The sequence below is a fragment of the Tateyamaria sp. syn59 genome (assembly GCF_007995245.1).
GTDB lineage: Bacteria > Pseudomonadota > Alphaproteobacteria > Rhodobacterales > Rhodobacteraceae > Tateyamaria.
The window spans coordinates 1-55511 of record NZ_VCBA01000006.1; the positions used below are offsets into that span (position 1 = coordinate 1).

Consider the following 55511-nt stretch of genomic DNA (forward strand, 5'->3'; position numbering starts at 1 on the left):
GCAGGGCTGTGCGCGCAAACTCAGCAGGTATCTGTTCAATTTCTTCCAAAGTGAGCCGACGACATGCGACGGATCCAACCTGCAAATCGCTTGGCCCCCGGGGGACGCTGATCGGAGGGTGGGCCATTGCACCAGCATGGCCAAGCTGCAACCACAGATGAGCGTTGCACTTGCCCCCAGCTTCGGCGAGGAACCGAAACTGGGTAGCGTTCACGTTATCACGCAAGACTAGATTGCCTGGCTTTTCCGCGCCGATCGGATCACCCTGAACTTCGCCAATGATCGACAAACCGAGACCGCCTTCGGCCCAGATACCGTACAGATCGATCTGCTGTTGGCTGGGATTGCCCGCGCCATCCCCGAGAGAATCTGACATCGCTGGCTTTGCGATCCGGTTCTTGAGAACCGCTCCGCATGGTAGCTCAAGCGCATGGGACAGCTCTGTATGTTTTGATGTCGTCATAGGGCCGATCAAACTGCTCGTGGATTGGTCATTCCCGGAAACCATCGCGATTTCGCTTAGTTCGCAAGGCTTCAATCAGAAAGCTTAGGGTTGAATCGGACAAGACTGCGCACTCTGAGTTTATCGCAGACCGGCCCAAACCTGCCTTTGGCGACTGGGTGTCTATGCTGCGATGCAGCCCGTCAGAGGAGACATTCGCTACGAGCGCGAAGACAAGAGCTAGTCGAACTCACGGTGTGCGGGAATTCCCGACGTTGGGTTTGTCCATGTTGTTGTCGCAACAACCTTTCGCAGCTACGGCAGAGCATGGACCGCGCGGCAACAGGTACCGGCAAACCTGTCATTGATGGGCTCATGATCTTCCCAGCTTGAGATCGTGCAATCACCATATCCGGATGGCGCAAAATAGACCCTAAAGAAGGCCATCGTTTAGCTTGACACCCATCATGTCGGCTTAGACGATTGGGGTTACAAACAAAACTATAGGTTGAACTGTACCAAAAAAGGTTGCACGCTTACACTATCTGAGTCTCATCAGAGCTAACTTACACTTATTTTTTGATAAAAATTTGGGCTCTTAATTGGATAGTCAAAATTTCATTTCGATGTATCTAAGGGCGGTTGCCTCAAAGTTAGCGGAAGCACTACTTTTTTGTGCTTTTAATCTCACCATTCTCTTGGCGAGTCCTAGTTTCGCTGAAACTGCTCTCGATCGGAGCTACAACTTGTCACAAGCAGGCCGCCTGGTTGAAGCGGAACAAATACTGCGAAGTGAACTCGCTCGATTAGGAACCAACCAAGTAGACAGCGAATACAGCCTAAAGCTGCTCAATAATCTTGGGGCTATTTTGAGCAATCAGGGGAGGCTTGAAGAAGCACTCATAGTCTTTGAAGATACCTATCATCGGAGTGCTAGAGCGCTCGACTTCAACCATAACGACACGCTCATAGCACTCGGAAACTATGTTTCGACTCTTGTAGATCTTGATCTCGTTGAACGAGCACTTCGCGAACTCGAGGACTTCAAGCAACGCAGCAAAACGAAAGACGAAGATCCGACAAACGCGACAATTTGGGCCACAGACTATCAACGTGAATTAGCAGCACGTTTCGGTGACTTCGAGCAGGCGCTAAACCTGTGCAAGGAATGGAAGGCGTATTCAGTCAAATTGGGGGCTGAACCTTCTTCAGTAGTTGCACTGGAGTACACTTTATACTGTTCAGCGTATATGTATTCGACCGGACAGGCTTCGGCGGCAGAAAGCGAAATCGTATCGGCGATAGAACTCGTACCTGTCGTCAACGCAGAGAATTCGTCGATCGTCATGTCCTTATACCATGACTTGTCCCAATTACGCCGAGCTCAGGGACGTATTGCTGAAGCGGCACGAACCCTTGAAGATAGCATCATAGCCGCAGATCGCGCAGGACTGCTTCATTCGACCAATACCGGGATCGGAAGCCTGCTAACGCTATCCGAGATCTACTTCGACATGGAAGATTTTAGATCTGGGCGCAACACCTCCGAGAAGGCGATCGAAGTATTACAAAGTTTATCAGGCGGAGTGGGATTTCCACAAGACGACCCAGACTATCTTCATGCGTATGCAGCATTCGGTTTTTCACAAGTCATTTTCGAGGACCCAACGTTAGCTCTTGTACCCTTGCAATATGCCTACAACGAAATGTTCAGCGTAAGCATGAACGCGCTAAGTCAGTTTGAGATAGCTTTTCTCTACGGGAAAGCGCTTAAAACGCATGAATATTTCGAAGACGCGATCATTCTACTGGAAGACTTATTGCAAGCACAGATGCAGTACTTTGGGGCCTATTCCACTAACCTTTTTCGTACACAAGTTGAAATCTGTAGCGCGAAACTTGCAGTGGGTTTTCAGATCTCTGACGCGCAGGAATGTGAGCTAGCAATGGGGTCTCCTGCACGGGAAGACCCATTCCACATTCATTCCGAAATTGAGCTTCTGAGATCCATATTAAAGTCGCAAAGTGTGGTAGATGCTGTCGATTTAGTGTCAGACATTCATGACCGAATGAACGCCGTGTTTAGTGATGAAGATGAACACTTGCTTTCTCATAAGCTGCAAACCCTAGGTGCAGCGCTACTAGAAAGACTCGGGAGGGAACAAAGGCTCAATGCAGATCTTCATGCGAGCCTCTCGGTTAAGCTATTGAGAATATTGAATTGGATCGACGAAGCGGGTAGCCCAAGAGGCCTTGGAGTTGGATCTGCTGCACCCGAGTTAGTTGAGAAACAGGCCTTACTATACCGTGTAAGACAGAGACTGTTGGCTTTGAGTTTGTCCTCAACTGAATACCAGACAAAGCGAGAGGAGATCACAAGACGGCACATCGCGTTGGGAGAAGTATACGATGAACTGTCTACTTTGGATCAGACTTCTTCGGTCTTCGAAAACTCGGAGACAGAGGAGTCCGAGCCATCGAACGATGACATTGCTGGGTCGATCGAACATGCTGGCACACTGGTTCTCTACCGCCTCCTCGCGGGGAAATACTATGCCGTAGTCCTAACCACTTATGAAACAACAGTTTTTCCTTTGGAAATTGAACTGAAGGAGCTAAACAGTCTGGTTCGATCGGTAAGGCCTGGTGGTGCAAGTTCATATTTCGAAGTTGGCAAGTCGGCCTCTGAAGAACTTTCGGTGAGTGCGCATTTTCTTCATGAAGCCATATGGCAGCCGATTGCCTCACAAATTCATACTGAAGATGTGACTATACTTCCTGATGGGGTCCTATCTCAGTTTCCATTTTACCTTTTGAAGCGATCCCAGGATCATTTGGAGCCAGATTGGCTTTTGTTCGACGATATTGTCATTACCTATGTCCCGCGAGTCAGTGACGTCTTTTCACATGTTGGTCGAGGTTCAAAGCTTGAACGAAACAGAACTCTGTTCGCTGTAGGTGATCCGAAACTCGGCAAGTGCAATCAAGAACTTGTTCAGTCGGATGTAGGTTTCTCAGATGACGCAGTCTTTGTGCTTCCTAATTTCCTTAACTGCTTCTTTCGCAGTCTGCCAGAAGCCCAGCAGGAGGTTGAAGACATATCTAAGCTATTTGAGCATGATAGTGTAGATTTGCTGATTGGGTCTGAAGCATCCGAAGCTGAGCTGAGGAGACATATCCGCATAGGTTCACTCGAGCAAGCATCAATACTTGTGTTTGCTACTCATGGTGTCTCGGCTGGTGAGTTAAGCTATGTGATCGATCCACAGAGGTTGTTTGACAAAGAAGGGTTTGGAGTTGGGACCATTGGCCCATCGGCTGTCGACATTGCACGTCAAACAACTGATATGTCCGAAGATGACTTGAGCAAGTTAGAAGGAGCGTTAGTCTTTAATTATTTTGACAGAAATGTTCCTGATAAATACAACCTTTCCGCAGCGGGACTTCTACTTTCAACTTATCATGCAGGCCCAGAGGTCGATACTTTCAATGACGGTTTCCTCGCAAGTTGGGAGATCGCGAGTATCCCTCTTACCGCTGATATAGTCATATTGTCCGCTTGCAATACTGCTCCTTCCAGTCAGTTTGTTGATGACAGGCAATTCATCGGTTTAGTCTCGCCCTTCTTAGATGCTGGTGCAAGATCCGTCCTAGCAACGCACTGGGCAGTTGAATCTAACGCGTCATCCAGTGTTTCTAGGAGCTTCTTGCAACAAACTCTAAATGACGGCACAGAGCCGGCCGTTGCTTTGCGAAACGCGCTTCGTGAGCTACATGCAAGAGTAGACAATCCCTATCTATGGGCACCATTCTTTTTCGTCGTGGGCGGTCGGTAATTCACAACCTAAAAACAACTGTTGAGGAACAACATGAAACGTCGTGAGATTCTTTTTGCATTACCTGCTATTACGTATGCTTGTGCTTTCCCAAAGAGAGTACTGGCGCAGGGAGACGAAGAAATTGTAATTGAGTGGAGATTATTGCCCGATCAATTGGAACTTGTCCCGGACGACGCCCCCCTTGAGGAAGGCGAACCAGCAGATACTAGGAACCCCCTCCTCGTTGGTGCCATCGTTTTAGTGGGTGCTTGGGCAGCTCCAAAGATCGCTCAGGCTGTTCTTGATGTGTATCATCGATACCAAGGCGGTGGTGTGATTATCGATTTGAGATCGCTACCACTCGTTGTCGAGACTAGTCCGCGGATACCGCCCGGATTTGCTTTGATAATTTCGGATGACGGGGCGGAGACGCTAAGCTTAGGTGGCGTTGACCCACTCAAACCAGATGATCTTGCAGAGTTTATCGCCAATGCAGCCAAGGGCGGATAGTAGAGCGTTAGCTAACCTAGGCGGAACGGCATGCATCAGACTTTTTCCCATTACTATGTAGAGGTTGAGTTGGAAAGTTCGTCCGACATGGTATTGCCCTGACATTCTGAACAAAAATAAGACGCGCTCACTGTGTCCACGCATATGAGTTACTCTCGAAGTATCCTCTGTGTCGCGAACAAGTAGCAAGCCTCGCCGCCGCCGTGTCCCGAGCGAAAGGCCACTCCTCACGCCGCAAGGCGATACGGAAACGATGCAGGCGCGGCGATTTTAGTGCTACCAGCACGAGCAACATGTTCAGATGTCTTCCGCTATGGGGCTGGTTCCGGACCTAGGAGCAAGCGCAGCATCTGTCTGAGTGGGGTCGGATACCTGGGCGGGGACGGCCCAAATCTGACCTTGGCCGTGACTGCCTGCGCTGCATCGCAGCTTCCTCAAAGCAGACATTCCCCGAAGTTGGAACAGGGGCGGCCTGACCGCCCCTTTCTCTAACATCAGGCCCAGCCTAGTTGGGCCAACGCATGACTGTCATTCCAGATCTTGGTCATGTGCGCGATTTTGCCGCCAGCAAATTCCATAACATATACGTAGTCTGACGCGACCTTGGCGTGGGTAGGATCGACCGGGCCGCCTGGTCCGGATTGTGTGCCGTGAAACACAGCAAAGGCCAGCACGATGCTGCGATCTTCGTCGGATGCGAACCCTTTCAGCTCGTAGTTGCCATCCGGGATCGGCGTCAGCAGGCCCTTCATCCACTCTGTATATGCTTCCAACGTGTGTGTGTCCGCCAGCGCGCCGGACTGGCAAGCAAAACTCGCATGTGCGCTGCAATATGCGGCGCACTCATCCCAGCCTTTACCGGTTTCGCAGGCTTCAAAAAAGGCTCTTGCTGTCTCTGTCATGCTCATCGCGTTTCTCCTTGTGTGCGACCTTGGGACAATCCCCTGGTGTCATGCAAAGAAGTTACGAAGCCGCGGAGAACGGCGATATCCTTCAAATGAACCAATTGATGCAGGAGGGATGTAGGGTATGGTCCTCCAACATTTTACCGAGGAAATTATGTCGGACACGGCACAATCGATTGAACCACTATCAAAACGGGAAGCTGAAGTGGCCGCCGCCTATGCGGACGGTGCCAGCTACAAGGTCATTGCCCGTGACCTTGGTATATCTCCGACCACTGTTAGATCTCATTTGCGCACGGTCTATGGCAAGCTGAATGTCACATCGAAAATCGCTTTGGCGCAGGTATTGGCAGATCCGGAGGTTAAATCGGCTGGACACCAGGATGCAGCCGCGCTGACCGCCGATCTTGCGCTGGAACTGGACGAAGCCATGCGGCGCGAGCGGACGATGGCGCGCGTTCTGCGGATCATCAACGAGAGCAGTGGCAACCTTGATGACGTTATCGACGAGGTGCTGGAGCAAGCGCTTGAGATCTGCGAGGCGGAGTTCGGCATTCTGATGGCGCATCACGGTGATTTCACCTTCACAGAGATGCGCTCCAGCCACATAAGCGCGCCTTTTGCCGCGTGGTTGTCGGAACAAGGAGTGTTCAACCCAGGACCAGAGACCGCCGTCGGGCGCGCTGCGCGGTCACTGAAGCCAGTCAGCATCGCGGATGTGAATGCCGAAGACGTTGCATACGAAGACAATCCGCTGCGCTTTGCGACCGTCAAGTTTGGTCAGGCGCGGTCGCTGGCGGCGATCCCTATGACAGCAGGCGGACGGTTGATTGGGGTCTTCAGCGTGTACCGGACCCGTGTGCACCCGTTCAATGACCGCGCGCTGGAACTGGCGCAGACTTTTGCCGATCAGGCGGCTATCGCAATTGAAAACTCCGCGCACATCACAGAAATGGAAGCCCGGCTGGAGCGGTCGTCTGCGTCCCGCGAAATTTTGGACGCGATCAGTACGTCGAGCGATGACGAAGGCCCAGTGTTTGACGCCATCCTACGCAATGCTGCCAAGCTTTGCGATGCGCCGATGGCCCGCTTGGAATTGGCCGACGCTGCGCGGCGGACGCATTATTGCGCGGCAGCGTGGGGCGATGAAATGCGGTCGTTCAAAGTTGGCGAGGCGCTGCCGCTTGATCAACCTAACGACCTACCGACCGCCATTCGCGAAGGTGTGGTGCGCCATATCCATGACCTGTCGAAATCGGAGCTATATCTAAGCGGCAACCCGACACGTGTGAGGATGGTGGAGGAAGAGGGTTACCGCACCTATTTGTGTGTCCCTTTGGTAGCCGAGGGTATTGGTATCGGGGCAATCGTTCTAAGCCGCCGCGAGGTTGCACCATTTTCGGACGAGAGCATCGCGCTGGTCCAGAACCTTGCCATTCAAGCTGTGATCGCGATTGAGAATGTCCGCCGATTTCGCGCCTTGCGGGATCGACTGGAAAGAGCAGCTGCCACGCGTGAAGTCCTGGAAGCGATCAGTGCTGCAAGCGACGACGAGAGGCCCGTCTTTGACGCCATTCTGGGTAATGCGCGCAAATTGTGCGAAGCGCCCTTTGCGGCCCTCATATTGGGATGTGAAGGTGACGACCACCAGACCATGGTCGCGCACCACGGCGCGCTTCAAAGCACCGAAGACTTTTACAGTCAGGGTCGTGTGCCGATGGATCCGGACAAGTCCTTCGCCGCGCGCGCGATTGTCGAAAAGCGCCCCGTGCATCTGCATAACATGATGGACACCGATCAGTACCGTGCGGGTGTACCGAACGTTGTCGAACTCTGTGACGTGCAAGGCATTCGCACCAACCTATTTGTTCCGCTCATTCGGGATGGGGTTGGCGTCGGCTGTTTCATCATCTTTCGCCACGAAGTGCGGCCCTACACTGATGAACAAATCGCGCTGCTCGAGACCTTTGCGACCCAAGCCGTCATCGCGTTGGACAATGTCCGGCAGTTCCGGGATCTCCGGAAGCGTTTGGACAGAGAGGCCGCGACGCGGGAAATCCTGCAAGTCATCAATCAAAACCGCGATGATGCGCAGCCTGTGTTTGACACAATTCTGAGGAACGCCATTGACCTGTGCGGCGCGAGCGCTGGTGCACTGACGCTGGGGGCCAAGGGCGATACGCACCAACGCATGGCCGTCTCGCGGGGCGTGAGCCAGGCAACGCTTGACGTCTACGCGCGCGGTGAGGTGTCGATGGATCCCCATATCTCAATGGCGGCCAAGGCGATCCTTTCCGGCGAGGTCGTCCATGTGGCGGATATGGCGGACACGGACGGGTATCGCAGTGGCGTGTCGCACTATACCTCCGTTGTCGACGACACCGGTATCCGCACCAATCTGTTTGTGCCCTTGATGACACCCGAAGGGGGCGAAGGTGTCCTGGTGCTGTTCCGCAAAGAGGTGAAGCCCTACACGCCAGACGAAATTGCGCTGGTCGAAACCTTTGCGGCACAGGCCGCGATTGCGCTGGAGAATGTGCGCCAATTCAGGAACTTACAGGCAAGGACATCCGAGGTTCAGAATCTGAACGCATCGCTGGAAGCCAAGGTAGACGCGCAGGTTGTTGAACTCGAGCGGATGGGGCGATTGAAACGTTTCCTTCCCGCCGCCGTAGCGGACACTGTTGTGTCCTCGGGCTCTGAGAAGATGCTGCAAAGCCACCGTGCATTATTGGGTGTCCTGTTTTGCGACATTCGCGGCTTCACCGCGTTCTGCGAAACGGCTGAACCCGAAGAGACGATTGAGGTCTTGCAGACCTACCATGAGGAGATGGGAAAACTGATCAATGAGCATGGCGCGGGTGTTGATCTACGCATGGGGGACGGCGTCATGGTGCTATTCAACGACCCGGTCCCTTGTGATGATCCTGCCGGAGACGCTGTGCGTCTTGCCATTGCGATGCGTGCGCGGATGGCTGAGCTGTGTAGGGGGTGGAAGCGGCTTGGTCACCGCCTTGGTTTTGGTGTTGGCGTCTCGCTCGGCTACGCCACTGTTGGCCTTGTCGGGTTTGAAGGGCGGTTTGATTACACTGCGTCCGGCACCGCAATCAATCTTGCATCGCGGCTGTGCGACGAAGCGATCGACGGTGAAATCCTGCTCAGCACACGAGCCGGAATTGCTGTCGAGGATATTTTTCCCGTCGAGACCCGTGGGGAACTTACTCTGAAAGGGATCCGCGAACCTGTCGAGGTTTTTAGGCTGTCGGGAGAGATTTGACTGACCTCTGCACATGATGTGACGATGAGTTAGACGCGCCGCGCCATTGCGTACGGCCCAAACCGGACTCTCGATACTCTTGATAGATGCTGCGTTTGCAGCCCGCATTGCCGCCATTCGCTGCACGCGCAAGATATCCGGATCGATGTGCCTGATGACACGGTCATCCCCAGAGCCCGGACGAACCGTCAGTCTGATATGGGCTTTGGCAGATCGGCCATTTCAGGTGGAAGATGGACGACAAGACCTGCTTTCTTCCATCCGTCAAATGCCTTTCGTACCAATGGACCGGTGAAGTAGTTGAACACCATTTCCTTTGGGATATCAGCTTCAAAGTTGGGAAGGATCTGAAGGAGTGCAATCCGCGCCTGTTCGGCGGCCTCGCGGTTTCCCAACTCCGCGTGAAACCAGACCTGATGCGCGTAGTACCAGGGGAAACCGGGCATCGGGACTTTCTCGATTTCCAGCAGGGCCGCCTGCCAGAAATCACCAAGCGCGAACCGCCAGGCGTGGGCGTAGTGATACCAGCCGGGGTGAATAGGGCTGAGGTCAATAGCCTTGTCCAGAAGCGGTATCGCATGATCGAACTCGCCCAGAAACGCGTGACAATGGCCGACCTCGGCCAGAATATCGGCATGGCCCGGGTTGAGCTGCAGCGCAACGTTCGCCGTCTCCCTGAACCCGGGAAGGTCACCCGTGTGGAATTGACACAGCGCGAGCGCCATGCGGGCAAATCCGCTTCGTGGATCGCACTCTACGCCCCGCCGCGCTGCATCCAATCCAAGTTGTGGCGCATTCACGCCGGGACGCTCGTTCAGATGATATCGCTTCTCCTCCAGAAGAATAAGGGCATAAGCTGCCCACCCATCCGAGGCGTCAGGGTCGGCCTCCAGCAGGACAGGCAACCGCTCTCGCAACTCAAAATGGAGCCTGGGGTCGTAGGTCTTGTAGAACTCGTAGAATTGCGCGACCGCGGCGTAGACATCCCAGGTTTGGGTCTGACCACTTGCCGCGCGCCGTCGGACGCGCGTCCCGACATCGCCGTGCTGCGAGGCGATGCGCCCGGCGGTCAAGAGACCAATCTCGTTCTGTACCTCGAAGATCTCTTGAAGGTCCCCGGAGCGGTCGAATTGTTCCATCAACGCGATCTCACCGGTGGAAACCTCACTGACCTGCACCGTGACGCGCAGGCGTTCGGGTGAGCGGCGCAAACTGCCTTCTATGACAAAGTCAACGCCGTATGTCTGAGCGATCTCGGCTTGGTCCATGTCATTAGCCTGAATGTGCATGGCCGTCATGTGAGACAAGACGCGGAGGTTGCGAAAGCGCGTGAGGCGCGACGTGATCTCTTCGCTGAAACCGCCTGCGATCCAGCTATCGTCCACCGTACTGAGGCTACGGAAAGGCAGAACCAGAATGACTGGGGGTTTCCTTTGTGGGCCTGCGACGCTCTTGCCGTGCTCAACGGCAACCGCCAAACGAAACCCGACGCCATGGACCGTTTCAATGATGCGCTGCTCTGATCCTGTATCGCCCACCGCGCGACGGGCTTCTTTCAGGGCCGTCGAAAGGGTTGCATCCGTTATGATCCGTCCATCCCAGACATCTGCGATCAGATCGTCTTTTGTGACCACATCTCCATCGGCTGAAACCAGTGCTTGCAGGATGCCTGCCGTCTGACGCGTCAACCGTCTGGTCGAGTCACCTTGAACGGCGGTCATCCGGTCGAAATCGACAGCGATATCGGACAGCACAATCTGCATAGCCCCAAGGCTACCTTCTTACGGCTTTCGGTGAAAGCTCGGCAAAATCTCAAACTCTTCTCAGACCATCCTCAAGCTTGGCATCCCGTCCTCGCATAGGTCCTCTTCCAACAGAAAGGACAGACCATGAAATACCGCAACGCACTACCGCAGATGGCAGGACAGAAGATGATCACGGATGGCGGGTTGGAGACGACCCTGATCTTCCACGACGGGATCGATCTACCGTTTTTTGCCGCGTTCAAGGCGCTCGAAACCGATGCGGGGATCGCCGCGATGGACGCCTATATGGAGCGTTTCGCCCAGATCGCCGTTGGGGCCAAGCGCGGTTTCATCATGGATACGCCCACATGGCGGGCCAGCGCCCGGTGGGCTGCGGACCTTGGTATGTCACAGGATTCTCTGCGTGCCGTCCATCGCGAGGCTATTTGCACACTCAACCGTCTGCGAGATCGTTTCGAAGCCAGTGAAAGCCCTTTCGTCATAAACGGTGTGATAGGCCCGCAGGATGACGGCTATGCGCCCGCACGGGTTCCGAAGGCCGTGGCGGCTGAGGCCTATCACACCGCACAGGTTGGTTGGTTCGATGAGTTTGGCGCGGACATGGTGTCGGCAATCACAATGACCTACGCGGATGAGGCCATCGGTATTGCCAGCGCTGCAAAGACATTTGGGCTTCCGGTAGCCATTGCCTTCACGGTCGAGACCGACGGGCGCTTGCCTTCTGGCGAAACTCTTGGCGACGCGATCCGCGCGGTGGATGAAGCGACGGAAACCTATCCAGCCTACTTCATGATCAACTGCGCGCATCCAGATCATTTTGCCCATGTCCTGCATGGCGACTGGACGCAGCGGATCATGGGCCTGCGCGCCAATGCCTCGCGCATGAGCCATGCCGAACTTGACGCCTCGGACACGCTTGATGACGGCGACCCCGTTGAACTCGGACAGCTCTATGCGGGCCTCTCGCTCCTATTGCCGAACCTCACCGTGATGGGTGGCTGCTGCGGTACCGACCACCGCCACGTCGCAGCGATCTGCGAGGCGACCAAAACTTGAACACCCGAAATGCCGGGCGCTCCTGCGTCCGCATCCCAACAGCCGCCTGCAGAACCTCCTGCATGCGTTCTGTGACTTTGACTGAACGAAGCTGAACACCTGAAAGGAAAAGACATGTTCAAACCAACTCTATCCACACTGGCCTTTGTGGCCTCCACCGGTTTTGCGATGGCGGAGGGCGCGCCGATGTCCTTCGACGTCGCCGAAGACCTCACGCGCTTTGTTTTCGCGGCTGAACCGGTCTTCGACGACGGGATGCCCGCCTACGGCAATGCTTTCGTGACCCAGGGCTACATCTACGAAGACGGCACGCTCGATGGCGGCGCTGAGGGCACCCTTGCCGATGGCAGTCCGGCCTTTCCTGATAAGGTCATCGGTCGCTGGACCTGTGACGGGTTCTTCGTTGGAGACGGTGCGCGCACCCTGACCGGTGCCTGGGTCATCTCGCGCCAGGTCTTTGAGTTCGACAGCGGCGAAATCCTGATCAACCAGGGTGCTGAACTGGCGGATGTCGATGTGGCAGGGCCCCGCGCCATCACCGGGGGAACCGGCGCATACGCCCATGTTGGCGCTGAGATGACGCAAACCTTGCTGGGGATGACCGACGGCTTCGGTGTGCGCCTGTCCATCGAGATTCCGGGCGAAGAGCACGCTTCGATCTCGCCGGAGCACGAGGCTCAAGGCTGGCATAGCAGCTACTTCGGGCACATCGACGAAGCCGACCACACCGAATGGGATTCGGGTGTGCCGGTGGGGCCGATGGATCAGGTCACGTTGCCTACCTCCTGATGGAAATCGAGAATCCCCTGTCCGCCGATCGGGCGGATGGGGGCAGAAGAAAAAAGAGAGAGACCATGAAAGACACTACCGACCATGCACTGCGCCCAGCGAGACACGAGGATGGTGAAGACCTCGCTCGCCTGATCGACATCGCCGGTGAAGGCATTCCTTCTTGGTTGTGGGCACAGAGTGCCGACGGCGACCAAACCCCGCTGGATGTTGGTACTGTGCGTGCGCGCCGCGAACAGGGTGGATTCTCTTACAAGAATGCCATCGTAGCTGAACGCGAAAACCACGTGCTGGGAATGGTTCTTAGCTACCCGATTGCTTCTGCAGATGAGAGCGCGTCGGTCGATCTGCCAGCACCCATTGTGCCGTTCGTTGCGCTGGAAGCGAATTCGGTTGGCACTTGGTACGTCAATGCGCTTGCGGTGCGCGCCGGGTCGCGGGGATATGGGATTGGTACGACATTGATGGCCAATGCCGAGAAACAAGCCCGCGATGCAGGCTTCGATACTGTCAGCATTCAGGTCTACGCGCAGAACACTGCCGCGGTCCGGCTCTATCGGCGGCTTGGATACGAACTTGTCGCAAGCGCACCGGTCCTGAGCCATCCCTGCCAACCCTACTACACAGGCGATGTCTTGCTCCTGCTCAAAGCTATCGCGCCTCACAAACAGTCTTGACCAGTTCCAAGGAAAGCTCAGACCATGCTCGCCCATAAACTCCTCCTGCCGTTCGCATTTCTCGCGATTGCGGGCGTGACGACGATCGCGACGTCACAAGCCGATCTACCAATTCTGCCCGCGCCATTGTCCGATGACAGCTTTCTCTACGATGGAACACCTAGCGACCCGCTTGTCGAACTCGGGCGCAATCTCTTCTTCGACCCGATCCTTTCGGGCAACCGCAACATCTCTTGTGGGACCTGCCACGATCCAAGATTGGGATCGGGCGACGGTTTGGCACTTGGTATCGGCGAGGGTGGTGTGGGTTCCGGTCCCGACCGCCGAACCGAAACCGCCGTGACCGGCCGCGTACCACGAAATGCGCAACCGCTCTGGAACATCGGTGCGCGCGAGTATGTATCGCTATTTCATGACGGCCGAGTGGAATGGATTGAAGACGGCATGCGCATCCGGAACCCCGCAGGCGACGACTTGCCGGAAGGCGTATCGGACGTTTTGGTCGCACAGGCGTTTTTCCCGGTAACCTCCCCCATCGAAATGGCGGGGCAGTTTGGCGAAAACCCGGTCGCAGAGGCTGCCTTTGCAGAAGATCGCCCACAGGTCTGGCGTATCCTCGCGGCACGTGTCGCTTCCGTGCCCGCCTATCTGGACATGCTCAAAGAGGCCTATCCCGAAATTACGATGCCTCACGACGTGACGTACACCCACTTGGCTGAAGCCCTTACCGCATTTCAAACAGTGGCGTTCCGGTCCGACGAAAGCCCGTTCGACGAAATTCTGCGCACCGGCGACGTTTCGACCCTGTCTGTCGATGCGAGAGCGGGATTATCGTTGTTTTACGGGAGAGCGAATTGCGTGTCGTGTCACAGCGGGCCTTTACTGACCGACCACGACTATCATGCCATTGCTATGCCGCAGATCGGCCCCGGCAAGGGTCACGGCGGGGATTTCAGCTACATTGCCGAGACAGGCCTTGCTGGCCGAACCGAGGATGAGGGACGGTATCGCGTTAGCCGAGACACTGATGACCTGTTTGCTTTCCGGACACCCTCACTACGGAATGTCACTCTTACGGGCCCCTGGGGTCATAGCGGTGCCTTCGATGAACTAGAAGAGATGGTGCGCCACCATTTGAACCCAATCGAAAGTCTCGAGGGCTTCGATGCGTCCGCCGTCGTTTTGCCACCCTTGGACCAAGTCATGCGCCTTTCTGGCCGCGGCTCGGAATTCGGATACGGACCGCTGGACCCTAGCCAGGAAGCGGCCTTTGATCTCAGGGACACTTGGGTGATTCAATCACCGGTACTCAGAGAACGCATCGCGGCCGAGAACGACCTTCGCGCATTCCATTTGGCCGACGAGGAAATAAGACAACTCATCGCTTTTCTCGAATCCCTGACAGACCCCTCTGCCATCAACAGGTCCGATCTCGTTCCCACGGAGGTTCCGTCGGGACTGGCACCGCAACCGACCAGGTAGTTTCGATCACTGCTCTGAACACATATGGATAAATACAAATCGCTATTTGCGGCGCAGTCTTGTTGGGAACGAAAACAAACCGGACGGTTGTGGTATCAATCCGCGTCAACGTCAGGTTGTCGTTGTGGAGGGCATGGCGGATCGGAGGATGAGTCATGGAAACACCAAACTTACCTGCCATTCGGGCGCTTCGCCCTGCCTGGAACAAGGGCCGCATCGTTGGATAAAAACGCCCGCTGAAGCCAAAGCATGTCTGGGCGATCCAAGTTCGGCTCGAACTGGCAGAAAACCATCGCGATCTCGCCCTGTTCAATATGGCGATCGACAGCAAACTTCGAGGCTGTGACCTGGTGAAGATGAAAGTCGTCGATGTGATGGCATCAGGTCAGATCAAGGAACGCGCATCTGTCCTGCAAAGCAAAACGCAGAAACCTGTGCGCTTTGAGATTTCCGAAGGCACTCGGGCCTCGGTCGAAAAGTGGATGGAAGACGAGCTCATGGTCGGCTCCGAGTACCTTTGGCCTGGTCGCTTCCACGAACGCCTCCATATCTCGACACGCCAGTATGCGCGGATCGTCCGCGACTGGGTCACATAAATTGGTCTGGAGGCGAGCGCGTATGGTACGCACTCGATGCGGCGAACAAAGGTGACGCAGATCTACAAGAAGACCGGAAACTTGCGGGCGGTTCAGCTTTTGCTTGGACACACCAAGATGGACAGCACGGTGCGGTACCTAGGCGTCGAACTTGAGGACGCGCTGGCAATCGCTGCGGCTATTGAAATCTAGCAATTTCTGGGTCGCCTTCACAGGCGGCCCATTCCGGACATTGAGCGATGATTGTGGTCGCTGCGGTGCGGCCCGCCGAAGCGGACATTCCCTTTGCCTACAAATGCCGTTCAACATCCATGCTCTGATGGAGAATCCTGATGATGGCGATCACTTCGCCACGGGCTTGGAAATAGATCGCATGCCTGCCTACCAGCGCCTTGAGATATCCCGCTCGGATCAAAACCGGGCGGCCGTCTCGTTCTTCCGCGGCAATATCTTCGAAAACGTTGATGATGTCGTTGGTGTAGGCCTCAGCCTGCTCGACTGACCATTCTCGCGCCGTATAGGTCCAGATATCCTCCAGATCCCCTTCCGCCATCGGCGAAAGCACGTATTGCAGCGGCATCAGGTGCTGGACTTCTGACGCATGCGCGCTTGAAACGCCTCACGGTCAAAGGTGCGCGGCTCACCCGAGTTCTCGCCAGCAATCAAAGCATCCCTAAGAGCTTGAACTTTGGTTTCATGCTCCTCGAGAAGCCTTAGGCCTGCCCGGACGACGTCACTGGCTGAACCGTAGCGCCCATTGCTAACCTGGGATTCGATAAAGCCCGCGAAGTGGTCCCCGAGGGACATCGATGTGTTCTTTGCCATATGCTGTCTCCTGCTAACCACCTATACCAATATTCGGTAATTTTCAATACTCGCGTGAAGTGGTATGATCTCATGTCAGCGAACTGACGATGGGGTGGCATGTGGTGGATCGGAGGATCAACCATGGAACCTACCCCAAACCTACCTGCCATTCGCGCCTTGCGCCCGGCCTGGAACAAGGGCCGCATAGTCGGCCAGAAGCGACCACTCAAACCTAAGCATGTGTGGGCCATACGTGTCAGGCTTGAACTCGCCGAGAATCACCGAGATCTAGCGCTCTTCAATATGGCCATCGACAGCAAGCTTCGGGGCTGTGACCTTGTGAAAATGAAGGTGGTCGATGTCATGGCATCGGGTCAGATCAAAGAACGCGCATCCGTTCTGCAAAGCAAAACCCAGAAACCTGTACGATTTGAGATATCGGAAGGCACACGCGCCTCGGTTGAAAAATGGATGGAAGACGAGCTGATGATCGGGTCTGAGTATCTTTGGCCAGGCCGTTTTCACGAGCGGCTCCACATCTCGACCCGCCAGTATGCGCGGATTGTCCGGGATTGGGTGACGTCGATCGGTCTTGAGGCCAGCGCCTACGGAACCCATTCGATGCGGCGGACCAAAGTCACGCAGATCTACAAGAAGACCGGAAATCTACGCGCTGTTCAATTGCTGCTTGGGCATACCAAAATGGACAGTACAGTCCGATACTTGGGCGTTGAACTTGAGGACGCTCTTGCAATCGCCGAGGCCATTGAAATCTAAAAACTTCGGGCCGTCATCGCTGACGGCCCACAGCTGCCATTAACGAAAGCCATCAGTTGCTATTCGTGCAGCCCACATTGCCGACATTCGCTGCAACACGACTAAGAACCAGAGGAATAGCATGTGGAAGCTCCGCATGAGCTACACTAGGAATGAAACCGAGGTTGCAGATTTCGCGAAAAACGCCGGAATGTGACACCAAGAGGATGTTTCTCTCGATTGGTAACGTGCTAAGCGCTTCAGTGACGCGACGCCGGAAGTCATCCTCCGTCTCACCAAATTTAGGGTCTTTCTCGACACCTCGTTGCGATTTGGGGACACCTTCATAAACGCCCCAAGCTCGTTCAGCCAATTTGGGCTCTAAGACGAAATCATGATCGCCAGTTGCGCGAAACGGCGCAATTGTCATTAGGCATCTAGTCAGCGGGCTGCATACGATCATGTCAATCGGATACTCTTGCAAGGCAGTCGCCGCCAGGTCCGCTTCCGTTTTTCCGATATCAGAAAGCGGAATGTCCGACTGCCCCATCGTCAGCCCAGCACTGTTCCAAGGCGTCCTGGCGTGTCTGAGGAAAACCAGCGATATCGGCATCTTCAACGCAGAGCTTTGATCCATGCTCTCAGCTTAAAGCAGGAGCGCTTTGACGACATCGTGCTCTGCTCCAAGCTCATCCATCAACATGTCGAGCAGATCCTTTTTGAACTCGCGGGCCTCGTCGGACAGGTCCTGATAAGCGGCGGTTTGCAAACCCTGTTCGCCTGGTAGCTTGAGCTGCGTACGGATGTCCGCGTCATCGAGTTGGGCAAGAAACCGGCCGTATCGCCCAAGCGGCTTTTCCATTGCCGGGCCAAAAATTGCCTGCAAACGCGCGATCGTCGACATTGCAAAGAGCTCTTCAAGCCTCTGACGCTTCTCAGCGACTCCAAGTCCTTTCGTCTGGCTGACAGCTGCGACCCCACCCAGGTAAAGAAGCATGCGGGAAAACCGCAGCTTAATGAGCCGGATCGCTCTCGGCTTATCCGCGGTCGCCGTCTTATGCTCGAAGTCCACACAGATCGTACGCCAGTACCTGATCACGTCATTCAGCAAAAAGAGGCTTAACTTGTGATCGCCTAAGTCGTCTGCGACGTAGCGCTCTATCAACCGGGAGCGCGTCTGCTCAAACAGCTGTTGATTGAAGGTCCACTCACCTTCGAGCAGAAACAACATGCGACGTGTGATGAATTCGTTGGTGTCCTCGTCTCCCCCAATGGTCCTAAGGAGATTGTTGATCTTCAACGGGTTCTCAAAAACGCCCCCATGAGCGGGCATGACAAGCCCAATATCCTTCAGCCTTGACCGATAGGCGTCCTGCGCCTTGCGCGCGTCGGAAATCGTGATCTTGCCATTGATCAAGAAAAAAAGGTCTACATCTGAACCACTTGTGCACTCCCGCCGGGCGACACTTCCGTTTACGCCGATAAGATAGTTCGGGTGGTCCCCAAACATGTCCGTGGCGATTTTCCGCATTTGTTCCAGTTGGCGCTCGGACTCGGTTTTGCATGCCGCCAAGATCGGCGACGTATCACCACTCTTCATCGCACTATCCCTGAATGAGGTCTTCGAGCTTCACGGAATAGCGAGAGCGGGTCTGCTTGTATCGTGCGTCGATTTGATGGGGGCCAGCAAGTTCAACGCTTTCGTCCACGAAGAACTTACGATCATTAATTTTGACATCAACGGTCAGCCAAGATTTCGGCAACCGAGAGCGTAAATCGTCCTCGTCGTCGAGAACGATATTCAAATAGGAAAAGAGTTCCGCATGCGAAGCCCTAAAGCTTCTCTCGGTCTTCAGAAAATCCTCTGGACCAAATTTGTCGATGTTGGCCGCCATGTAGGACTGAGCGACCGTATCAAGCAGTCTGCCAAGCGGAGCATTGATCACCAGATTATAGACACTGTTCTTTAATGACCAAAAATCATCGAAGTCATTCTGGGGCAGTCGACCTGATGTGGCCCAACGCCTGACTGCAGCGCTTGCACTTCCAAAGGCGGACCTCGGACCAACGAATGCCCGACATCGCGTGATGCCTTCCAGCGTGTCGATATTGATCGGCGCAGAGAACAAGAACGCGTACTTTCCATCATCTTGCCCTTCAATCAAAGCAAGCACGTCATCGGGCTCAACATCGAATTCCTTCAGGATATCGAGAATCTGCGACCCAAATCGGGTTGAACCTTTGACGATGTCTCGGGTGGTCCGGTGATGGTTTATCCCAAATCGTTCTTCAAAAACGGGTTCTAACGTATGAGACAGCGGGCCGTGTCCGATATCGTGAAGCAACGCGGCGCAGACAAGCGTCTTGCGGTCTCTTTCTTCTATCTCAACCTCAAGGGCATAGGTTTCAGCCAGCTTCGCCACACCAATCGAATGTTCTCTGCGGTTGTGGCGACGCCGATGGGGCTGTCTACCCGACCCTTTTTTTGCGTAGTCGATCGCACCCAAAAACCCAATGCCCTCCAACCGTCTTAGAGGCACAGTGTGTAACAGCGCGTTCGCAACGCGATCTCTAAGACGAAGGTCTTCATCGGAGCGCAAAGTCGGTGTTGCATCAACCATATGCATCAAAGTCGGTGCGCAAACCCGCCTTGGGATGCACTCACCGTCTTGCTGATGGTTGCACTGGATCTGCACCGAGTATCCGCTCCTTAGTCTCTCTTTCCACCAACATAGGATGAAAATTCCGCTGATACGATGCCCTTATTGGGATTCCCTAGCGTTCTAAGCCGAAATCGTGCTCTGACGCCCCACATTTCAAGCAAAACTCAACGCCCCAGTTCTCATTGTAGGTCCAACCACCTGCCCAACCGCAGGACGGACAGAACTCATACGCCTCCACATCACCCCAGTTCCAGGGGCTTACCAACTCCGGAACAGCATCACTATCATAGGACACAATTTCGAAGGGATCCTGCCCCACCGTGATGTAACTTTGGGGCACATGCCGCTTTCGCACCTCAATGACAACCTGGGGCTCAATGAAAAACCACTCACCAAGCTCGGAGCGGCATGCTGAGAACTCCTGATGAAGGCTCTTTTCGAGGGCGCGCCCTTCGCGAGGGTCATCCCCCTTGATCTCTCCCATCAGCGCAAGCCTCTTGGGGTTGCCGGTTTGCAACTGGCCAACACGGCGTCGCACATCCAACGAGAAGCCGATCTTTATGAGCATTGGTCGGCTTTCGTCCGGCGCCTCTTCAGTTACAAAGTAAACGGTCACTCCCACTCCGCTACACATGAAGGAACAAGGTCGTCAAAAGAGGCCCGGCTCTACGACGAGAACTTTGAAAACAGCAGGCGTTGAGGCGGTCGGACCAGGGTGTCCGACACTTCGATCATCGTGCTCGGTTTTTTTCGTCCGCCGCCTTTTTTCTCTATTTCCAACTCACCATCAGCAGCAAGCTTCTGCAAAACACGGAAAATCATTTCATTTTGGGCGGCTGTCAGATTTCCGACCTGTGACAACAAAGCTTCAACCATCAAGACACGATTGGTCATGTTATCCATCACCCGGCTGGGTAATTCATTCTCCAACTCCTTGAGGAGTTTTGCCTCGTCATCATCACGGAATGAGAACAATGCGTCTTTGCTTTCAGCCAGCCGATGATCAAAACCAAGCTCAAAAAGGCTGCCCTTTCCGATATGCCGAAAATGGTTCTGTTGATCCCAATGGACCGAGAGCATCTTATCGCGTGCCGCCTGGTGTTTCGACAAGTGTGCAAGCAGCATCCAGCGTTTGTCCGTTTTGGAATACATCATGAACGGGGTGAAAAAATGCGCTCCACTTTTTCTGGCAAGCGTCTCCATGATCGCGCGCTGTGCCGTTGCGCGCCCGAAGTTCTCGTCATCCTTCAGCTCATGCCAGGTTTTGACAAAGCTGTCGCTCACACCAAACTGCCGCAACCCGTCCAGTCCGCTCCCATCCGTGCGCAGATAGTTCAACAGCGCATCGATTGAGAACGTAAGAATGGCTTCGGGCTTGTCTAATGTGGAGAAGATTTGCTGAAGGCAATGCACTGGGACATCTACATAGCCCCACTGATCGAGGACGAAGAAACTACGACCTTGGCGCTGCCGTTTCTTAATATCGGCTAGTACCCTCGGTAGCAGCTCTTCGAAGACACCAGTCTGGAGGATGATCGTGTCATCCAAGCGCTTTGCAAACTCACTTTTGAGGAGCTCGTCGCGCAAGGCTGCCATGTGCAGTTTGTTAGCATCGCTGAAATAAAATTGCGCTGCGATCTCCAGCGGCTTATGGCGATCCGCATTCACACGGACCCTGGCTTTCTCTACCGCATTGAGAAGCGCAAAGGGGCTTCCGTGGCGGATTTCGTTGCCTTTTTGATAAAGTCCGCCACCGCAAAACCCGTCCACAATTGTGATCCGCAGAGTATCCATGCGCCGGCTGGCTGTGACCGTATCAAAATAAACGTCGAGGTATTGCTCGATGACCTCAAGTTTTCGTTCTGTATGCGCTTCGATCCCGGGAAGAGGTTCGCCTATTTTCCATTTGAAGTTCTGCTTCTTCGCCATCTTACCCAATCAACTAAATGAGTTTGCACTAAACTGAACAGTCCTGGTACAAACACAAGATGCGAGCAGCCTTAAAGCTGAATTTCTGCCGGCATTTCATCCCAAGTCTGGCCGCGATAGCTCCGTCCATTCATCTTCTTTGAGCGTCGTTTGTTATCTTTCCCCCAGGTTCCCCATTGCTTGAAAAAGAATGCGGTTCCATGCTGCCGACAGACATCATGAATATCGTCGATCCATTCCTCTTTGATCGGACGGGCAGATCGACCGCTTTCGCCACCGACAATCGCCCAATCGATATCTGTCAAATCAATTTTGCCAACACTGTCGATCAGCGGCTCAAAAGAGATGAAACGAATCCGAGCTGGGACTTGTCGCAGCTCATCGATACGGTGGACAACGTCCTGCCCTTCAACGCTGGTTCCCAACCACACATTGCGCAAAGGATCAGCGCAAATATCACGTAACATCTCTGCCATTCGATCCGGTCTTTTGGTCAAAACCTGATAGTGGTGGCGTGGCGTGTCTGACATCACTTGCCAAACGTCCGCAACAAACGAACCCGAAACGTCAGGGTGGAATAGATCGCTCATGGAATTTACGAAGATCTTGCGTGGTTTCTTCCACTTTCTTGGGATTTCGAGGGACCTGCGATCTTCGTGCACGACACCATTCCAGATCGTGCGCCTACCAGATTTCCGGGTGAGCCCCTTATATTTTTCCACACCCATGGCTTCCAAGCGCCTGGCCATATTCATCGCATAGCAGTTTGTGCATCCAGCAGACATAATCGTGCATCCGGCTACCGGATTCCATGTTGCATCTGTCCATTCGATTTGCGTTTCAGCCATTTAGCTTCTTTCGTCATCGAGATAACCTCGTGCAGACGCTATCTCTGACAGAACATTTAGGCAACAAATATGAGGACGTGACCGTTCTTACCGTCCTTTGCTGCCATTGGCCGAAGGTTTGCTACGCTCCGGCGCAGCCCGCCAACATCGCTATTCGCTGAACATGCCTGATCTGACGAAGTGCGTAGGTCGGGCTCCGCAATGCAAAAGGACTCCTTGGGTTTAGCTGTCGATTGGACGGCATGACCACGTCGACTAACGCGTCAAGGACGCAAAACCTTGGCTCGCTGGATCCTAGTATTGGCGGGCTCCGAGTTGTCTCTTTACGCCCGTCTTACCGATCCTCCATGTGGCCAGCTGTCGGCTCACGCCGTAGTGATTAGCTACACCTTGAGCATCCAAGCCAGCGCCACAGTGATATAACAAGCCGTCGCGGGGTAGGAGCATACATCCCGCAAGCCAGTCGGCCTCTTCTTCAAATTCCTTCGGGTAGTCACTCAAGAGAAGCAGTCCACCGTCAGAGCGGTCTGCGCGGTTGGGCTTATGCCTTAACTCGATGTGTGACCATTCGTGCATCAAGGTGTTTGCCTGCCTCCCAACCGGGTGGCTAGAGTTGACGATTATCAGCGTCTTCTCGTCGACTTTAATTGTAACGCCAGACCAGCTGTCAGGATCCACGACGGTAAGCTGGTGAAGATGTCCCAAATCGATGTCGGGGACATCGGCAGGTTCCCACACCAGGATTCCAATCCTCTGCAAAAAATTTCTTGGCTCCAGGCGATCACGCGGGCCGAGGCCAGCCGCTGCCCTATGCTTCAGCGCGAGTTTTTCAGCTTGAGTCTTGAACCCGCGCCGCATCCTTACAGGTTCTCTCTGTCACGGAGGGCTTCTTGCGCTTTCAGGATCATGCCGCCAAGCGCCGTCGCGGTATCGATGTGCGTGGCATCTTTTTTACGGAATTGTACGGATGCGGTTTCTGCCGGCTTTCGTGTAGGCTGCATCCCAAGGAACCGATTAGGGTCTTCACCTAGCCAATCACAAATTTTCGCGAAGGTGGCCAGGTCGGGAACGTTCCCGTTCTCGACACGGGAGAGCGTCGCAGGACTGATCCCAATCTCTTTAGCCGCTGCTCGCACTCCAAGTGTTCCGCGGTGTTCGATGATCATTTTCCCGAGATTCTCGATACTTAGAGTCATAGTGCTTTTAACGCACAAGATTCCTCTTGACGGGTCATGTCTGTGCTCCTAAGTGTTTCTTTAATGAGACGTTAATCGTCTCTTTAGTGTAACGCGTTTCTTTCGTGAGACACTTGAATCACTGAATATGCTTGCCGTCAAGCTTTTTGAAACGCGGCGTGGGGCAGTAAAACAAGGAGCTACGGCATGTCAGAAGCCGCTCAAGAAGTCGAATATGACCTGACAATCGACGATCAGAATTTTCGGACGTACGACCCTGTCATCACCGGTCGCGACATTCTCGCGATTGCGTCTCACAGCCCGGCATCGGGATACACTGTAGTCTCGATCATCGATCGAGGCACACAGTCCATCGGCCTCGATGAACAGGTCGATTTGCGCGGAACCGTTTCGCAGCGCTTCCGATTGTTCGAAGGCGACAGGCTCTTCCGCGCCATGCTAAACGAAAGGGAAATCGTTTGAGGAGAAGGGCAGATTTCCGCACTGGAACTTCGCTTGATCGGTGACATCCCAGATGATGAGGATCTGTATTTTGACTCCAAAGGTGATCGCGTGATCGAGGATGACGACATCCTTTCATTGAAGCCGAAGGGTGTTGAGAGGTTCCGGTCGGGCGATCCGAAGGATCAGACCGTCGATGTGGTCCTGAATGGCGAAGTCATCACGGTTGAGAAAGGGCGCCTTTCCTTCTCGGACCTGGCAAAACTCGCATTTCCGAAACTCTTCGGAGGGGCTCTGATCTGCTTCACGGTCTCATTTTCGAGGGGGCCGAAGCGACGTAGCGAAGGCGTCCTCCTCGAAGGAGGCAAAGTTCGCGTTGTCGAAGGGATGGTCTTCAATGTCTCAGCAACTGATAAATCGTAGCGCCGATCTTCAGCGCCTTGTCTCGGAAGGCTATGCGGTCAGCGTTTCCGAGGGTCACCTGTTGGTCGAGGAGATCCCCTACCTCGATCGACATGGGGCCGTTCGCCGTGGCGTCTTCGGTTGTGCGCTCGATGCTACTTCGGAACGTACCGTTGCACCTAGGGATCACGTCATGTCGTTCTCGGGCGACGAACCGCACGACAAAAACGGTAACCCACTTTCTGCGCTCGGGAGGACGAGTCCGAGATGCACAATGGTTGGATCGATTGCGTTCCAGCACGGCTTCTCGAACAAGCTACGCGATACCAGTGGAGGACACAGGGGCTATGCGGACTTCTACGAAAAAGTGCGCACTTACGAGGACATAATCCTCAGCGAAGTCCACGCATTGGATCCGACGGCGACAGCAAGGGTTGGGGCGATGCCGCCAACTGCCTCGGAGCGTGACCCGTTCGTCTTCCCCGACAGCGCATCAGCCCGAGCAGGTACAACGAAGTTGGCGAGCGTTTTCAAGCGAGAAGTCATTGCCCACATCGGCTTGGGTGGCACCGGCGCTTACATCCTGGACCACGCGACGAAGACACCGGTGCTCAAGAACCATTTGATCGATGGTGACCGACAGTATCCTCACAATGCGTATCGATCGCCCGGCACCCCGTCGCTCGAGGAAATGCAACCACCACCATTCAAAGTGCATTACCACGCTGCACGTTACGGACGGATGAAGCGGAACATCGTGCCGCATCCCACGAAGCTTACTGCTGCAAATCTGGAACTTCTCGAGGGGGTCACATTCGCTTTCCTGGCAATCGACGCGTGTCCGGAGAAGGCCAACATCGTTTCTGAGCTCGAGCGCAGAGGCCTGCCCTTTGTCGATGTCGGAATGGGTTTGCACCTCAGCAGCAATGGTATCGGCGGAACCCTTCGGGCCGTCTTGAGCACAAAGGAGAACAGGGGCTCGGTCAGGCCCCATATTCCCCTAGATCCCGGCGGTCGAGAAAACATTTACGAGAACAACATCCAGATCTCGGAATTGAACTCTCTGAATGCCGACATGGCGGTTCAGCTTTGGAAGGGTTTTCGAGGCTTCTACGCCAATTTCGCCGAACCGATTTGGCACTATCAGATCGAGACGCGTCAAATGATAAGAAGTGCAGCATGACCCCAGTCGAGATGGAAATCACGCCGAGGTTTGTCGAGTTCATCCCAAAAGACTTGGAGGAAGGCGTACTCTATATCTCAGGCGAATACGCGACGACCGCGCATCCGTGCGCCTGTGGATGCGGAGAGAAGGTCGTGCTCCCGCTCCATCCGACGGATTGGAGACTGAAATTCGACGGGAAGGCCATCACAATACGGCCATCCGTGGGGAACTGGGGCTTCCCATGCCGATCTCACTATCTGATCACGGATAACCGCATCGAATGGGCGGTCGATTGGACTGACGATCAAATCGCCGCAGGTCGTCGGCGCGACACGCGCCGGAAGTCTTCTTGGCATGCGAAGGCGCTGCCATCGCCAGCGGAACACACCAAGCGGGCCGTCCCTCAAGGCAATTGGCTGCTGCGACTATTTCAACGAATGAAGAATTGGTCCCGAAAATAGATGCTTCGACGTCGGAACGGGCCATCAAAGGAACTCACTCTCACCGACAAACACGAGGAACTCGAGCAATGCCGAAAAGAACGCGATCAGAATCCACCGGCAAACGCGCCGCATCTGCCGCAAGCAAGACGCTCAGAAGCCGTACCGCTAGCAAAGCCGCAAAATCGGCGGCGGGGTCTGCTCTGACGCAGGTGCGAAGCAAGGAAGTAACCAGTAAGAAGGCTGCAAGCGCGGCCTCAAAAACACTCCGGAACCCAAGGGCGTTTAAAGCCGCCAAGTCAGCGGCAGGGTCCGCCTTGACGCAGCGTCCAGGGCGAAAAAAGTAGAAAGTCCACTGACGGAAAGTGCTTCGAAAACCCAAAGCTGCTCTGGAAAACAACGAAGCATCTGAGATCTGGGTGACTTAGGTCCGCTTTCGCGGCCCGTTCAGACCCTTTCCGCGTTGCGGCTAAAGTCTGGTTCCTGCCCCCAACGCTAGATGAAAACCCGCTGAAACAGGACCCAAAAAGCGCTCTTTTGTTTTCAACCAGTTGGACAAAGTGTGTGCAGATAGAGGACACTTTGGTGGTTCCTGGGACAAAGTCCCTGCAACTCTACAGTCATTGAGAATCTGGTCGGAGTGAGAGGATTCGAACCTCCGGCCCCTGCCTCCCGAAGACAGTGCTCTACCAGGCTGAGCTACACTCCGACCGTGCGAGGCGCATTACTCCGGCGTGCGTTCCTTGGCAAGAGGCTTGTCGCGGAATCGCCCGGTGGTCATCATGCTGCTCACCCGGAATGTGCCGGGTGTCCCGATGCGACTGCGGGTGCGTAGAACGGGCGTGTTGTCGGAGTTGCCGGATGTGCTTTCGCGGAACACGATGAACAGACCGGATGCAATGATGATCGCGGCGCCAATGCCGGTGTAGATGTCCGGTGTCTCGTCAAAAAAGATCAAGCCGTATGCGGTCGCCCACAAGATCTGCGAATATTGCATGGGCGCTACGATGGCCGCTTCGCCTGTCTGGTAGGCCGCAATGATGAACCGCCCGGCAATCCACGCCATGACCGAAATGATGGCCAGCATGGCCAGATGCTCACCCGGCATTGGCTGATAGACGAAAAACAGTGCAACCCCCATGACCAGGAAGTTCCCAACCATGGGATAGAGCAGCAAGACGACTGTACGTTCCTCCGCTCCGATCTTGCGGACCACGATTGAGGCAAACGCACCGGAAAAAGCGGCAAGGATTGCCGCCGCGTGGCCAAGCGTCAGATCCGTCGTGCCGGGTCGGAGCACCACCATGACGCCCAACAGCCCGACAATCACTGCGAGCCAGCGCGGCAGCCGCACCTTTTCGCCCAGGATCGGAATAGAAAGAACCGTGATCAACAAGGGCGTTGCAAAGAGGATCGCATAGGTCTGCGTCAGCGGCAGCGTCGAAAAGGCATAGAACGCCGACACTCCGGTGATCACTGCGCCAACGGTTCGAACAGCCATCCACCAGGGATGCACCGGCACGAGAGTGCCAGGCTTGGCATCGCGCATCAGCATGATGGTGGCCAGCGGAAAGCTGAGCAGCACGCTGAAGAACACGATCTGGATCGGTGAGTAGGTCGCACCCAGCGTTTTGATGAACACGTCGTGTGTTGAAAACAGCCCGAAGGCGATCAGAGCCAGCACGGCCCCTTTGGCATTGGCGGACATTGCGATAGGTTCTTTGGTGGTGTCTCTGGTTCAATAGCGACACCAGTGGGATTGTCTACACACCTGTACATGACGCTGAGAAAGAAACCGCGCGTTGCTCAAAATTCAGCCCGGTTCCCGAGGGCCACCCGGTGGGTTGAGCCAGGACGGCGCATGGAACCTACCGCGCGCCGCGCCAAAAGTTACAGGCTTGCGTCCAGTGCTGCGAGGATCGCATCACCCATTTCAGCCGTGGACAGGGGCGTGCCACCCTCCGGACCCATCAGATCGCCGGTGCGTGCGCCATCGGCCAGCACCTTCTCAATAGCACCTTCCAGGCGTGCGGCTTCTTCCCCGTGATCGAAGGAATAGCGCAGCGCCATGGCAAAGCTGAGCATACAGGCGATGGGGTTCGCCTTGCCCTGACCTGCGATGTCGGGAGCCGAACCGTGGACGGGTTCATACATTGCTTTGGGACGACCGTTTGCCATAGGTGCGCCAAGGCTGGCCGAGGGCAGCATGCCGAGCGAGCCGGTCAGCATCGCGGCACAGTCAGACAGGATGTCGCCGAATAGGTTGTCGGTCACGATCACATCGAACTGTTTCGGGGCGCGGACAAGCTGCATCGCGCCGTTGTCGGCATACATGTGGCTGAGTTCCACCTCGGGGTAGTCTTCGCCCACCTTGGTTACGACCTCGCGCCACAGGATGCCGCTTTCCATCACATTGGCCTTCTCCATCGAGCAGACCTTTTTGTTGCGGCGCATGGCAAGCTCGAAAGCCGAGCGGGCGGCGCGTTCGATCTCGGATTCGGTGTAGCGCTGGGTGTTGATGCCAACGCGCTCGTTGCCTTCTTCGATGATCCCGCGCGGCTCACCAAAATAGACGCCCGAGGTCAGCTCGCGCACGATCATGATGTCGAGGCCAGCAACCACATCCTTCTTCAACGAGGAGAAGTCGGCCAGAGCGTCAAAGCACTGCGCGGGGCGCAGGTTGGAATAGAGGTCCATCTCTTTGCGCAAGCGCAACAGGCCACGCTCGGGCTTCACTGAGAAGTCCAGATCGTCGTATTTCGGGCCGCCCACAGCGCCCAGCAGGACGGCGTCGACCTCTTGCGCCTTCGCCATCGTGTCGTCATGCAACGGCACGCCGTGCGCGTCATAGGCGGCCCCGCCCACAAGGTCGGTCGAGACGTCAAATGCGAGGTCGCGCTTCGCGCCGTACCAGTCGATGACGCGGACCACCTGGTCCATCACTTCCGGGCCGATGCCGTCGCCCGGCAGGATCAAGATCGACGGATTGGACATGGGCGAAACTCCTTTGATTGCTTGGGGTTTCGCCTACTCACCACCGCCCGCAGGGTCAAGGGTAAGGTCCGCCCAAACCAGCCTGTGACGGCTCGCGGCTGTAACCGTTTCGGTGAACGGGTCATCTGGCGCCGGCCACATCACACCGCTGTCCACAACGCGCCAATGTGTCGAGGGCAAAATGTAGCTGACCCGCAAGTCGCCGGGCACTGGATCGGTCCAATCGACGGTGTCGGTGCCTGCGTGTCCTCGCGGGGACAGATCTGTCAGGCGCCGATCGGCCAGCAGGTTGCGGATCGCACGCTTGAGCCCGCTGCCATCGGCCGGGTCGAGGTTGGCATCGCCTGCAATGATGAAAGGGCCCGTGGGCGCAGTGCCAACAGTGCCGTCCAGAACGTGCTGCCAGAGGCGGATTTCGTCGTGGTTCCGCTTGCCGTTGCGATCCTCAGGCCCGTCGAAGACGGGTGGGCTGGCGTGGAAGGTCATCAGTTGGAAGGGGCCGTTTGTCGTCTGGATGGGCACGATCCAGTGCCCGGTGGTTGAGAGGCGCTGGGCAGCTTGTGCATCGGCAGACGGGAATGGCGCGCCGTTTAATTGCGGCAGCAGAGCATCCGGCAGGTCGGTCCATAGCAGGGCCGATAGGTCCTGTACCCCACTGGGATCAAAGGGAAAGCGGGACAGTATCGCCATGCCACCTTGCCCAGAGAAACGACCATAGCCCTGCGCGTCGCGCGGGCCGCCAAGTCGTCCGTCGCCATCCATATCGAGGCCGGTCGGCAGGCCCGTGTTGGGACGGAGGGCGAAGTGGTGGGGGTATCCGGCAGCCTTGGCAAAACGGCTGAGGGCTTCGCCTGTCAAATCATAGTCGATGCTTTGCAGGGCCAGAACGTCGGCATCTGCATGTGCAATGACGGCCAAGATTGCAGCGATCTGATCGTCCTCACCGCGCGCCAGATCCCGCAGAAACAGGCCCGGTCCATCGCGTTGCAACTCGGTGTTGTAGGTGGCGATGCGGATCGTCTCCGCCTGCGCCATGGCCCCGCACGGCAGGGCCATGAGGGCTGCCATCAGGCCAGCAGCATATCCGCGTCGGCGTTGGCGTAGGCCCGCTTGCGCTGGTCCTTGATCATCTCGGCGATCCGCTGCATCGCGATGCCGCGCATGATCATGCTGGCAGGAAGGAAGGCCCATGCGCTCATTGTCCAGATCAGGGTTTGCGGGTTCTCAAGCGTGATCGGGTTTAGCAGGTCCGCCGCCATCTTGACCACCGCCGGAATGAGGAAGGGCAAGAGGAACCCAAGCGCGATATTGATCCGTGCGTCGCGGTTCAGCCGGTAAAGCACGTCACCGCCCGCTGTGGGGTCAAAGAGGGGCAGGTTGACCCACACGTTGAAGGAACCGTTGCGCGCGGGCCATCCCAGGACGCGGACAAGGAACAGGAACATCGCCATGGCGGTCAGGGAAATGAGGTAGGACAGGCCAGCGGCGGTGCGGACGGACTGCACGATGCTTTCGTGCGAGTCGGGCGGCAGCATGAGCACGACGAGGCGAACAGGACTGTAAGGAAAGTCGATGCTGTTGCCGATGATGGTGCCGACGGAGGTCAGCGCATTGGTCAGGAGGGTCGGGTCCGTCTTGCCCCGGCAGATCATGCTGAGCAGGAATACGGTCGAAAAGAGCGCCAGGAACCGAAGACGGTTGAACGGGGCGGCGTCGCGAAACTCAACGATGCTGGGGCTGCGCGCATTATATTCGATAAAGGTCATGATTGCGGCAAGAAGTGCAATCAAAACAGTAGCTTGTGATGCTTCCATAGACACGCCGGGCACAACAAGCCCCGGTATGGCGATCATCAAAGCCACCAGCAATCCGCGCACCACGGCGCCTGACATTCGTGCAATCACGTCTTTCGATCCCTTCAAACTGGCCAGCCGCGATGCGTTGCCGCGTGCTTGTTCCAACTTGAACCCACCGGGTTAGGCGGGTGCCTCATTCTCGACACATTTGTGCCTTGATTGCCCCGGTGTCTCAAGCTCAGGGTTAATCAAACGTTAACGATCTGGCTTTTTGAGGGTCCGTGTGGTGCGTTTGTGCATCATTTCTGAGGCGGGATTTTGGCGGGGCGCAAGATATTGTGTTTGCGCCCCGAGAGGGGCATATCCGCGGCCCCTTTTATAGCATTAAGAGGTTAACGCGAGCTCATACCCAAGGGCGCGCCTGAGCGGCTTGTGCCTCGAACGTGTCGATGCTCGCGGCTTTCTCCATGGTCAGACCGATGTCGTCGAGCCCTTCGAGTAGGCAGTGCTTTTTGAAGGCGTCCACTTCGAAGCTGAAGCTCTCGCCATCGGAGGTCGTCACGGTCTGGTTTTCGAGATCAACCGTCATGCGGGCGTTGGCGCCCTTCTCGGCATCCTTCATCAGAACGTCCACTGCCTCTTGCGGCAGGGCGATGGGCAGGATGCCGTTTTTGAAGCAGTTGTTGTAGAAAATGTCGGCAAATGAGGTGGATATGACGCAGCGGATGCCGAAATCCTTGATCGCCCAGGGCGCGTGTTCGCGCGAGGAGCCGCAGCCGAAATTATCGCCGGCTACCAGAATCTCGGCCTTGCGATAGGCGTCCTGGTTCAGCACGAAGTCAGGGATCTCGTTGCCCTGACGGTCAAAGCGCATCTCGTCAAAGAGGTTGGCGCCAAGGCCCGAGCGTTTGATCGTCTTCAGGAATTGCTTGGGGATGATCATATCGGTGTCGATATTCACCAGCGGCATGGGCGCCGCGATCCCTGTGAGTGTTTCGAATTTGTCCATTTTTGTTAACCTTTCGAGGGCTGGTGGTGGGGTGGAACCCCACCCTACATCTTGTGGTGCGGCGTGGCGGAGGGTCTGTGCACCATGTGTGCACAACCCGTGCAGGCCGTACACCGGTGAAGGGCGGAACCCGACGCGGGCCCCTGACGTTTGAGTGCCACTGTTATGAAAAACGGAGTTGGTCATGTCATTCAGCGAAGGCACGCAGGTGGAATGGGACTGGGGCAATGGCACCGGCACGGGGAAGGTCGTGAAAGTCTACACCAAAAAGACGACGCTCAAGATCAAGGGCAGCGACGTGGCCCGCGACGCGAGCGAGGACGCACCGGCCTACAAGATTGAGCAGGACGACGGAGACGAGGTGCTGAAGTCCGACAGCGAGGTGCGCAAGGCGTCTTAACCGGGTTATCGAAGCAGTCATTCTGACGTCTCCATCGGTGTTTTCTGCCACGCCAGCACGGCGTTGACCGCATCGTCGAACGCTTGCGTCGTGATCAGCGCATCCACGGCGTTGTCCATCACCGTGAAGTCGGAGGTTGTGTAGCCGTCTAGCGGAACCGGCGTGTCGAGTACGGGGTCCAGCCGGATGACATTGTTGCCCATCAGGCCCGCTGCCAATGTGCTGATGTTATCCGCGGACAGGGCCAGCGACATGTTGAGCAGTGCGGTGGATGGTATCGCGCTGCTGGCTTCGCGCGGGCGCATCCATGCCAGGGCACCCCAATCAAGCGCCGAGGGCACGTCGGCTGCGGGAATGCCGGTCTGGTCAATCCCGGTGCCGATGGAGATGGCGCCGACCTGGGCGATGTCTTTGATCAGGTTGGCGCGTCTCGCGACCTCGATCCCGTTCAGGAGCGGGTTGTTGGCGAATGTGCCGCCATCGGCGAAGTAGCCCAAACCGTCGATCAGATGCGGCGGGAAGTAGGTTGGCGCCGCTGACGTGGCCAGCGCGGCGTCGATCAGTTTCACCGTCCATGGTGTTTCGATGCCACGGTTGTTCAGGGTTCTGGGCTGCCAACGCGGGTGCGGCAGCGCCGTGTCCTGCAGCTGGGCGGTGTTCACGCACAACAGCTTGTCACCGAATATCTCGCCGAAGGTTTTGTCCTGCGTATGGGGGTGCATGACGTCATAGAGACCGGTCGCCACGTATTGGCACTCGAAGATGCCGGGGCCGCCTTCCAATGAATCGTCGAAAATGCTGTTGGGGGTAAAGATCGTACCTGCCTGATCTCGGTAGATTTGCCGCAGGGTTTCTGGCGTCACACCCACGGCGAGGCCAACCGATACGAGGCCCCCGGTTGACGTTCCGAACAGGCCATCCACCTCGGACAGCAGTTTGCCCGAGGTTTTCGAATTCAGTGCTTCGATGATGCGGGCGGTCATGTATCCGCGGATACCGCCGCCGTCGCAGGACAATACGTTAAAGGCCATTGGTGAACTCCGTGATGATGCGCAATTGGTCAAGTCAATTGTGCATCACCGTAGGGGACGGGCGGGGCCGTATGCAACTTTTGCGCGAAGCGCATCGCAGGCTGCCCGCCCTGACATCACATCAGTTCGCGGACATCCGTCAGCTTGCCGGTGATCGCCGCAGCCGCCGCCATGCCGGGGGAGACGAGATGCGTGCGCCCTTTGTAGCCCTGACGCCCTTCGAAGTTACGGTTGGAGGTCGATGCGCAGCGCTCGTCCTCGGCCAGTTGGTCAGGGTTCATGGCCAGGCACATGGAACAGCCCGCTAGGCGCCATTCGAAACCGGCTTCCTTGAAGATGTCGGCAAGGCCCTCTTCCTCGGCCTGCGCGCGGACGAGGCCGGAGCCGGGGACGACCATGGCGCGTTTGACCTTGATCTTCTTGCCCTTGAGGATCTCGGCGGCGGCGCGCAAATCCTCGATCCGGCCATTGGTGCAGGACCCGATAAAGACGGTGTCGATTTCGATGTCCGACAGCGGCGTGCCTGGGGTCAGGCCCATATAGTCGAGTGAGCGCTGGGCTGCGCCGACCTTGCCGCCTTCGAAGTCGTCGGCAGATGGCACGGTGGCAGTGATCGGCAGCACGTCTTCGGGCGAGGTGCCCCATGTGACAACTGGTGCGATGTCTTCGCCCTTGATCGTGATGACCTTGTCCCAATGGGCGTCGTCATCGGAGAAGAGTGTTTTCCACCACGCGAGGGCGGCTTCGAACTGCGCGCCCTTGGGCGCGTGGGGACGGCCTTTGACGTATTCAAAGGTCTTTTCGTCGGGGGCAATGAGCCCCGCCCGCGCCCCGCCTTCGATCGCCATGTTGCAGACGGTCATGCGCCCTTCCATCGACAGGTCGCGGATGGCTTCGCCGCAATATTCGATAACGTAGCCGGTGCCGCCCGCGGTGCCGGTTTCGCCGATGACCGAAAGCGTGATGTCCTTGGCCGTAACGCCGGGGCGCAGTTTGCCCGTAATCTCGACCTTCATGTTCTTGGATTTCTTCTGGATCAGCGTCTGGGTGGCCAGAACGTGTTCCACTTCGCTGGTCCCGATGCCGTGAGCCAGCGCACCGAAGGCACCGTGGGTCGCCGTGTGGCTGTCACCGCAGACCACGGTCATGCCGGGCAGGGTCCAGCCCTGTTCGGGGCCGACGATATGCACGATACCCTGACGCACGTCGGATACCGGGTAATAGTGAATGCCAAAGTCCTTGGCGTTCTTGTCGAGGGCGGCGACCTGAATGGCGCTGTCCTCAGTCATGTTCTTGGGGTCTTCGCGCCCCGCCGTTGTCGGCACGTTGTGGTCCGGCACGGCGATGGTTTTTTCTGGAGCGCGCACCTTGCGGCCCGCGATGCGCAGCCCTTCGAAGGCTTGCGGGCTGGTCACTTCGTGGACCAGGTGGCGGTCGATATAAAGCAGGCAGGTGCCATCGTCGGCCTCGTGCGCGACGTGGGCATCCCAGATTTTATCATAGAGCGTCTTGGGGGACATTTTGGTCCTCTCCCTTGGATTGGCTGTGTTTGAAATGGATGACGGGTGTGCGCGGCCTTATAGGCGCGCGAGCACCGTGTGCGTGGCCCCGTAGAAGCGTTCGCGCAGCCGCGCGCGGTCATCCATGTCAAAGAGGCGTGTCATGTCTGCCAGATAACGGGATTCCGTGCGCCGATCAAGCAAGCGCAATTGATCGTGTGCGATTGGCATTGCATGCTGCGCCAGAGCGGAGGGCAGGATGAGCAACCACACCGAAGGCGCAGGCAACGGCATTGCAGATGCGCTGAATTCGGCGGCAGAGGCGGCGACGCTGGGCGAGACCCAGGATGGCGAGACGCTGGTTGAGGTCATCACGTCCCTGGGCGCGCTCTTGCTGGGTCACTTTGAGGTTCTGATTTCGTCCCTGCTGCGTCCGTGGGTGGCGTATCAGCTCGGCATCGCTTTGGTGGTCTTCCTGGTGGCCCACCTGCTGCGCCGCGTGCTGGGCCCGCGTATCCGGGAGTGGATGGGCACCCGCGAGGGATGGCCCAAATGGCGGATGCGGGTGCTGGTCGTCGTGCACCAGCGGTTGCGGGCGATTTTCTTTGTCGTGCTGGTCTGGCTGGTGGTCTGGTTCATGCGGGAGGTCACCTGGCCCTCCCGATCCTATGTGTTGGGCATCATTGCGGCGTTGGCTACTGCGTGGCTGCTTGTCGTTTTTGCGACGCGCCTGATCCGTTCGTTGTTCCTGCGCCGTTTGGTGCGGTATGGCGCGTCGATTTACGTCACGCTGTATATTCTTGGTGTTGTGGACGAGGCCGCAGAGCTGCTCGACGCCGCCGCCATCAGCTTTGGCGAGATGCGGATTTCGGCCCTGCTGATCGTGCAGGGTGTTGTCATCATCGGCTGCCTGCTCGCGCTCGCGCGATTTGTCACCGTCACCACCTCCAGCCGTGTGCAGTCGAACGAGGACATTTCGCCCTCGATGCGGGTGCTGATCGTCAAGGTCGTGCAGATCGTGTTCTACGCTATCGCTTTTTACGCAGGTGTGCGGGCGCTGGGCATTGATCTGACGGGCCTTGCGGTGCTGTCCGGTGCCATTGGTGTGGGTCTGGGCTTTGGTCTGCAGAAGGTGGTGTCAAACCTTGTCTCGGGCGTCATCATCCTGCTCGACAAGTCGATCAAGCCGGGGGATGTGATTTCTCTGGGCGACACGTTCGGGTGGATCCAGACGCTGGGTGCGCGCTATGCCTCGGTCGTCACGCGGGACGGGCGCGAGTACCTGATCCCGAACGAGGATCTGATCACCGGGCAGGTCGTCAACTGGTCGCACTCCGATCAGTTCGTGCGGCTCGATATATATTTTGGCACGTCCTATGGCTGCGACCCGCATCAGGTCCGCAAGCTGGCCATCGAAGCAGCCAAGGGCGTGGAGCGGGTGCTGTCGTCCCGCCCGCCTGTCTGTCATATCGTGGGCTTTGGCGACAGTTCGGTGGACTATATCCTGCGCTTTTGGATTACAGACCCGACGGGCGGTCTGACCAATATTCGAGGCAATGTGTATCTGGCGCTTTGGGACATTTTTAAAGAGAACAATATTTCGATCCCCTTCCCGCAGCGGGAAGTGCGGCTGTTGGGTGAGGATGACGGATTATGATCCAGATTGGTGAGGCGGCGTGGCAGATCCCGGTGATGCCACGGCAGTCAGTAAATTGTTACCTGCTGGGCGACGTGCTTGTGGACGCCGGGGTGAAAATGTCGGGCCGCAAGTTGCTGGCGGCGCTGCAGGGCAAGGCCGTGTCCGCCCATGTTCTGACCCACGCCCATCCTGATCATCAGGGGGCAACGGCCGAGATGTGCCGCGCGCTGAATCTGCCGCTGATGTGCCATGGGGCCGAGCGCGAGGCGGCGGAGACGGGATATGTGCTTGGCTCCTTTCCCAATCCCACATCGGTCATGGCGCGGTTGCAGCAAAGGTTTTTTGCGGGTGAAGGATACCCTGTTGCTCGGACGCTGATCGAAGGGGATAAGGTCGGCGGGTTCGAGGTGGTCGAGACGCCCGGCCACACGGCGGGTCATATTTCGTTCTGGCGAGCATCTGACGGGGTGCTGATCGCGGGCGATGCGGCGGTAGGCATGAACCTGTTGACCACCGCGCCGCGGCTTGGCCTGCCGTTGGAGATCGCCACTTGGGATATGGACGCGGCGAAAGCGTCCATTCGCAAGCTTGCTGACCTGCGCCCGCGCCGCGTTGCCTTTGGACACGGACCGGCGGTCGAGGGTGCTGCCTTTGTCGCGTTTGCCCAGACGCTAGGCTGATTGCGGAACAGGACGCAGGGCCGGGCGTTGTGTGTCCAAAGGAGACACGCAATGCCACATACACTGACACTGCGCGAAGTCGCGCCGCTGACACATGACACGAACCGTTACGTCTTTGGCCGTCCGGCCAATTTCGACTTTGAGCCGGGACAGGCTGCTGAACTGACGATCTGCCGTGACGGGTGGAAGGATGCGGGTCGCCCGTTCACCTTCACCTCGCTGCCCGAGGAGGACCAGCTTGAATTTGTGGTCAAGGTGTATCCAGAGAAAAAGGGCGTGACCGAAGAGATGGACGACATCAAACCCGGTGCCGTTTTTGAACTCGACGGTCCGTTTGGTGCCATCGAGGACAAGGGGCCAGGCGTTTTTCTGGCAGCTGGTGCTGGTGTGACGCCCTTTATCGCGATTCTGCGCAACCGCGCGCGGAACGGGACCCTGGAGGGCTGCCACCTGATCTTTTCCAACACCCATGCCAAGGACATCATCCTGCGCGATGAATGGGACGAGATGGATGGTTTAACTGTCGATCATGTCTTGGCGGAGGAACATGTCGACGGTTTGCATCATGGGCATGTCGATGCCGCATTCCTGCAGGACCACGTGAAGGATATCGACCGCATGTTCTATATCTGCGGGCCGCAAGGGTATGTAGACGCGATGCGGGATGCGCTGGGCGAGATTGGGGTCAAGCACGGTAACATAGTCACCGAAGACGGATGGTGAAACAGCAAAGGGGTGCCACTGGCGCCCCTTTTTTGTTGTGAGGCCTAACCGGCGACGTCCCTGGGCACCGCTTCGAGCAGATCGCCGGGCTGGCATTCGAGCGCCTCGCACAGCTTGGCGAGTGTCTCGAAGCGGATACCCTTGACCTTGCCGGATTTGAGCAGGCTGAGGTTCTGTTCTGTGATCCCGATCTGGGCGGCTAGATCGCGGCCCTTCATCTTGTGCAGGGCCATCATCACGTCGAGGCGGACGATGATGTCCATCAGACGAATTCCCGATTCTCGGTCATGAGCCGTGCCGCTTCGGTCTGGATGTACCCGAAGAGCGTGAGCAAGGCAGCGGCCAGGAGCAGGAACAGGCTTGTGCCGTCTATGCCAATCGAAAGCGTCCTTTCGCCCGCGGCATTGTTCCAGGTCACGGCCAGGATGACGATGGTGTAGCTGGCGACCTCGACCACGGCGAGGGCCAGCAGCCCCTGACCGATGCGCATTATGCGGCGCGCCGTGTCTATCTGAAACGTGTCGCCATCGGCGCAGGCGGCAAGCCAGCCGCGCACGCACCAGAGCACCCACAGCAGCAGCATGTAAGACGCGATTTCAATGACCCGCCATAAGGTCACAGCCCAGACCGTCGGCGTTTCAGGGAAGTTGGCGATGTCGTATTCGTCGCGCAGATCCGCGACTGACAGACCGCCGTCGGCGATGGCGATGGAGGCGGCAACCACCAGAAGTATCAGCAGGCCGATCGTGGCCCATTCGAACTGACGTGCGCGTTTTGTGATCAAGCTGTCTTGCATCTGGATTTCCTATGGAGATACTAAAATTTAATGTAAAACAATAAAAAATGATTCGAAAGGATAAATTCTGATGAAAGAGATTGTTCTCTCTGTTCTCCTTTTGGTGGCCATGGGTGTGGGGGCATGTTCGACCGTTGTGCCCAGCACATTGTACCAGATGCGCGGACTCGATCCCTTGTCCGCTGATCCTGCCGACATTGCGTTGCGCGTGGATCTGCCCGAGGGGTTTGGGCTGTTGCCGGGATCAGGTCGGTTGGAATTGCGCGCCACCGATACGGATGGGGTGGAGTTTTTTGGCAGCTATCCGATCACGATGGTCGGTGACGTGTTGCAGGTGGCGCCTGCCTCCCATGCGGACCTGCGGGCGTTGCAGGCCGAGATTGGGGCGCGGAAGGAGGCTGATCCCGATGGTATTAGCGGCAGTCTGGGCGTCGATTTCGAACCGTGCAGCGATCTGGCTGACATCCCTGAAACGGCCCGTGTTTCGGTGGATATTCGGCTTGCTGCGGATGCGGCTTTCCTGCCCTTGCTGCGTGACGCGCCGCTGGTTGATGCGCTTGAAATGGCGGCACTCGAAGAGCTGACGCTGTGTCCGTGAGCCGCATTCATTGAAATGTCATGTCAGCGTTGCTACCATTCCCATACCCCGGCGCTGCGGGTTTTGGCGGCGCGCTGACCAAGGAGGACAATGTCCTGTCATTCTCTGCTGACGCGGTTCAGACCGCTGATGGAGCCGCGGCTGTGATGGCCGCCCCCAAAACGCAGGCCACAAGCGAGGCGATCCTTGAGGCCGTGCTATCTTCCCTCAACGACGACAAGGCCGAAGATGTTGTGCAGATTGATCTGCGCGGCAAGACCGCCATGGGTGACTACATGGTGATCTGCTCGGGCCGGTCGTCCCGCCAGGTGGCGGCGATCTCGGAAAAGCTGGTGGAGCGGCTGAAGGCGACCTTCGGCATCGCGACCCGGACCGAGGGCAAGGACACCGGCGACTGGGTGCTGATCGACACGGGCGACGTGATCGTCCACGTGTTCCGCCCCGAAGTGCGCGAGTTCTACCAGTTGGAGAAGATGTGGCAGCCCGGCGCTGCCGCGGCCAACTGATCTGACCCGGCACTGATGCGTGTGCATATCTGCGCGGTGGGCCGCCTGCGGGGCGGTCCAGAGAGCGATTTGGTGTCCGACTACGTCACCCGCTTTGACCGCACGGGCAGGGCCCTGGGCCTTGGCCCGCTGACCGTTACCGAAGTCGAGGACCGCAAGGGCGGCGGCATGGGTGCCGAGGCTGATTTGCTGCGTCGTGCGTTGCCAAAGGGCGCGCTGCTTTGCTGTCTGGACGAGCGCGGGAAGGTCGAGGCGTCACCCGCCTTTGCCAAGCGCTTGGCCGGGTGGCGGGATGCGGGGCGGGGTGACGTCGCCTTTGTCATCGGCGGCGCGGACGGGATTGATCCGGGGCTGCGGAGCGAGGCGGATCATTTGCTGTCCTTCGGCGCGATGGTCTGGCCGCACATGCTGGTGCGCGTGATGCTGGCCGAGCAGCTGTACCGTGCCGCATCGATCCTGGCCGGGTCGCCCTATCATCGGGTGTAATCCAAAGGCCGCTGCGCGACGCGATTTGTTTTTGTGATTGGGGCTCTGCCCCAAACCCCGTGGTATTTTCAGTCAGAAGAAGGTCCTAGTCCGTGGGTAGGGCGACCACTGTTGTGCCTTCGTTCCAGCCAGCGGGCAGGTCGCGCGCCTGGACTTGGACTTGCGTGGTGCCTGCGGGGATGGTCACGCCGCTCAGGGAGCGGGTGAAGGGCTGTTCGTCCACATGGGGGTGGTGCAGCACGCGCATGCCCAGCTCGTTGCCGTCCATGTCCAGCACGCGCCAGCCGTCGGCATAGTGGTCCCAGCCGGTGTCCGGGTGGCTGATGGTGACGGAGAAGCGGTAGGTGTCCGTGCCTGTCTTGGCGATGTCGACATTCTCGATCACCGGCTCTTCGGCAAGGACAGGGGTGGCGAGCAGCAGGAGGGGAATCAGGTGTTTCATGTGGGCACGTTACGGTCCGTTTGTGATGGTGTCATGTCACGTGTCCGTGCCCAGCAGGATGGTGCGTGAGTTCGAAGCGAATTCCCGCCGCCAGATGACCGCGAGGGTGAACATCGTTGCCGCAATCAGCGTGATGGGTCCGGCGAGCCATGCGATGCAGGCCAGCGCGAAGTAAACGGAACGCAGGCCCCGATTGAAGGACCGGGCGGCGGTGATGTTGATCTCGGCCGCCTGTGCGGCGCGGGGGCTGCAGATCGGGTCCGACGTGTCATTCGGGACAGCCGCCATCACGACGGCGGCATAACCGAAGAGACGGTTGGCCCAGACGAATTTCAGGAAAGCGTTGGTCAGGAACAAGACCACGATCAGCATCTTGATTTCCCACACGAAGGCAGGTGTCTCCGTCAGGATCAGGTCGTTGGCGATGCCCGTCAGCCGCTCCGCATTGCCGATCAGGGCCAGCGTGCCGCCGATGGCGATGACGGAGGTCGAGGCAAAGAACGCCGTGCCTTGCCGCAGGCTCGCCACGATCTGCGCGTCGAAAATGCGCGGCTCGCGCGTGATCATCTGCTGCATCCACTCGCGCCGGAAGTCGGCCATGATCTGCGAGGTCGAGGGGTGCTTGGCGCGCGGGTGTTCGATGCGCCAGCCGATGACCTGCCAGCCCAATACCAGAAGCCCGAGCGCTGCAAAGTCGAGCGGTGTGAAAAGGGCGATGCGGTCCAGCCAGGTCATGGCTGCGGTCTTACACCGCAGCGATTCAGATTGCATCCCGGTCAAATTGGTCATATTATTTTACCAATCGACGGAGGATGTCTCATGGAAATGCCGCTGCCTGATTCTGACGTGTTGGCCCGCAAGGCGCGTGTGGTCGAGCGTTTGCGCAATGTGTTGCCCGTCGATGCCGTCATCGATGACCCGGCAGAAACGCGGGCCTACGAATGTGATGCGCTGACGGCCTATCGCTGTCCGCCGATGGTGGCGGTGCTGCCCGCGACCACGGCCGAAGTGTCGGATGTGCTGCGCATTTGCCATGAAGAGGGTGTGCCGGTGGTGCCGCGCGGCTCGGGCACTTCGCTGGCCGGGGGCGCCTTGCCCACCGCCGATTGCGTCATCCTTGGCGTGGCCCGCATGAACGACGTGATCGAGACGGACTACGACAACCGCTTTATCCGGGTGCAGACCGGGCGGACCAACCTGAGTGTGACCGGTGCGGTTGAGGCGGATGGCTTCTTCTATGCTCCCGATCCGTCGAGCCAGTTGGCCTGTGCCATCGCGGGCAACATCGCGATGAACTCGGGCGGGGCGCACTGCCTGAAATACGGGGTGACCACCAACAACCTGCTGGGCGTGACCATGGTGCAGATGGACGGCACGGTGGTCGAGATTGGCGGGGCGCATCTGGATTCCGGGGGACTTGATCTGCTCGGTGTGATTTGCGGGTCAGAAGGGCAGCTGGGTGTCGTGACCGAAGCCACCTTGCGCATCCTGCACAAGCCCGAGGGCGCGCGGCCCGTGCTGATGGGCTTTGACAGTGTTGAGGTGGCGGGCGCCTGTGTCGCCGACATCATCAAGGCGGGGGTGTTGCCTGTGGCCATCGAGTTCATGGACAAGATGCTGATCGAGGTCTGCGAAGACTTCGCCAAGGCGGATTACCCGAAATGCGGTGCCCTGCTGATTGTCGAGGTGGAAGGTTCTGACGCCGAGATTGATGCGCAGCTTGCGCTGATCACCGACATTGCCAAGCGCCACAACCCGGTCGCCCTGCGCGAAAGCGCGTCTGCCGACGAAAGCGCGCGCATCTGGGCCGGGCGCAAGGCCGCGTTCTCGGCCATCGGGCGCATCAGTGACTACATGTGTCTGGATGGGACAATCCCCGTGTCGGAACTGCCTTACGTCCTGCGCCGCATCGGCGAGATGTCGGAGAAATACGGCCTGCCCGTCGGCAACGTGTTCCATGCAGGCGACGGCAATATGCATCCGCTGATTTGCTATGACGCGAATAAGCCCGGTGATCTGGAGCTGTGCGAGGAGTTCGGGGCCGAGGTGCTGAAGCTGTGCGTCGAGGTGGGCGGCTGCCTGACCGGTGAACATGGTGTTGGCATCGAAAAGCGCGATCTGATGACGCATCAATACGCGCCCGCCGATCTGGAAGCACAGATGGCCGTGAAGGACGTGTTTGACGCTAAGTGGCTGTTAAACCCTGCCAAGGTATTCCCCTTGGCGGTGTCTGAGCCGCGGCGTGGTGCGGCATTGGCAGCGGAGTAAGGGGGCCAGCCCCCTCGGCCTTGCGGCCTCACCCCCGGGATTTTTTGGAAACAGGGAAGATGGACATGCTGCGAACAGAAGAGGCGGTTGCGCAGGCGGTGGCAGGGGCCAAGGGGCCTTTGGTCATTCGTGGCGGTGGGACCCGCACGGTGGGTCGCCCTGTTTTGGGTGAGGTGTTGGATGTATCCGGTCTTTCTGGCGTTACGCTTTACGAACCCGGTGCCCTGACGCTGGTGGCGCAGGCGGGCACGCCGGTGGCGGAGATTGAGGCGGCCTTGGCAGCGGAAAACCAGCGACTTGCTTTTGAACCCTATGATTTGACGGGTGTGTTGGGCACTGCGGGCGCGTCGACCATTGGTGGGGTGATTGCCACCAATGCCAGCGGCCCGCGCCGCATCATGGCCGGGGCGGCGCGGGATTTTGCGCTGGGCGTGCGTTTTGTCGATGGCACCGGGCAGGTGATCAAGAACGGTGGGCGCGTGATGAAGAACGTCACGGGTTACGATCTGGTGAAGTTGATGAGCGGGTCGTGGGGCACTTTGGGTGTGCTGACCGAGGTGAGCCTGAAGGTGCTGCCATCGGTCGAGGCCGAGACAACGCTTGTGATTGACGGGCTGGACGCCGCGCAAGCGGTGCAGGCGATGAGCCGCGCGCTGGGCTCGCCTTTTGAGGTGTCGGGTGCCGCTTGGGTCGGTGGTCAGGTCTGGCTGCGGCTTGAAGGGTTCGAAGGCTCCGTGGCCTATCGCGCGTCACAGTTGAAGACCCTGCTTGCCGCGTTTGGGGACATCGCCGAGACGCAGGCCGACTGGCGCACCGTGCGCGATGCAGTGCCGTTGCATGGGGCGGATGCGGTCTGGCGTATCTCGGTCAAGCCGAGCGATGGACCTGCGGTGATCGAAGCCTTGCCCGAGGGGGCTGACACGCTGATGGACTGGGGCGGCGGTCTGGTCTGGGCCGGGCTGTCCGGTGGTGACATTGCAGCCACCCATGCGCGGGTGCAGGCTGCTGTCGCGGGGATGGGTGGCCATGCCACGCTGATCAAGGGGCCGGAGCCGGTGCGCGCCGCGGTGCCCGTGTTCCAACCCGAGGCGCCGGGCGTCGCCGCACTCACCGCATCCCTGCGCCACCGGTTCGATCCCAACGGCATCCTGAACCCCGGGTTGATGGCCGCCTGATGGTCGTGATCCTCTTTATCATGGCCTTTGTGATCGGGCCCGGCCTGTTCTTTCTGCTGGACCGGGTGGCCGGACGGCGCTGGCCGCTCGCCTTTGTCGCGTCGCTTTTTGTGCTGGCCAGCTTCCTGTTGCGCAGCGACGCCTACCTGACCTTCCCCGTTGACGCGACGCGCGTGTTTCTGAGCATCACTTTCATCTGGCTGGGCTGGGTGGTGGTGATGGTGCTGGCCGCCCGCGCCCTGCGCGAAGCATTTCCGACACCGCGCGGGCATCGCCTTGTGCGGGCCGCGGGTGCGATGGGCACAACCGTTCCGTGGTTCGGCTTTGCCGCAGCCCAAATGATGGCGAGATAAGATGCAAACCACCTTTACCCCCGAACAGCTCAAGGACCCGCAGATCGAGCGGTCGAACGAGATCCTGCGCAACTGCGTGCATTGCGGGTTCTGCACGGCCACATGCCCGACCTATCAGGTGCTTGGCGATGAGCTGGACAGTCCGCGGGGGCGTATTTACCTGATCAAGGATATGCTGGAGAATGACCGCGACCCGGACGAGAAAGTGGTCAAGCATATCGACCGCTGCCTGTCGTGCCTGGCTTGCATGACGACCTGCCCCTCGGGCGTGCACTACATGCACCTTGTCGATCATGCGCGGGAGTATATCGAAAACCGCTACAAGCGCCCCTTTACCGACCGCGCCCTGCGCTGGGTGCTGGCGCGGATTCTGCCCTACCCGATGCGGTTCCGTGTTGCTTTGCTCGGGGCCAAGATCGGACGGCCCTTTGCCCGCCTGATGCCCGACGCGCGTCTGCGTGCGATGCTTGAGATGGCGCCGGATCATATCCCGCCCGTCAGCCGCAATGACGATCCGCAAAGTTTTGCGCCAAAAGCGCCCCGGAAGATGCGCGTCGCGCTGATGACGGGCTGCGCGCAACGGGCGCTCAACACCGACATCAACGACGCCACCATCCGCCTGCTCACCCGGCTGGGCTGCGAGGTGGTGGTGGCCGAGGGTGCGGGCTGTTGCGGCGCGCTGACCCACCACATGGGCAAGGCGGATGAAAGCCACGCGACAGCGGCCAAGAATATCCGCGCCTGGGCCAAGGAGATGGATGGCGACGGCCTCGATGCCATCGTCATCAACACCTCGGGCTGCGGCACGACTGTCAAGGATTACGGCCACATGTTCCGCAATGATCCGCTGGCCGAGGATGCGGCCCGGGTCGCAGGCATCGCCATGGACGTGAGCGAAGTGCTGATGAAGCTCGACCTGCCCGAAGGCACGCAGCAGGACATGACCATTGCCTATCACGCGGCCTGTTCCCTGCAACATGGCCAACAGATCAAAACCTTCCCCAAGGATCTGCTCAAACGGGCAGGCTACAAGGTGGTCGAACCCGCCGACAGCCACCTGTGCTGCGGATCGGCAGGGACCTACAACCTCATGCAGCCCGAGATTTCGCAGCAGTTGAAAAAGCGCAAGGTGCGCACTCTGGAGGCCAAGAACCCGGACATCATTGCCGCTGGTAACATTGGCTGCATGATGCAGATCGGATCGGCGGCCGGGGTGCCGGTCGTGCACACGGTCGAATTGCTCGACTGGGCAACCGGCGGACCGCGCCCGCCCGCGTTGGACCGCCACCCAAGCGACGTGCCGATTTTGCGATAAATTGCATCCATGCCCTAATTTTGCCGCCATTCGCACCTAAACCCGACCCAACCGCGGGATCGGAGAGTGACGAGTATGCGCCGATGGATGGCCCTGTTTGTACTGGCCTTGGCCATCACGACCACCGCAGTGGCCGAGGATGGGCGGCTGCGCAGCCTCAATTCCGGCGCGGATGCGGCGGGTTGGGAGGCCGTTGGGCGCCTGAATATCGGTGGCACCGGCTTTTGCACCGGAGCGCTGATTGCACCCAACCTGGTGCTGACAGCAGGGCATTGCCTGTTCGATAAAAAAACGGGCGACCGGATCGACCACACACAGGTTGAATTTCTGGCCGGATGGCGCAATGGGCGTGCATCGGCCTACCGCAACGTGCGCCGGGCGGTCGTGCACCCCGACTACACCTATGTTGGTCACGTGAAATCCGACGGCGTGCGCAATGACCTTGCGCTGCTTGAGCTTGAACACCCGATCCGCGATGGTAAGATCCTGCCCTTTGCCACAGCTGCCCGCCCGCCGCGTGGCGCGACCGTTGGCGTTGTCAGTTACGCGACAGGCCGGTCCGAGGCGCCTTCACTGCAGGAGTTGTGCCGCGTGCTGGCGCAGCAGGACGGTCTGCTCGTGACGTCCTGCACTGTTGAATTTGGAAGTTCCGGTGCCCCGATCTTTGTCATCGACCAGGGGCGCGCACAGATTGTTTCGGTTGTGTCGGCCAAGGCCGAGGTCGAGGGCGAAGCTGTGTCGCTGGGCACCTCGCTTGGCGCGCCACTTGCCCGGTTGCAGGCGGAACTTGTCGCGCAGCGTGATGACATCAGCCCGCGTATCTCGGGCGGGATGCGCCGCGACACGGGCGCAAAGTTCATCAAACCATGAGGGCGCTGGCAGTCCTCCTGGCCCTTATGATGGCCTCTGTCGCGTATGCGCAAACCTCGCAATTGCGCGCGCTTGATACGGAATACTCGGCCGCAAGCTGGAAGGCCGTGGGACGCATCGAATTTGGCGGCGGTCGCGGGTTTTGCTCTGGCACGCTCATCGCGCGTGATCTGGTGCTGACGGCGGCGCATTGTCTATACAAGCCGGGCACTGATCAACTGTGGCCCACAGACACGATCCGTTTTAGGGCCGGTTTTCGCAATGGCGAGGCGGCTGCCACCCGCCGCGCGGCGGACGCCTCTGCGCATGAACGGTTTGACGCGGTTGGTCCTCTGACAGCAGAAAACGCCAGTTTCGACGTTGCCCTGATCCGGCTGGCCGAACCCGTTTCGACCTTTGATGTGCCGCCGTTTTATGTTCACGAGGGCGCTGTGCCGCGTGGTCCGGTCAGCGTCGTCAGCTATGGGCGCGGTCGGGAAAACGCGCAATCCCGGCAGAAGGAATGCCAACTGCTTGACCAGTTGCGTGATGCGATGCTGTTTGACTGTGACGTGACATATGGGTCGTCCGGCGCGCCCGTGTTCACGCATAAGAACGGGCGCGGGCAGATTATCTCGGTCGTGTCGGGCATGGTGGAGATCGACGGTCAGAAGCGCGCGCTTGGCATGGTGCTGCCACAGCGCGTCACAGAGGTGAAGCGCCAGCTCAGGATGCAGGTGGCGCCGCCCGTGGCCAAGGTGCGCCGCATCACGGTAGGTGGCGGTAGCCGCTCCGATACGGGTGCAAAGTTCGTACGCCCCTAGGGTCTTGAACGGCTAAAAATCCTCACCACATTTGTTTCATCGGATGCCCAAACGGGGTCCGACCATAGCAACCATGCGGGTCTGTCCAGGAACGGAAGGCTCGCCGTTAATCGCTCAAAAGATGAGGATGACATGCGTACATACGACTTTGCACCGCTTTACCGCGCAACAGTTGGCTTTGATCAGATTGCCGACCTGATGGACCGGGTCCTTGCAACGGACAACAATGCGGGCACGTACCCCCCTTACAACATCGAAAAAACGGACGATGATGCCTATCGCATCTCCATCGCCGTTGCGGGCTTTTCGGACGCCGACCTGGGCGTTGAGGTTAAGGAAAAGTCGCTGATCGTTTCGGCCAGGAAGGCTGATGAACAGGACAAGACCTACCTGCATCGTGGCATCGCCACCCGTGCGTTTGAACGCAAGTTCCACCTGGCCGACCACGTGGTTGTGATTGGCGCGTCCCATGTGGACGGCATGCTGCACATCGACCTGGTCAAAGAGGTGCCCGAAGCCCTCAAACCCCGCCGTATCGAGATTGCTAGCCAGAAGGCGATCGAAACGGATGTGGTTGACGCCAAAGCTGTGAACTAAGCCGACCCAAGTCCGACCTCCACCTCCACGTCGGCCGGTCCCGGAGTGCTCGCGCGCTCCGGGATTTTTTTGCGCGCGACTGATCTGGCGCAAGGCGGAGGTCCAAACGATGCGCATGATCTCCGCCCGAAAGGGGACCGCAAAATGCCAGCAGCACAGAACAAGACCGACCTCGAGGCCATCTTGCACAAGGAATTCGGCAAGCTGAACATCTTGCTGGATCAGGTTCCTGCAAGTGTCGCTATGCAAAAACTGGACGATGACACCTCGATCAAGGATGTCATCGCGCACCGCGCCCATTGGATCGACTTGTTCTTTGGCTGGTACGCGGACGGGCAGGCGGGCAGACCCGTTCATATCCCCGCCGAAGGGTACAAGTGGAATGACCTTAAACGCTACAACGCGGACCTGAGGGCTGCGCAGGCTGACCTCGACTGGCCCGAAGCGGTTGCCATGTTGCGAGACGGGCACGCGCGGTTGCTCGAGTTTATAGAAACCCGTTCCGATGCAGAGCTTTATGGCGGACCGCTCAAGGGCGCGAAAAACACCTGGCGCCTTGGCCGTTGGGTCGAGGCAACAGGGCCCAGCCATTACCGGTCAGCGTCAAAGTTCTTGCGCAAGGTGATGCGTGACCGCGCGTTGAGCCGATCGGCTCAGCTGTGATCGACACGGGCTGACAGAAGATCGCGTATGGCCGCGTTGACCGCCGCCGGCGCGTCAAGGTTTGCGATATGCCCGGCGCCCGGAACGACTAAGTGGCGGCAGTCGGGGATCGCGTCGGCCATGGCGGTGGCCCGCGCGTGGATCCGCAGGTTTTTTTCGCCCACCATCACCGCGCATGGCATGGCCAGCGCACCCAAATGCCGCCGTCCGTCATAGTCGGTGGCCAGGTTTAGAAGCGCATGGTTCTGCGCAGCGCTTGAACGCGGCAGCACTTCCTTCAAATAGGTTGCTGCTTCGGGAGTTTCTGCCCCCAGATGTCGCCCAGGCAACCGGGCCATCCAACGGGGTGGAATACATAGCATCGGCAACAGGCACGCCTTGATGCCCCAACGTGCCGCACTGCTGGTGGTCACGCTCGGTACTGCTTCGATCATCGCCAGATGCGACACCTCATCGCCCCAGCGCCCTGCGATTTCCAACGCAACCATGCCGCCCAGCGACAGACCGATAAGCGCATAGCGGCGCAGCCCTAGTGCGCATAAAAGCACCCGCACATATTCCGCCATCCGCTCGACACTGCTCACCGCAGGCACTCCGCCATGGCCGGGCAGGTTCGGGATCACAACGCGGTGCGTCTTGCGAAAGTAGGCACGCTGCGGCGCCCACAGGGCGTTGTCCACACCCGCCCCATGCAGGAACACAATGGGGTCGCCGTCCCCGTCGTCGATCAGATCCGTCATGGGCACGGCCATAGCATCCCCGGGGACGCCGGCCCATCACAAGCACACTCGTACAGCCAGCTTTCGCCTATGGTGCGTCGCGCGCGCCTGCCGCCAGCGCCAGCCCGTCAGCCACGGCGGTAAACACCTCTGAAAACGAATGCCGCGCGGAGGGAAAACAGGCCCTCATCGTGTCGGTCACCATCGCCATCAGGCTTGATCCGCCTACGTAAATCACCTGATCAATCTGTGCCGCGCTGACCTGCGCCATCTCTAGTGTCTCGCCCACCCCCCGTCGCAGGGCCGCTGCATGGGGATCGAGAATGCTCCTCAGCGCGTTCGCAGGCAAAGCCGCCTCCAACCCTCGCGCAACCTCCTCAAGTGAAATCACTGCGTCGTCGCGCCCCGAATTGGCGTCGATCTTGCCCTGTTCGACGGCAAAGGCCACGTCATGCCCCAGTTCATTCTCCAGCACCGTGCCCAAGCGCGCCATCTTCTCCCGTTCATCGGCCATCTGCACCATGTCAGCGACCATGCGCCGGGTCTGCGCGGTATAGAGAAACGGGATCTTCTCCCATGTCGCGAGATCATTGAAAATCGCCTTGGGCGCAGGCAGGGTGCCCGGCCCTATGGCGTTCCTTACCAGCGTCCCAGCCCCAAATAGCGGCATCACCCGGTCAATGCTGATCGAGCGGTCAAAGTCGGTCCCACCAATCCGCACCCCATGGTTCGACAGGATAGAGATCCCCTCGCCACCGGTGCGAAAAATAGAAAAGTCCGAAGTGCCCCCGCCAATATCCACGATCAGACCGGTGGCTCCGGGATGATCCAGCGCGCCCGCCGCAATCGCCGCCGCCTCGGGCTCTGGCAGGAACGACACATCCTCAAACCCTGCCGCCAGATAACACTCCCGCAAATCCGCCTCGGCCTGCGCCTCACGCGGATCGCCCGCGCCATGAAACACCACCGGACGCCCCGACAGCGCATGATCAAACACATGCCCGGCCTCCGCCTCGGCCCGCCGCTTCACCTGCGTCAAAAACCGCGCGATGATGTCGACAAAGGTGATCCGCGCGTTCAGCAACTGCCGCTTCTCATGCATAACGCTCGTGCCCAGCACACGCTTCAACGCCCGCATGAACCGCCCCTCAACCCCCTCCAGCAGCGCGTCATTCGCCTGATGCCCCATCAGCATCTCGCGCGCATCATAATCAAAGAAAACGGTGGTCGGCAGCGTGCTCTGCCCCGGCGCCATCCTCACCAGATGCGGCTTGCCTCCGCGCACATAGCCCGCTGCAGAATTTGACGTTCCAAAATCAATGCCCAGAGTTGCCATGACGCGCCGTCTTGATCCTTCATTTCGCCAAATAAACCGCCCCCGGAGGGTCGCTCAGCCAACAAAAAACGCCGCCCGATCTCTCAGGCGGCGCCAGCAATGTAAACAGGCAAAAAGGTCAGTCCACGGAGCCGATGGAAAAGAACATTGTCTCGCCCGAATGGTCATCGACACCGTCATTGTCGGTCGAAATCCATGCCGTGCCATCGGCCAGGATCGCCAGCCCCTCGACCTTGTCGAGTACATAGCCACCGGTCGAGGTCAGGTCAGGGATCAGATCACGCACCTCTTCCTTGCTGACCACTGGCAACTCACCACCCAGCGGCGCAGGTTTCATCTCCGCCAGCGGCACACGGTAGACCTTCTTGGTCACGGCTTCGATGCCATGCTGGTTGTCACGCTCCACGATATAGACGTGATCGCCATGGGCCACGATCTCAGACAGGCCAACCCAACCCTTGGTCGGTTCCGCCTTGGGATAGTGGACTGCGCCCCATTCCTCGGTCTCAAGGTTGTAGGCCACCAGTTTCACATGATTGGCCGGATCATCCTTCCACTCGCGCTGCACGGCCATCCACAGGGTATCGCCGACCTTGGTGATCCCCTCAAAACCGAACCGACGCTCGACCGCCATCAATTCCGCGGGCAAGCCGATCTCTTCCTCGATGCTGCCGTCAGCCGCCACCTTGTAGATCGCGTGCGGAATGACCCGGTCGGTCCGGCCTTCGCTGGCGATCCAGAACGCATCACCATCCAGCGTGATGCCCTCCATATCCAGCTTCTGCGCAGGCCGCCCTGCGCGGGTGACGAGGGTGGCCTCGACAATCCGCGCCGGGGTCTGCGAGGGGTCAATCTTGAAGATGCGCGGCTGGAAGCCATAAAAGCTGTCGGACACGGCATAGATCATACTATCGGCGTCCGCGACCATGCCCGAGATAGCACCCCACCCGGTCAATTCGTCCATCCCTTCGGATGTCAGATGCGGGTACACAGCCGGACCTTCGGCATATTCAAACAGCATCACATGCGCCCGGGCGGCACCATCTTCCAGCCCGTCCACCTCGTTGGCCGACACCAGCAGGTTCCGCTCCGGGATCACCACATAACCTTCCGGCCCGATGCCCGAGGGCAGCATCTGCGTCAGCACGGGGGCCTCAAGACTGGTGACGTCATAGACCCCGACGATGGACCCGCGCTCGGACCCCACAAACACAAACGGCGTGCCGCCAAAGCTGGCAAAGGTCACGCTTTCGGGCTCCACACCCTTCGCGTCCGACCGCTTGTCCGGGTAGTGCCCGATCTGCACCATCGCGTGCTCAAAGCTCACGCCGCTTTCATAGACAATCCGCCCGTCCTTGCGGAAAATCGTCCAGCCGCGCGACCCGCCTTCGTAGTCGCCCTCGTTGGCGGTGGCAAAGTGTTCATCATCAATCCACGTCACCGCATCGGGCTCGCGCAGACGACCCATCTGGCGCTCGGTAAAGATCAGCGCCCCACGCTCGTCGGTGGCATCAATGCCTTCGAGGTCCACGGCCCCGGCCGAGAAATGGCTGACAATCGAACCATCACGCGCCACCACAACCATGTGGTTGTTCTCTTGCAGTGTGACGACCGTCTCACCCAAGGCATTGATCGAAACATATTCCGGCTCAGGGTCCGTAGGTGCCACATCGGCCAACCCGGTCAGATCGGCGGTCAGGATGCTGTCGCAATCCAGCGACCCGTCCACCACGTCAATCATCTGCAACGACCCGGCGGGCAGTTGCGGGATCACCCCGTCGTTCAAATCCTCGTCCCGCTCATTCTCAATCGCGACGGAGACGAAAGACCCGTCAGGTGCCTTCGCCACACTGTCCGGCTGCCCGGCCAGATCGCAGGACGCGATGACCGCGCCATCCGCCACGTTGATCGCCAGCATCTTGCCCGACGGGTTGGTAAAGCTTTCCGACGTGTTGATCCCGACAAAGGCCGTCGTGCCGATCACGGCCACGGATGTCGGCTCACCCTCCAGCGCGATATTGCCCAGGGGCTGCGGGTTCGCAGGGTCGGTGATGTCCACCCGGCCCAACGCCTCAAGCGGGCTATCGGTATAGACCAGCGTCATCCCGTCGGCGGTCACGTCGATGATCTCGGGCGAGCTTTCGCGGCTGGTGTCCTCACCTTCGGCCATGTTGGTCACGACCGGGAACGACGCGATGCGGTTGAAATGCTTGGCCGCATGGCCGTCAGCCACAGCCGCGCCTGCCATCAGGGCCAGCGCAGAGGTCATGCAGAAAAAGGGTTTGGTCATCAGACACTCCTTCGGGATCAAATCCCGGATGCAGTGGCCGTGTTCGTTGACGCTGACGTAACAGTCAGATGTCAGTTTTGTAAAATCAGACCTGCGGCGTATGGCCCTCCAGCACCGTCCGGAACCACCCCGTATCGATGTTGCCGCCGCACAGAATGACGCCGACCTTCTTGCCTGCCATCTGAGCCCGCTCCTGCATCAACCCGGCCAGCGGCGCGGCCCCCGCGCCCTCGGCCACATTATGCGCCGCGGTGAAATAGAGCCGAATGGCCTCCGCCACCTCATCATCGCTCACTGCAATGATCCGCTCCGCCCCCTTCGAATAGACGTCAAACGCCTCCTTCACAGGTACCCGCACCGCCATCCCATCGGCGAATGTCGCGGCCGAGTTCGTCTCGATCAGCCGCCCGGCTTCGACCGACAGTTTCGCTGTCTGCGCCTGATCCGACACGACGCCCACGACCTTGGTTGCCAGCCCCAAAGCATCCCGCGCCATGATCGTACCGCAAATCCCAGACCCGCAGCCAATGGGGACATAGACGGTGTCCAGATCCGGCTGCGCACTGAACAGCTCATAGGCATAGGTTGCCACACCTCGCACCAGCTCCGGGTGATAGGGCGGCACGATGAACAGCCCCTCGGCGGCAGCCACGCGGTAGGCTTCCTCCCGCGCGGTATCAAAATCGTCACCAAATTCCATCAGCTCCGCGCCGAACGCTTTCATCGCAGCATTCTTCTCCACCGAATTGCCACGCGGCACATAGACCTTGGCGGTCAACCCGGCCCCCGTCGCGGCCCAGGCCTGCCCCTGCCCATGATTGCCACGTGTCGCGGTGCAAATGCCCGGAACCTCCGGATGCGTCCGCACCAGCCAATCCATGAAGGTCAGCGCGCCCCGCACCTTGAAGGCGCCCGTGGGCGTGTGGTTTTCATGCTTCACCCACACATCAGCCCCCGTGGCGGCACTCAGCAGCGGCCAATGGTGCTGCGGGGTGGGGGCCATGCGGGCGTGAACGAAATTGGCGGCGGTCTCAAGATCGGAACGGGTCAACATGCGGCGCATCTGACCCCGATCAGCCCTCGGGGTCCAGCCCCTTGCCCTCAAACCAGTCCATCACGCGCACGGCCCAGCCCTGCGGCGCCCCATGCCCGCCCGGATGCAACATCAACCGAATGTCGCCAGCGGCACAATCAGTCCAATGACGAAACCACAGATCGCCCTCAAAACTGTTCCGCTCCGGCTGCCGGGCATCACACCCATTGGTCTCACGCAGGATCTTCAGTGACGCCCACACATCCCCTTGCACAACGGCCCCACCGCCAAAGGACCGCCCCTCAAGCGGCACCACCCGGTCGTTCCAGCCATGGGTATGAAACAGACGCACCGGCGCATCACAGCCCGCAGGCAGGTCATCCCAGAACGCCCCGGCAAGCGGCGCATAGGCATCGGCAAAGCCCGGCATCTGACACGCCATATCCCAGACAAAGGACCCCCCGCGCGAAAACCCGGCGAGCAGCACCGAGCCACCCTCCACACCCGTCCGCGCACGCACATCGGCCATCACATCCGGCAGAAACTCAAAATCCTGCCGGTCATACTCCAGCCCCTTGCCACGCACGGACCAATCCCGCTTGAACCGGCGGGTGGGCTGCTCGCCATTGGGGGCGACAAAAACATAGCCCCGCGCCAACGCCTCCCGCGCGAGGCCGGAGGTCAACAAGCCCTGACCGCGCGCGCCGCCGCCATGCAGGTGCATGACAATGCCCTTCGGCACCGCAGCCTCCGGCAGGGCCATGTGGTAACTGCCGCCCGGCACCGCACAGGCATCATCGCGGGCACCGCAGGCCAGGGCGGGTAGGGACAGAAAAGCAAACAGGACGGCAAGGATACGGGTCATCAAAACGCTCCGGCTGAAATCTGCACCCACCTGAGCGCAATCGTTGCGGGCGCGCAACTCACGTCGATGTCAGTGTCGTCACGCCGTTGCAGCCACGCGCCGATGCCGTGATAAGTGAAGCGAGTGGCGGGCAAGCCCGTCAGACAAGCGCCTTGGGGGACGACTATGACACGGACAGGACTGATGCTGGCAGCGGCGGCTCTCGCGCTGGCCGCATGTGACGAGACCACGCAATCGGGCGGTGTGGGCGGGCCGTTCCTGTCGCCCTTGCCGGACAACATCCTCGCCATGGCCGACCCGAAACAGGACCTCAACGCGGTCAAGGTCGACCCGGTGGACGGCTGCCTCGTCTACCGCCACGTGGGCCCGGTCGAAACCACTTTCCTGCCCCTGCGCAACAAGCAAGGGCGGCCCATCTGCACCCGCGCCCCGGCAGAAACGACGCCCGCGACCTAACGCGAGACCTCGCAAAAGCGGTGTCGAACCCGCTTGCCACGTCGGAGTGACGTGCGCACAGAACACATCCGTTGTCTGTCTCTGACCTTGGCGGAGGAATGACCGCTGAACAGACTTGGCAAACGTTGCTTCAAAGCGCTGGCAGGACCGGAGTCAAGCCGAAGGCGCCGGTCCAACACAAGCCCGTGGGCTGGTGTTTTGGTT

Annotated in this window: 57 protein-coding genes, 1 tRNA gene and 2 pseudogenes; 29 read left to right on the top strand and 31 right to left on the bottom strand. The window is 58.5% G+C overall.

The window, feature by feature from the left end; all coding sequences use genetic code 11:
- A pseudogene (locus FD715_RS12305) lies at nucleotides 1-463 on the bottom strand (oxidoreductase); the annotation flags it as partial.
- 581 nt (nucleotides 464-1044) lie between these two features.
- On the opposite strand from FD715_RS12305, the gene FD715_RS12310 reads away from it, so the two are divergent.
- Entirely contained in the window at nucleotides 1045-4278 is a 3234-nt protein-coding gene (locus FD715_RS12310) for a CHAT domain-containing protein (RefSeq protein WP_147110019.1), read from the top strand.
- Between the two features lie 33 nt (nucleotides 4279-4311).
- Nucleotides 4312-4770: a hypothetical protein gene (locus FD715_RS12315; RefSeq protein ID WP_147110021.1), complete on the top strand. Its 459-nt coding sequence runs from the start codon at nucleotides 4312-4314 to the stop codon at nucleotides 4768-4770.
- 494 nt (nucleotides 4771-5264) lie between these two features.
- Here the strand turns inward: FD715_RS12315 and FD715_RS12320 are convergent, their stop codons facing one another.
- The gene (locus FD715_RS12320) at nucleotides 5265-5678 is read right to left on the bottom strand and encodes an ester cyclase (protein ID WP_147110023.1); all 414 of its coding nucleotides are present in this window, start codon (nucleotides 5676-5678) and stop codon (nucleotides 5265-5267) included.
- 121 nt (nucleotides 5679-5799) lie between these two features.
- Here FD715_RS12320 and FD715_RS12325 point away from each other — a divergent pair, with 121 nt between their 5' ends.
- Nucleotides 5800-8952, top strand: coding sequence for a GAF domain-containing protein (locus FD715_RS12325; protein WP_147110025.1), 3153 nt, complete (start codon nucleotides 5800-5802; stop codon nucleotides 8950-8952).
- Between the two features lie 188 nt (nucleotides 8953-9140).
- On the opposite strand, the gene FD715_RS12330 is transcribed toward FD715_RS12325, so the two are convergent.
- On the bottom strand, nucleotides 9141-10715 hold the full coding sequence (locus FD715_RS12330; RefSeq protein ID WP_147110026.1) for a winged helix-turn-helix domain-containing protein: 1575 nt from the start codon (nucleotides 10713-10715) through the stop codon (nucleotides 9141-9143).
- 126 nt (nucleotides 10716-10841) lie between these two features.
- Between FD715_RS12330 and FD715_RS12335 the strand changes: the two genes are divergently transcribed.
- The 5 genes and pseudogenes from FD715_RS12335 (at nucleotide 10842) to FD715_RS12355 (ending at nucleotide 15510) form a co-directional block, all read left to right on the top strand.
- On the top strand, nucleotides 10842-11774 hold the full coding sequence (locus FD715_RS12335) for a homocysteine S-methyltransferase family protein (RefSeq protein ID WP_147110028.1): 933 nt from the start codon (nucleotides 10842-10844) through the stop codon (nucleotides 11772-11774).
- A gap of 114 nt (nucleotides 11775-11888) precedes the next feature.
- The gene (locus tag FD715_RS12340; RefSeq protein WP_189799482.1) at nucleotides 11889-12563 is read left to right on the top strand and encodes a hypothetical protein; all 675 of its coding nucleotides are present in this window, start codon (nucleotides 11889-11891) and stop codon (nucleotides 12561-12563) included.
- 65 nt (nucleotides 12564-12628) lie between these two features.
- Nucleotides 12629-13240: a GNAT family N-acetyltransferase gene (locus FD715_RS12345; protein ID WP_189799483.1), complete on the top strand. Its 612-nt coding sequence runs from the start codon at nucleotides 12629-12631 to the stop codon at nucleotides 13238-13240.
- A 24-nt stretch (nucleotides 13241-13264) separates the two neighbouring features.
- Entirely contained in the window at nucleotides 13265-14722 is a 1458-nt protein-coding gene (locus FD715_RS12350; protein WP_147110032.1) for a cytochrome-c peroxidase, read from the top strand.
- 236 nt (nucleotides 14723-14958) lie between these two features.
- Nucleotides 14959-15510: pseudogene (locus FD715_RS12355) on the top strand (tyrosine-type recombinase/integrase).
- Between the two features lie 97 nt (nucleotides 15511-15607).
- Here FD715_RS12355 and FD715_RS12360 read toward each other — a convergent pair.
- Together FD715_RS12360 and FD715_RS12365 are read right to left on the bottom strand one after the other, a co-directional pair.
- On the bottom strand, nucleotides 15608-15898 hold the full coding sequence (locus FD715_RS12360) for a type II toxin-antitoxin system RelE/ParE family toxin (RefSeq protein ID WP_147110035.1): 291 nt from the start codon (nucleotides 15896-15898) through the stop codon (nucleotides 15608-15610).
- Nucleotides 15898-16143 carry a type II toxin-antitoxin system ParD family antitoxin gene (locus FD715_RS12365; protein WP_147110037.1) on the bottom strand — a complete coding sequence of 82 codons (246 nt, stop codon included), beginning with the start codon at nucleotides 16141-16143 and terminating at the stop codon, nucleotides 15898-15900. Before FD715_RS12365 ends, FD715_RS12360 begins: the two co-directional genes overlap by 1 nt.
- 123 nt (nucleotides 16144-16266) lie before the next feature.
- Here FD715_RS12365 and FD715_RS12370 point away from each other — a divergent pair, with 123 nt between their 5' ends.
- Complete coding sequence (locus FD715_RS12370) at nucleotides 16267-16902, top strand: tyrosine-type recombinase/integrase (protein ID WP_147110039.1); 636 nt, start codon at nucleotides 16267-16269, stop codon at nucleotides 16900-16902.
- A gap of 52 nt (nucleotides 16903-16954) precedes the next feature.
- On the opposite strand, the gene FD715_RS12375 is transcribed toward FD715_RS12370, so the two are convergent.
- From FD715_RS12375 to FD715_RS12410, 8 genes are all read right to left on the bottom strand, one after another.
- On the bottom strand, nucleotides 16955-17518 hold the full coding sequence (locus FD715_RS12375) for a histidine phosphatase family protein (RefSeq protein ID WP_147110041.1): 564 nt from the start codon (nucleotides 17516-17518) through the stop codon (nucleotides 16955-16957).
- A 9-nt stretch (nucleotides 17519-17527) separates the two neighbouring features.
- Nucleotides 17528-18481: a hypothetical protein gene (locus FD715_RS12380; protein ID WP_147110043.1), complete on the bottom strand. Its 954-nt coding sequence runs from the start codon at nucleotides 18479-18481 to the stop codon at nucleotides 17528-17530.
- Between the two features lie 4 nt (nucleotides 18482-18485).
- A complete protein-coding gene (locus FD715_RS12385) occupies nucleotides 18486-19508 on the bottom strand; it encodes an HD domain-containing protein (RefSeq protein ID WP_147110045.1) in 1023 nt (340 codons plus the stop codon).
- Between the two features lie 148 nt (nucleotides 19509-19656).
- Entirely contained in the window at nucleotides 19657-20178 is a 522-nt protein-coding gene (locus FD715_RS12390; protein WP_147110047.1) for a GIY-YIG nuclease family protein, read from the bottom strand.
- A 32-nt stretch (nucleotides 20179-20210) separates the two neighbouring features.
- A complete protein-coding gene (locus tag FD715_RS12395) occupies nucleotides 20211-21473 on the bottom strand; it encodes a three-Cys-motif partner protein TcmP (RefSeq protein ID WP_147110049.1) in 1263 nt (420 codons plus the stop codon).
- Nucleotides 21474-21544: 71 nt separating this feature from the next.
- Nucleotides 21545-22321: a DUF5131 family protein gene (locus tag FD715_RS12400; protein ID WP_147110051.1), complete on the bottom strand. Its 777-nt coding sequence runs from the start codon at nucleotides 22319-22321 to the stop codon at nucleotides 21545-21547.
- A gap of 294 nt (nucleotides 22322-22615) precedes the next feature.
- The gene (locus FD715_RS23050) at nucleotides 22616-23179 is read right to left on the bottom strand and encodes an ImmA/IrrE family metallo-endopeptidase (protein ID WP_147110053.1); all 564 of its coding nucleotides are present in this window, start codon (nucleotides 23177-23179) and stop codon (nucleotides 22616-22618) included.
- Nucleotides 23180-23181: 2 nt separating this feature from the next.
- Complete coding sequence (locus FD715_RS12410; RefSeq protein WP_223274860.1) at nucleotides 23182-23487, bottom strand: helix-turn-helix domain-containing protein; 306 nt, start codon at nucleotides 23485-23487, stop codon at nucleotides 23182-23184.
- Nucleotides 23488-23703: 216 nt separating this feature from the next.
- Here FD715_RS12410 and FD715_RS12415 point away from each other — a divergent pair, with 216 nt between their 5' ends.
- From FD715_RS12415 to FD715_RS12430, 4 genes are read left to right on the top strand one after another with little or no spacing between them, the layout of a single operon-like run.
- On the top strand, nucleotides 23704-23979 hold the full coding sequence (locus FD715_RS12415; RefSeq protein WP_147110057.1) for a multiubiquitin domain-containing protein: 276 nt from the start codon (nucleotides 23704-23706) through the stop codon (nucleotides 23977-23979).
- 33 nt (nucleotides 23980-24012) lie between these two features.
- The gene (locus FD715_RS12420; protein ID WP_189799485.1) at nucleotides 24013-24381 is read left to right on the top strand and encodes a multiubiquitin domain-containing protein; all 369 of its coding nucleotides are present in this window, start codon (nucleotides 24013-24015) and stop codon (nucleotides 24379-24381) included.
- A complete protein-coding gene (locus FD715_RS12425) occupies nucleotides 24356-25543 on the top strand; it encodes a ThiF family adenylyltransferase (protein ID WP_147110061.1) in 1188 nt (395 codons plus the stop codon). Before FD715_RS12420 ends, FD715_RS12425 begins: the two co-directional genes overlap by 26 nt.
- Nucleotides 25540-25986 (top strand): DUF6527 family protein, encoded by a 447-nt coding sequence (locus FD715_RS12430; RefSeq protein WP_189799486.1) that lies wholly within the window; start codon nucleotides 25540-25542, stop codon nucleotides 25984-25986. Before FD715_RS12425 ends, FD715_RS12430 begins: the two co-directional genes overlap by 4 nt.
- Nucleotides 25987-26597: 611 nt before the next feature.
- Here the strand turns inward: FD715_RS12430 and FD715_RS12440 are convergent.
- From FD715_RS12440 to leuD, 6 genes are all read right to left on the bottom strand, one after another.
- Nucleotides 26598-26674, bottom strand: a tRNA-Pro gene (locus FD715_RS12440).
- 15 nt (nucleotides 26675-26689) lie between these two features.
- Entirely contained in the window at nucleotides 26690-27673 is a 984-nt protein-coding gene (locus tag FD715_RS12445) for a DMT family transporter (protein WP_147110065.1), read from the bottom strand.
- A gap of 182 nt (nucleotides 27674-27855) precedes the next feature.
- Complete coding sequence (gene leuB, locus FD715_RS12450) at nucleotides 27856-28959, bottom strand: 3-isopropylmalate dehydrogenase (protein WP_147110067.1); 1104 nt, start codon at nucleotides 28957-28959, stop codon at nucleotides 27856-27858.
- Nucleotides 28960-28992: 33 nt separating this feature from the next.
- A complete protein-coding gene (locus FD715_RS12455) occupies nucleotides 28993-30027 on the bottom strand; it encodes an endonuclease/exonuclease/phosphatase family protein (protein ID WP_223274861.1) in 1035 nt (344 codons plus the stop codon).
- Complete coding sequence (locus tag FD715_RS12460; protein ID WP_223274886.1) at nucleotides 30027-30863, bottom strand: hypothetical protein; 837 nt, start codon at nucleotides 30861-30863, stop codon at nucleotides 30027-30029. Before FD715_RS12460 ends, FD715_RS12455 begins: the two co-directional genes overlap by 1 nt.
- A gap of 295 nt (nucleotides 30864-31158) precedes the next feature.
- Entirely contained in the window at nucleotides 31159-31764 is a 606-nt protein-coding gene (gene leuD / locus FD715_RS12465; protein WP_147110071.1) for a 3-isopropylmalate dehydratase small subunit, read from the bottom strand.
- Between the two features lie 184 nt (nucleotides 31765-31948).
- On the opposite strand from leuD, the gene FD715_RS12470 reads away from it, so the two are divergent.
- Nucleotides 31949-32164: a DUF2945 domain-containing protein gene (locus FD715_RS12470; RefSeq protein ID WP_147110073.1), complete on the top strand. Its 216-nt coding sequence runs from the start codon at nucleotides 31949-31951 to the stop codon at nucleotides 32162-32164.
- Between the two features lie 17 nt (nucleotides 32165-32181).
- Here FD715_RS12470 and FD715_RS12475 read toward each other — a convergent pair whose 3' ends face one another.
- The 3 genes from FD715_RS12475 to FD715_RS22525 form a co-directional block, all read right to left on the bottom strand.
- Entirely contained in the window at nucleotides 32182-33195 is a 1014-nt protein-coding gene (locus FD715_RS12475) for a patatin-like phospholipase family protein (protein WP_147110075.1), read from the bottom strand.
- A gap of 116 nt (nucleotides 33196-33311) precedes the next feature.
- Nucleotides 33312-34715 carry a 3-isopropylmalate dehydratase large subunit gene (gene leuC, locus FD715_RS12480; protein WP_147110077.1) on the bottom strand — a complete coding sequence of 468 codons (1404 nt, stop codon included), beginning with the start codon at nucleotides 34713-34715 and terminating at the stop codon, nucleotides 33312-33314.
- A 57-nt stretch (nucleotides 34716-34772) separates the two neighbouring features.
- The gene (locus FD715_RS22525; protein WP_189799499.1) at nucleotides 34773-34925 is read right to left on the bottom strand and encodes a hypothetical protein; all 153 of its coding nucleotides are present in this window, start codon (nucleotides 34923-34925) and stop codon (nucleotides 34773-34775) included.
- A 28-nt stretch (nucleotides 34926-34953) separates the two neighbouring features.
- Between FD715_RS22525 and FD715_RS12485 the strand changes: the two genes are divergently transcribed.
- The 3 genes from FD715_RS12485 to FD715_RS12495 are packed head-to-tail and all read left to right on the top strand — an operon-like array spanning nucleotide 34954 to nucleotide 37736.
- Nucleotides 34954-36351 carry a mechanosensitive ion channel family protein gene (locus tag FD715_RS12485; protein ID WP_147110080.1) on the top strand — a complete coding sequence of 466 codons (1398 nt, stop codon included), beginning with the start codon at nucleotides 34954-34956 and terminating at the stop codon, nucleotides 36349-36351.
- Complete coding sequence (locus FD715_RS12490) at nucleotides 36348-37013, top strand: MBL fold metallo-hydrolase (RefSeq protein WP_147110090.1); 666 nt, start codon at nucleotides 36348-36350, stop codon at nucleotides 37011-37013. The genes FD715_RS12485 and FD715_RS12490 overlap by 4 nt, the downstream gene beginning before the upstream one ends.
- A 51-nt stretch (nucleotides 37014-37064) precedes the next feature.
- Entirely contained in the window at nucleotides 37065-37736 is a 672-nt protein-coding gene (locus FD715_RS12495) for an FAD-binding oxidoreductase (protein ID WP_147110093.1), read from the top strand.
- A gap of 44 nt (nucleotides 37737-37780) precedes the next feature.
- On the opposite strand, the gene FD715_RS12500 is transcribed toward FD715_RS12495, so the two are convergent.
- The gene (locus FD715_RS12500) at nucleotides 37781-37999 is read right to left on the bottom strand and encodes a helix-turn-helix transcriptional regulator (protein WP_147110094.1); all 219 of its coding nucleotides are present in this window, start codon (nucleotides 37997-37999) and stop codon (nucleotides 37781-37783) included.
- Entirely contained in the window at nucleotides 37999-38532 is a 534-nt protein-coding gene (locus FD715_RS12505) for a hypothetical protein (RefSeq protein WP_147110096.1), read from the bottom strand. The genes FD715_RS12500 and FD715_RS12505 overlap by 1 nt, the downstream gene beginning before the upstream one ends.
- 70 nt (nucleotides 38533-38602) lie before the next feature.
- Here FD715_RS12505 and FD715_RS12510 point away from each other — a divergent pair, with 70 nt between their 5' ends.
- From FD715_RS12510 to rlmH, 3 genes are read left to right on the top strand one after another with little or no spacing between them, the layout of a single operon-like run.
- Nucleotides 38603-39130 carry a hypothetical protein gene (locus FD715_RS12510; protein ID WP_147110098.1) on the top strand — a complete coding sequence of 176 codons (528 nt, stop codon included), beginning with the start codon at nucleotides 38603-38605 and terminating at the stop codon, nucleotides 39128-39130.
- 29 nt (nucleotides 39131-39159) lie between these two features.
- A complete protein-coding gene (rsfS, locus tag FD715_RS12515; protein ID WP_223274862.1) occupies nucleotides 39160-39636 on the top strand; it encodes a ribosome silencing factor in 477 nt (158 codons plus the stop codon).
- A 15-nt stretch (nucleotides 39637-39651) separates the two neighbouring features.
- Nucleotides 39652-40122: a 23S rRNA (pseudouridine(1915)-N(3))-methyltransferase RlmH gene (rlmH, locus tag FD715_RS12520; RefSeq protein ID WP_147110102.1), complete on the top strand. Its 471-nt coding sequence runs from the start codon at nucleotides 39652-39654 to the stop codon at nucleotides 40120-40122.
- A gap of 85 nt (nucleotides 40123-40207) precedes the next feature.
- Here the strand turns inward: rlmH and FD715_RS12525 are convergent, their stop codons facing one another.
- Entirely contained in the window at nucleotides 40208-40564 is a 357-nt protein-coding gene (locus FD715_RS12525) for a hypothetical protein (RefSeq protein WP_147110104.1), read from the bottom strand.
- A 36-nt stretch (nucleotides 40565-40600) separates the two neighbouring features.
- Complete coding sequence (locus tag FD715_RS12530; RefSeq protein WP_147110106.1) at nucleotides 40601-41299, bottom strand: DUF599 domain-containing protein; 699 nt, start codon at nucleotides 41297-41299, stop codon at nucleotides 40601-40603.
- 84 nt (nucleotides 41300-41383) lie between these two features.
- Here FD715_RS12530 and FD715_RS12535 point away from each other — a divergent pair, with 84 nt between their 5' ends.
- The 8 genes from FD715_RS12535 (at nucleotide 41384) to FD715_RS12570 (ending at nucleotide 48608) form a co-directional block, all read left to right on the top strand.
- Nucleotides 41384-42832 (top strand): FAD-linked oxidase C-terminal domain-containing protein, encoded by a 1449-nt coding sequence (locus tag FD715_RS12535; protein ID WP_147110108.1) that lies wholly within the window; start codon nucleotides 41384-41386, stop codon nucleotides 42830-42832.
- Between the two features lie 65 nt (nucleotides 42833-42897).
- Nucleotides 42898-44007 carry a glycolate oxidase subunit GlcE gene (glcE, locus tag FD715_RS12540; protein WP_370455390.1) on the top strand — a complete coding sequence of 370 codons (1110 nt, stop codon included), beginning with the start codon at nucleotides 42898-42900 and terminating at the stop codon, nucleotides 44005-44007.
- A 20-nt stretch (nucleotides 44008-44027) separates the two neighbouring features.
- Entirely contained in the window at nucleotides 44028-44360 is a 333-nt protein-coding gene (locus FD715_RS12545; RefSeq protein WP_223274863.1) for a hypothetical protein, read from the top strand.
- Nucleotide 44361: 1 nt separating this feature from the next.
- On the top strand, nucleotides 44362-45675 hold the full coding sequence (glcF, locus tag FD715_RS12550; protein WP_147110113.1) for a glycolate oxidase subunit GlcF: 1314 nt from the start codon (nucleotides 44362-44364) through the stop codon (nucleotides 45673-45675).
- A gap of 75 nt (nucleotides 45676-45750) precedes the next feature.
- Nucleotides 45751-46545, top strand: a complete 795-nt coding sequence (locus FD715_RS12555; protein ID WP_147110115.1) for a serine protease — start codon at nucleotides 45751-45753, stop codon at nucleotides 46543-46545.
- On the top strand, nucleotides 46542-47348 hold the full coding sequence (locus FD715_RS12560; RefSeq protein WP_147110117.1) for a serine protease: 807 nt from the start codon (nucleotides 46542-46544) through the stop codon (nucleotides 47346-47348). Before FD715_RS12555 ends, FD715_RS12560 begins: the two co-directional genes overlap by 4 nt.
- Before the next feature lie 132 nt (nucleotides 47349-47480).
- Nucleotides 47481-47945 (top strand): Hsp20 family protein, encoded by a 465-nt coding sequence (locus FD715_RS12565; protein ID WP_147110119.1) that lies wholly within the window; start codon nucleotides 47481-47483, stop codon nucleotides 47943-47945.
- Between the two features lie 144 nt (nucleotides 47946-48089).
- Nucleotides 48090-48608: a ClbS/DfsB family four-helix bundle protein gene (locus FD715_RS12570; protein ID WP_147110121.1), complete on the top strand. Its 519-nt coding sequence runs from the start codon at nucleotides 48090-48092 to the stop codon at nucleotides 48606-48608.
- On the opposite strand, the gene FD715_RS12575 is transcribed toward FD715_RS12570, so the two are convergent.
- The 5 genes from FD715_RS12575 to FD715_RS12595 all read right to left on the bottom strand — a co-directional run bounded on the left by FD715_RS12575 (nucleotide 48599) and on the right by FD715_RS12595 (nucleotide 54851).
- A complete protein-coding gene (locus tag FD715_RS12575) occupies nucleotides 48599-49348 on the bottom strand; it encodes an alpha/beta fold hydrolase (RefSeq protein ID WP_189799487.1) in 750 nt (249 codons plus the stop codon). The genes FD715_RS12570 and FD715_RS12575 overlap by 10 nt on opposite strands.
- Before the next feature lie 67 nt (nucleotides 49349-49415).
- Nucleotides 49416-50663 carry an Hsp70 family protein gene (locus FD715_RS12580; RefSeq protein ID WP_147110126.1) on the bottom strand — a complete coding sequence of 416 codons (1248 nt, stop codon included), beginning with the start codon at nucleotides 50661-50663 and terminating at the stop codon, nucleotides 49416-49418.
- Nucleotides 50664-50781: 118 nt separating this feature from the next.
- Nucleotides 50782-52953, bottom strand: coding sequence for an esterase-like activity of phytase family protein (locus FD715_RS12585; protein WP_147110128.1), 2172 nt, complete (start codon nucleotides 52951-52953; stop codon nucleotides 50782-50784).
- A gap of 85 nt (nucleotides 52954-53038) precedes the next feature.
- On the bottom strand, nucleotides 53039-54007 hold the full coding sequence (locus FD715_RS12590; protein WP_223274865.1) for a threonine dehydratase: 969 nt from the start codon (nucleotides 54005-54007) through the stop codon (nucleotides 53039-53041).
- 19 nt (nucleotides 54008-54026) lie between these two features.
- The gene (locus FD715_RS12595) at nucleotides 54027-54851 is read right to left on the bottom strand and encodes a PHB depolymerase family esterase (protein WP_147110132.1); all 825 of its coding nucleotides are present in this window, start codon (nucleotides 54849-54851) and stop codon (nucleotides 54027-54029) included.
- A gap of 165 nt (nucleotides 54852-55016) precedes the next feature.
- Between FD715_RS12595 and FD715_RS12600 the strand changes: the two genes are divergently transcribed.
- On the top strand, nucleotides 55017-55307 hold the full coding sequence (locus tag FD715_RS12600) for a hypothetical protein (protein WP_147110134.1): 291 nt from the start codon (nucleotides 55017-55019) through the stop codon (nucleotides 55305-55307).
- Nucleotides 55308-55511: the final 204 nt, after the last annotated feature.

What these genes read in the sequence shown, in the direction of transcription:
- FD715_RS12315 (WP_147110021.1), top strand. Translation starts at nt 4,312, where the DNA reads ATGAAACGTCGTGAGATTCTTTTTGCATTACCTGCTATTACGTATGCT.
- FD715_RS12320 (WP_147110023.1), bottom strand. Translation starts at nt 5,678, where the DNA reads ATGAGCATGACAGAGACAGCAAGAGCCTTTTTTGAAGCCTGCGAAACC.
- FD715_RS12325 (WP_147110025.1), top strand. Translation starts at nt 5,800, where the DNA reads ATGGTCCTCCAACATTTTACCGAGGAAATTATGTCGGACACGGCACAA.
- FD715_RS12330 (WP_147110026.1), bottom strand. Translation starts at nt 10,715, where the DNA reads ATGCAGATTGTGCTGTCCGATATCGCTGTCGATTTCGACCGGATGACC.
- FD715_RS12335 (WP_147110028.1), top strand. Translation starts at nt 10,842, where the DNA reads ATGAAATACCGCAACGCACTACCGCAGATGGCAGGACAGAAGATGATC.
- FD715_RS12340 (WP_189799482.1), top strand. Translation starts at nt 11,889, where the DNA reads ATGTTCAAACCAACTCTATCCACACTGGCCTTTGTGGCCTCCACCGGT.
- FD715_RS12345 (WP_189799483.1), top strand. Translation starts at nt 12,629, where the DNA reads ATGAAAGACACTACCGACCATGCACTGCGCCCAGCGAGACACGAGGAT.
- FD715_RS12350 (WP_147110032.1), top strand. Translation starts at nt 13,265, where the DNA reads ATGCTCGCCCATAAACTCCTCCTGCCGTTCGCATTTCTCGCGATTGCG.
- FD715_RS12360 (WP_147110035.1), bottom strand. Translation starts at nt 15,898, where the DNA reads ATGCCGCTGCAATACGTGCTTTCGCCGATGGCGGAAGGGGATCTGGAG.
- FD715_RS12365 (WP_147110037.1), bottom strand. Translation starts at nt 16,143, where the DNA reads ATGGCAAAGAACACATCGATGTCCCTCGGGGACCACTTCGCGGGCTTT.
- FD715_RS12370 (WP_147110039.1), top strand. Translation starts at nt 16,267, where the DNA reads ATGGAACCTACCCCAAACCTACCTGCCATTCGCGCCTTGCGCCCGGCC.
- FD715_RS12375 (WP_147110041.1), bottom strand. Translation starts at nt 17,518, where the DNA reads ATGGATCAAAGCTCTGCGTTGAAGATGCCGATATCGCTGGTTTTCCTC.
- FD715_RS12380 (WP_147110043.1), bottom strand. Translation starts at nt 18,481, where the DNA reads ATGAAGAGTGGTGATACGTCGCCGATCTTGGCGGCATGCAAAACCGAG.
- FD715_RS12385 (WP_147110045.1), bottom strand. Translation starts at nt 19,508, where the DNA reads ATGCATATGGTTGATGCAACACCGACTTTGCGCTCCGATGAAGACCTT.
- FD715_RS12390 (WP_147110047.1), bottom strand. Translation starts at nt 20,178, where the DNA reads ATGTGTAGCGGAGTGGGAGTGACCGTTTACTTTGTAACTGAAGAGGCG.
- FD715_RS12395 (WP_147110049.1), bottom strand. Translation starts at nt 21,473, where the DNA reads ATGGCGAAGAAGCAGAACTTCAAATGGAAAATAGGCGAACCTCTTCCC.
- FD715_RS12400 (WP_147110051.1), bottom strand. Translation starts at nt 22,321, where the DNA reads ATGGCTGAAACGCAAATCGAATGGACAGATGCAACATGGAATCCGGTA.
- FD715_RS23050 (WP_147110053.1), bottom strand. Translation starts at nt 23,179, where the DNA reads ATGCGGCGCGGGTTCAAGACTCAAGCTGAAAAACTCGCGCTGAAGCAT.
- FD715_RS12410 (WP_223274860.1), bottom strand. Translation starts at nt 23,487, where the DNA reads ATGATCATCGAACACCGCGGAACACTTGGAGTGCGAGCAGCGGCTAAA.
- FD715_RS12415 (WP_147110057.1), top strand. Translation starts at nt 23,704, where the DNA reads ATGTCAGAAGCCGCTCAAGAAGTCGAATATGACCTGACAATCGACGAT.
- FD715_RS12425 (WP_147110061.1), top strand. Translation starts at nt 24,356, where the DNA reads ATGTCTCAGCAACTGATAAATCGTAGCGCCGATCTTCAGCGCCTTGTC.
- FD715_RS12430 (WP_189799486.1), top strand. Translation starts at nt 25,540, where the DNA reads ATGACCCCAGTCGAGATGGAAATCACGCCGAGGTTTGTCGAGTTCATC.
- FD715_RS12445 (WP_147110065.1), bottom strand. Translation starts at nt 27,673, where the DNA reads ATGTCCGCCAATGCCAAAGGGGCCGTGCTGGCTCTGATCGCCTTCGGG.
- leuB (WP_147110067.1), bottom strand. Translation starts at nt 28,959, where the DNA reads ATGTCCAATCCGTCGATCTTGATCCTGCCGGGCGACGGCATCGGCCCG.
- FD715_RS12455 (WP_223274861.1), bottom strand. Translation starts at nt 30,027, where the DNA reads ATGGCAGCCCTCATGGCCCTGCCGTGCGGGGCCATGGCGCAGGCGGAG.
- leuD (WP_147110071.1), bottom strand. Translation starts at nt 31,764, where the DNA reads ATGGACAAATTCGAAACACTCACAGGGATCGCGGCGCCCATGCCGCTG.
- FD715_RS12470 (WP_147110073.1), top strand. Translation starts at nt 31,949, where the DNA reads ATGTCATTCAGCGAAGGCACGCAGGTGGAATGGGACTGGGGCAATGGC.
- FD715_RS12475 (WP_147110075.1), bottom strand. Translation starts at nt 33,195, where the DNA reads ATGGCCTTTAACGTATTGTCCTGCGACGGCGGCGGTATCCGCGGATAC.
- leuC (WP_147110077.1), bottom strand. Translation starts at nt 34,715, where the DNA reads ATGTCCCCCAAGACGCTCTATGATAAAATCTGGGATGCCCACGTCGCG.
- FD715_RS22525 (WP_189799499.1), bottom strand. Translation starts at nt 34,925, where the DNA reads ATGCCAATCGCACACGATCAATTGCGCTTGCTTGATCGGCGCACGGAA.
- FD715_RS12485 (WP_147110080.1), top strand. Translation starts at nt 34,954, where the DNA reads ATGAGCAACCACACCGAAGGCGCAGGCAACGGCATTGCAGATGCGCTG.
- FD715_RS12490 (WP_147110090.1), top strand. Translation starts at nt 36,348, where the DNA reads ATGATCCAGATTGGTGAGGCGGCGTGGCAGATCCCGGTGATGCCACGG.
- FD715_RS12495 (WP_147110093.1), top strand. Translation starts at nt 37,065, where the DNA reads ATGCCACATACACTGACACTGCGCGAAGTCGCGCCGCTGACACATGAC.
- FD715_RS12500 (WP_147110094.1), bottom strand. Translation starts at nt 37,999, where the DNA reads ATGGACATCATCGTCCGCCTCGACGTGATGATGGCCCTGCACAAGATG.
- FD715_RS12505 (WP_147110096.1), bottom strand. Translation starts at nt 38,532, where the DNA reads ATGCAAGACAGCTTGATCACAAAACGCGCACGTCAGTTCGAATGGGCC.
- FD715_RS12510 (WP_147110098.1), top strand. Translation starts at nt 38,603, where the DNA reads ATGAAAGAGATTGTTCTCTCTGTTCTCCTTTTGGTGGCCATGGGTGTG.
- rlmH (WP_147110102.1), top strand. Translation starts at nt 39,652, where the DNA reads ATGCGTGTGCATATCTGCGCGGTGGGCCGCCTGCGGGGCGGTCCAGAG.
- FD715_RS12525 (WP_147110104.1), bottom strand. Translation starts at nt 40,564, where the DNA reads ATGAAACACCTGATTCCCCTCCTGCTGCTCGCCACCCCTGTCCTTGCC.
- FD715_RS12530 (WP_147110106.1), bottom strand. Translation starts at nt 41,299, where the DNA reads ATGACCTGGCTGGACCGCATCGCCCTTTTCACACCGCTCGACTTTGCA.
- FD715_RS12535 (WP_147110108.1), top strand. Translation starts at nt 41,384, where the DNA reads ATGGAAATGCCGCTGCCTGATTCTGACGTGTTGGCCCGCAAGGCGCGT.
- glcE (WP_370455390.1), top strand. Translation starts at nt 42,898, where the DNA reads ATGCTGCGAACAGAAGAGGCGGTTGCGCAGGCGGTGGCAGGGGCCAAG.
- FD715_RS12545 (WP_223274863.1), top strand. Translation starts at nt 44,028, where the DNA reads ATGGCCTTTGTGATCGGGCCCGGCCTGTTCTTTCTGCTGGACCGGGTG.
- glcF (WP_147110113.1), top strand. Translation starts at nt 44,362, where the DNA reads ATGCAAACCACCTTTACCCCCGAACAGCTCAAGGACCCGCAGATCGAG.
- FD715_RS12555 (WP_147110115.1), top strand. Translation starts at nt 45,751, where the DNA reads ATGCGCCGATGGATGGCCCTGTTTGTACTGGCCTTGGCCATCACGACC.
- FD715_RS12560 (WP_147110117.1), top strand. Translation starts at nt 46,542, where the DNA reads ATGAGGGCGCTGGCAGTCCTCCTGGCCCTTATGATGGCCTCTGTCGCG.
- FD715_RS12565 (WP_147110119.1), top strand. Translation starts at nt 47,481, where the DNA reads ATGCGTACATACGACTTTGCACCGCTTTACCGCGCAACAGTTGGCTTT.
- FD715_RS12570 (WP_147110121.1), top strand. Translation starts at nt 48,090, where the DNA reads ATGCCAGCAGCACAGAACAAGACCGACCTCGAGGCCATCTTGCACAAG.
- FD715_RS12575 (WP_189799487.1), bottom strand. Translation starts at nt 49,348, where the DNA reads ATGACGGATCTGATCGACGACGGGGACGGCGACCCCATTGTGTTCCTG.
- FD715_RS12580 (WP_147110126.1), bottom strand. Translation starts at nt 50,663, where the DNA reads ATGGCAACTCTGGGCATTGATTTTGGAACGTCAAATTCTGCAGCGGGC.
- FD715_RS12585 (WP_147110128.1), bottom strand. Translation starts at nt 52,953, where the DNA reads ATGACCAAACCCTTTTTCTGCATGACCTCTGCGCTGGCCCTGATGGCA.
- FD715_RS12590 (WP_223274865.1), bottom strand. Translation starts at nt 54,007, where the DNA reads ATGTTGACCCGTTCCGATCTTGAGACCGCCGCCAATTTCGTTCACGCC.
- FD715_RS12595 (WP_147110132.1), bottom strand. Translation starts at nt 54,851, where the DNA reads ATGACCCGTATCCTTGCCGTCCTGTTTGCTTTTCTGTCCCTACCCGCC.
- FD715_RS12600 (WP_147110134.1), top strand. Translation starts at nt 55,017, where the DNA reads ATGACACGGACAGGACTGATGCTGGCAGCGGCGGCTCTCGCGCTGGCC.